At 32.8% G+C, this 42,595-nt stretch carries 39 protein-coding genes and 6 tRNA genes (1 of these 45 running past the window's edge); 5 read left to right on the top strand and 40 right to left on the bottom strand.

Annotated elements, in window-relative coordinates; translation table 11 throughout:
* Positions 1 to 68: 68 nt before the first annotated feature.
* The 6 genes from ACJDUG_RS13825 to ACJDUG_RS13800 form a co-directional block, all read right to left on the bottom strand.
* On the bottom strand, positions 69 to 230 hold the full coding sequence (locus tag ACJDUG_RS13825; RefSeq protein ID WP_406770463.1) for a hypothetical protein: 162 nt from the start codon (positions 228 to 230) through the stop codon (positions 69 to 71).
* A 950-nt stretch (positions 231 to 1,180) separates the two neighbouring features.
* Entirely contained in the window at positions 1,181 to 2,419 is a 1,239-nt protein-coding gene (locus ACJDUG_RS13820; RefSeq protein ID WP_406770462.1) for a tyrosine-type recombinase/integrase, read from the bottom strand.
* Between the two features lie 71 nt (positions 2,420 to 2,490).
* Positions 2,491 to 2,688, bottom strand: a complete 198-nt coding sequence (locus ACJDUG_RS13815; RefSeq protein WP_406770461.1) for an excisionase — start codon at positions 2,686 to 2,688, stop codon at positions 2,491 to 2,493.
* Positions 2,689 to 3,963, bottom strand: a complete 1,275-nt coding sequence (locus ACJDUG_RS13810) for an FtsK/SpoIIIE domain-containing protein (protein ID WP_406770460.1) — start codon at positions 3,961 to 3,963, stop codon at positions 2,689 to 2,691.
* Positions 3,964 to 3,977: 14 nt separating this feature from the next.
* Entirely contained in the window at positions 3,978 to 5,051 is a 1,074-nt protein-coding gene (locus ACJDUG_RS13805; protein WP_406770459.1) for a hypothetical protein, read from the bottom strand.
* Positions 5,052 to 5,199: 148 nt separating this feature from the next.
* The gene (locus ACJDUG_RS13800) at positions 5,200 to 5,478 is read right to left on the bottom strand and encodes a hypothetical protein (protein ID WP_406770458.1); all 279 of its coding nucleotides are present in this window, start codon (positions 5,476 to 5,478) and stop codon (positions 5,200 to 5,202) included.
* 255 nt (positions 5,479 to 5,733) lie between these two features.
* Between ACJDUG_RS13800 and ACJDUG_RS13795 the strand changes: the two genes are divergently transcribed.
* Positions 5,734 to 6,606 carry a hypothetical protein gene (locus tag ACJDUG_RS13795; RefSeq protein ID WP_406770457.1) on the top strand — a complete coding sequence of 291 codons (873 nt, stop codon included), beginning with the start codon at positions 5,734 to 5,736 and terminating at the stop codon, positions 6,604 to 6,606.
* A gap of 104 nt (positions 6,607 to 6,710) precedes the next feature.
* A complete protein-coding gene (locus tag ACJDUG_RS13790; RefSeq protein ID WP_406770456.1) occupies positions 6,711 to 7,175 on the top strand; it encodes a hypothetical protein in 465 nt (154 codons plus the stop codon).
* A 194-nt stretch (positions 7,176 to 7,369) separates the two neighbouring features.
* Here the strand turns inward: ACJDUG_RS13790 and ACJDUG_RS13785 are convergent, their stop codons facing one another.
* The 8 genes from ACJDUG_RS13785 to ACJDUG_RS13750 form a co-directional block, all read right to left on the bottom strand.
* Positions 7,370 to 8,485: a restriction endonuclease subunit S gene (locus tag ACJDUG_RS13785; RefSeq protein ID WP_406770455.1), complete on the bottom strand. Its 1,116-nt coding sequence runs from the start codon at positions 8,483 to 8,485 to the stop codon at positions 7,370 to 7,372.
* A gap of 1 nt (position 8,486) precedes the next feature.
* Positions 8,487 to 10,865 (bottom strand): HsdM family class I SAM-dependent methyltransferase, encoded by a 2,379-nt coding sequence (locus ACJDUG_RS13780; RefSeq protein ID WP_406770454.1) that lies wholly within the window; start codon positions 10,863 to 10,865, stop codon positions 8,487 to 8,489.
* Positions 10,866 to 11,285: 420 nt separating this feature from the next.
* Entirely contained in the window at positions 11,286 to 12,794 is a 1,509-nt protein-coding gene (gene lysS, locus ACJDUG_RS13775; RefSeq protein WP_406770453.1) for a lysine--tRNA ligase, read from the bottom strand.
* A gap of 48 nt (positions 12,795 to 12,842) precedes the next feature.
* Complete coding sequence (gene greA / locus ACJDUG_RS13770; RefSeq protein ID WP_406770452.1) at positions 12,843 to 13,325, bottom strand: transcription elongation factor GreA; 483 nt, start codon at positions 13,323 to 13,325, stop codon at positions 12,843 to 12,845.
* A gap of 202 nt (positions 13,326 to 13,527) precedes the next feature.
* The gene (dusB, locus tag ACJDUG_RS13765; protein WP_406770451.1) at positions 13,528 to 14,493 is read right to left on the bottom strand and encodes a tRNA dihydrouridine synthase DusB; all 966 of its coding nucleotides are present in this window, start codon (positions 14,491 to 14,493) and stop codon (positions 13,528 to 13,530) included.
* Complete coding sequence (locus ACJDUG_RS13760) at positions 14,493 to 15,281, bottom strand: type III pantothenate kinase (protein ID WP_406770450.1); 789 nt, start codon at positions 15,279 to 15,281, stop codon at positions 14,493 to 14,495. The genes dusB and ACJDUG_RS13760 overlap by 1 nt, the downstream gene beginning before the upstream one ends.
* Positions 15,282 to 15,488: 207 nt before the next feature.
* Positions 15,489 to 15,983: a dihydrofolate reductase gene (locus ACJDUG_RS13755; protein WP_406770449.1), complete on the bottom strand. Its 495-nt coding sequence runs from the start codon at positions 15,981 to 15,983 to the stop codon at positions 15,489 to 15,491.
* On the bottom strand, positions 15,983 to 16,777 hold the full coding sequence (locus ACJDUG_RS13750) for a thymidylate synthase (RefSeq protein ID WP_406770448.1): 795 nt from the start codon (positions 16,775 to 16,777) through the stop codon (positions 15,983 to 15,985). Before ACJDUG_RS13750 ends, ACJDUG_RS13755 begins: the two co-directional genes overlap by 1 nt.
* 159 nt (positions 16,778 to 16,936) lie before the next feature.
* Here ACJDUG_RS13750 and ACJDUG_RS13745 point away from each other — a divergent pair, with 159 nt between their 5' ends.
* Positions 16,937 to 17,443, top strand: a complete 507-nt coding sequence (locus ACJDUG_RS13745) for a DUF986 family protein (protein ID WP_406770447.1) — start codon at positions 16,937 to 16,939, stop codon at positions 17,441 to 17,443.
* 142 nt (positions 17,444 to 17,585) lie between these two features.
* A complete protein-coding gene (locus ACJDUG_RS13740) occupies positions 17,586 to 18,686 on the top strand; it encodes a GerMN domain-containing protein (RefSeq protein ID WP_406770446.1) in 1,101 nt (366 codons plus the stop codon).
* 28 nt (positions 18,687 to 18,714) lie between these two features.
* On the opposite strand, the gene ACJDUG_RS13735 is transcribed toward ACJDUG_RS13740, so the two are convergent.
* The 7 genes from ACJDUG_RS13735 to spoIIE all read right to left on the bottom strand — a co-directional run bounded on the left by ACJDUG_RS13735 (position 18,715) and on the right by spoIIE (position 28,428).
* Positions 18,715 to 19,596, bottom strand: coding sequence for a hypothetical protein (locus ACJDUG_RS13735; protein WP_406770445.1), 882 nt, complete (start codon positions 19,594 to 19,596; stop codon positions 18,715 to 18,717).
* A 92-nt stretch (positions 19,597 to 19,688) separates the two neighbouring features.
* Positions 19,689 to 21,359: a formate--tetrahydrofolate ligase gene (locus tag ACJDUG_RS13730; protein ID WP_406770444.1), complete on the bottom strand. Its 1,671-nt coding sequence runs from the start codon at positions 21,357 to 21,359 to the stop codon at positions 19,689 to 19,691.
* 163 nt (positions 21,360 to 21,522) lie between these two features.
* A complete protein-coding gene (locus ACJDUG_RS13725; RefSeq protein WP_406770443.1) occupies positions 21,523 to 21,909 on the bottom strand; it encodes a thioesterase family protein in 387 nt (128 codons plus the stop codon).
* 165 nt (positions 21,910 to 22,074) lie between these two features.
* Positions 22,075 to 23,880 carry an ATP-dependent zinc metalloprotease FtsH gene (ftsH, locus tag ACJDUG_RS13720; RefSeq protein ID WP_406770442.1) on the bottom strand — a complete coding sequence of 602 codons (1,806 nt, stop codon included), beginning with the start codon at positions 23,878 to 23,880 and terminating at the stop codon, positions 22,075 to 22,077.
* 83 nt (positions 23,881 to 23,963) lie between these two features.
* Positions 23,964 to 24,500: a hypoxanthine phosphoribosyltransferase gene (hpt, locus tag ACJDUG_RS13715; RefSeq protein WP_406766181.1), complete on the bottom strand. Its 537-nt coding sequence runs from the start codon at positions 24,498 to 24,500 to the stop codon at positions 23,964 to 23,966.
* Positions 24,497 to 25,897 carry a tRNA lysidine(34) synthetase TilS gene (gene tilS / locus ACJDUG_RS13710; protein WP_406770441.1) on the bottom strand — a complete coding sequence of 467 codons (1,401 nt, stop codon included), beginning with the start codon at positions 25,895 to 25,897 and terminating at the stop codon, positions 24,497 to 24,499. The genes hpt and tilS overlap by 4 nt, the downstream gene beginning before the upstream one ends.
* A gap of 146 nt (positions 25,898 to 26,043) precedes the next feature.
* The gene (spoIIE, locus tag ACJDUG_RS13705; protein WP_406770466.1) at positions 26,044 to 28,428 is read right to left on the bottom strand and encodes a stage II sporulation protein E; all 2,385 of its coding nucleotides are present in this window, start codon (positions 28,426 to 28,428) and stop codon (positions 26,044 to 26,046) included.
* Positions 28,429 to 28,749: 321 nt separating this feature from the next.
* On the opposite strand from spoIIE, the gene ACJDUG_RS13700 reads away from it, so the two are divergent.
* Entirely contained in the window at positions 28,750 to 29,856 is a 1,107-nt protein-coding gene (locus ACJDUG_RS13700) for a stage II sporulation protein P (RefSeq protein WP_406770440.1), read from the top strand.
* A gap of 45 nt (positions 29,857 to 29,901) precedes the next feature.
* Here ACJDUG_RS13700 and ACJDUG_RS13695 read toward each other — a convergent pair.
* From ACJDUG_RS13695 to ACJDUG_RS13605, 19 genes are all read right to left on the bottom strand, one after another.
* A tRNA-Met gene (locus ACJDUG_RS13695) sits at positions 29,902 to 29,978 on the bottom strand.
* 14 nt (positions 29,979 to 29,992) lie between these two features.
* Positions 29,993 to 30,068 (bottom strand) — tRNA-Met (locus ACJDUG_RS13690).
* 5 nt (positions 30,069 to 30,073) lie between these two features.
* Positions 30,074 to 30,162, bottom strand: a tRNA-Leu gene (locus ACJDUG_RS13685).
* A 6-nt stretch (positions 30,163 to 30,168) separates the two neighbouring features.
* Positions 30,169 to 30,245 (bottom strand) — tRNA-Met (locus tag ACJDUG_RS13680).
* 15 nt (positions 30,246 to 30,260) lie between these two features.
* Positions 30,261 to 30,336, bottom strand: a tRNA-Met gene (locus ACJDUG_RS13675).
* Between the two features lie 5 nt (positions 30,337 to 30,341).
* Positions 30,342 to 30,430, bottom strand: a tRNA-Leu gene (locus ACJDUG_RS13670).
* Positions 30,431 to 30,626: 196 nt separating this feature from the next.
* Positions 30,627 to 31,037 (bottom strand): S1 domain-containing RNA-binding protein, encoded by a 411-nt coding sequence (locus ACJDUG_RS13665; protein ID WP_406766178.1) that lies wholly within the window; start codon positions 31,035 to 31,037, stop codon positions 30,627 to 30,629.
* Positions 31,038 to 31,098: 61 nt separating this feature from the next.
* Positions 31,099 to 31,374, bottom strand: a complete 276-nt coding sequence (locus ACJDUG_RS13660; protein WP_406770439.1) for an FtsB family cell division protein — start codon at positions 31,372 to 31,374, stop codon at positions 31,099 to 31,101.
* Between the two features lie 103 nt (positions 31,375 to 31,477).
* Positions 31,478 to 31,873 carry a spore cortex biosynthesis protein YabQ gene (gene yabQ / locus ACJDUG_RS13655; RefSeq protein ID WP_406770438.1) on the bottom strand — a complete coding sequence of 132 codons (396 nt, stop codon included), beginning with the start codon at positions 31,871 to 31,873 and terminating at the stop codon, positions 31,478 to 31,480.
* 8 nt (positions 31,874 to 31,881) lie between these two features.
* Positions 31,882 to 32,175: a sporulation protein YabP gene (yabP, locus tag ACJDUG_RS13650; protein WP_406770437.1), complete on the bottom strand. Its 294-nt coding sequence runs from the start codon at positions 32,173 to 32,175 to the stop codon at positions 31,882 to 31,884.
* Positions 32,176 to 32,243: 68 nt separating this feature from the next.
* Complete coding sequence (locus ACJDUG_RS13645; RefSeq protein ID WP_406770436.1) at positions 32,244 to 32,513, bottom strand: RNA-binding S4 domain-containing protein; 270 nt, start codon at positions 32,511 to 32,513, stop codon at positions 32,244 to 32,246.
* Positions 32,514 to 32,764: 251 nt separating this feature from the next.
* Positions 32,765 to 33,043, bottom strand: a complete 279-nt coding sequence (locus ACJDUG_RS13640; protein ID WP_406766173.1) for an HU family DNA-binding protein — start codon at positions 33,041 to 33,043, stop codon at positions 32,765 to 32,767.
* Between the two features lie 230 nt (positions 33,044 to 33,273).
* Positions 33,274 to 34,740 carry a bifunctional methyltransferase/pyrophosphohydrolase YabN gene (gene yabN / locus ACJDUG_RS13635; protein ID WP_406770435.1) on the bottom strand — a complete coding sequence of 489 codons (1,467 nt, stop codon included), beginning with the start codon at positions 34,738 to 34,740 and terminating at the stop codon, positions 33,274 to 33,276.
* A 92-nt stretch (positions 34,741 to 34,832) separates the two neighbouring features.
* Positions 34,833 to 36,365, bottom strand: a complete 1,533-nt coding sequence (locus tag ACJDUG_RS13630) for a putative polysaccharide biosynthesis protein (protein WP_406770434.1) — start codon at positions 36,363 to 36,365, stop codon at positions 34,833 to 34,835.
* A gap of 160 nt (positions 36,366 to 36,525) precedes the next feature.
* A complete protein-coding gene (gene spoVT, locus ACJDUG_RS13625; protein WP_406770433.1) occupies positions 36,526 to 37,080 on the bottom strand; it encodes a stage V sporulation protein T in 555 nt (184 codons plus the stop codon).
* A gap of 172 nt (positions 37,081 to 37,252) precedes the next feature.
* Positions 37,253 to 38,248, bottom strand: a complete 996-nt coding sequence (locus ACJDUG_RS13620; RefSeq protein WP_406770432.1) for a peptidylprolyl isomerase — start codon at positions 38,246 to 38,248, stop codon at positions 37,253 to 37,255.
* A 63-nt stretch (positions 38,249 to 38,311) separates the two neighbouring features.
* On the bottom strand, positions 38,312 to 41,830 hold the full coding sequence (mfd, locus tag ACJDUG_RS13615) for a transcription-repair coupling factor (RefSeq protein WP_406770431.1): 3,519 nt from the start codon (positions 41,828 to 41,830) through the stop codon (positions 38,312 to 38,314).
* 57 nt (positions 41,831 to 41,887) lie between these two features.
* Complete coding sequence (gene pth, locus ACJDUG_RS13610; RefSeq protein WP_406770429.1) at positions 41,888 to 42,463, bottom strand: aminoacyl-tRNA hydrolase; 576 nt, start codon at positions 42,461 to 42,463, stop codon at positions 41,888 to 41,890.
* 81 nt (positions 42,464 to 42,544) lie between these two features.
* Positions 42,545 to 42,595: the 3' portion of a S1C family serine protease gene (locus ACJDUG_RS13605; RefSeq protein ID WP_406770428.1), read on the bottom strand. The gene runs 1,188 nt beyond the window's last position; only the last 51 of its 1,239 coding nucleotides appear in the window; its start codon lies beyond the right edge, outside the window — the gene reads right to left on this strand; its stop codon occupies positions 42,545 to 42,547.

The following is a 42,595-nucleotide window of genomic DNA, read 5'->3' as shown; positions in this document are numbered from 1 at the left end:
CAGCAGCTTGAAGATGCTTTAAGAAAAACTGCATAAAAAATTCGAGTTTCTGTGTCTACTATATTGACTTAAATCCACCCATCATTTTCGCTAAGCATTGTAACGGTTTCGTTTTCAGACAACTCTATATCACATTCAATCACATCAAACGTTGCATCGCATTCTTCATTAATGTATTCAGATGTATTTTCCGAAGTTTCATCCATCATGGAATCCTCAAACTCGCCCATTGCGACACCTCCAATTATTTAAATAGCATGCTATTGCTTAATTTAGTTGTGAAAATTACAAATGTAAAAAGCAAAGGTTTCGTTTCTGTATTATATAAGAAAATCAAAAGTAGCGTTAAAAATTTTTTCCACATAAATATTATATTCCCATTAAAAATTCTTAGAAGCATAATAGGGTTAACAATAAAAAATTTACAGTTTAAATTCCAATCCGCACCCCCTGGGGCAGAAACGCTGGAAGTTAGTATTACATTCAACTCAATAAAAAATGTGCTTTTTATTGTTATTGATGATCCAACATATAGATTTTAATTGATAAGTCACTAATATAATTTTTGTAGTTTGTAATCTTATAAAAGCAACCATATGTTTTGCGTAAGTATATTTTTGATTTAGTTTAAATAGTTATCTACATATATCGCCCGATTTCCCATCCAGATCCGGAGTCCTTACCTTCTTTCCTTTTATTCACACCTCATTTAATTCACGAGATGTATTTCAACAAATGAGCAACAAAAAAGACACCCACATCTAGTTTTTCAACTAAACGTAAGTGCCTTATTAATCATTTATCACTTTGACACAGTCCATAGAGGCCATCTAATTTACTTATTTGAATCCATACAAACTCATTGACATCCTATATTGTCCAATAGGATTGTTGTAACATCGTGACTTAAATGGACTTATTTGGGTCGCTATGGATTTCCATGGTCGTAAATCTGTCGTAAATTTTGACCCTATAATCTTAAACCTTTTGAAAACACAGGTTTTATTGTTGAGTTGGTTTCATTGTAGGGAAGACCATCCCTGCTCTTTCATGGTATTTCATAAATTGTCAAATATCTTTATTTCCTGCATTCCCGACATCCCTTTTGTACCTATCATTTCATTACTTCTCAACAGTTATCATGAAACGGGCGTAAGTTTGGCGTATAGTGGGCGTAAACCTACATGGCTTCCTTTTTATTATTCATGAAATCCTCAAATGTCTGCATTTCTGCTTTTTTCAAATCTCTGGTAACATCTGCATATATATCAAGTGTAGTGCTGATATCTGCATGCCCCAGAACCGATTGAATTACTTTAATATTGATCCCTGACTCACAAAGGCGAGTAGTAAATGTATGTCTTAATGTATGACAACTAAATTTAGGAAGCAGGATCACTTGATCGTTTTTCTTTGCCTTATCCAGAATCTCCTGATTGCAATCTCTAATGATCCTACGGAGTGCTTTATTAAGCGTTCCTTGATGCTGAGCATTTCCAAAGCGATTAACAAATATAAAATCTGTAAATCCATCGATCCTGGCACTACATGTTATTCCGCATTCCTCTTGATATGCCTTTTCTTGAAGAAGTGCATATCTCACACTTTCGATCATTGGAACAGCTCTCTCTCCAGCTCTTGTCTTAGGTGTATTCACTCCGAAATAACATCCACCCTTTGCATGATTAAAGTAAACTAATGTATGATTTATATTAATGTTATTATTATCGAAATCAACATCGCACCACCGAAGTCCTGTAGCTTCTCCCACTCTGACTCCTGTTCCGATCATCAAAGCAAAGATCGGATACCAATGATGATACATACTGCTATTCCTAAGAAAATCAAGAAAGATATCCTGCTCCTGAACAGTTAACGCCTTTCTCTTTTCTGTGAAAAGGTTTCTAGACTGCTTCAATTCCTTGAGAGCATTGTCGCTTATGTTATTTCTCAGATATCCATCCTCAACAGCTATATCCAAAACCTGATGCAGAATAGTATGCACATTATCAACAGAAGATATTTTCAAGCATCTCTCATCTATCAAATAATTATAGTATCTTCTGATATCTGATCTCTTAAGTGTAACGATCTTATGCTGTCCCAGACCGTCCTTTACAAACTGCTCATACATGTAAATATAATTCTGGAAGGTATTTTCTTTCAATCCCTTCTTTAGCTGTACCCACAGATCGTAAATATCATTTACAGTTACTTTCTGAGCATCTGTTCGAATGCCATCACTCTTATCTTTGAAAATAGCCTGTTCCTTCTCGCGAAGTTCCTCAAGCGTAGGTGCATATATAGAATGTCTCTTACCATCTGATGTACGCCACCTATAATCATATGATCCGTCTTTTCTCTGTGTCTCATTTTCCTTTAAAACTCTACCCTTATTATCTTTTCGTCTTTCTGCCATTATATATCTCCTTCCTACGACAGAAAGCTGACTTGCTATAATAATAACATATCAGCTTTCCCAAAAACACCCTAAATCGAAAAAGATTTTGCAAGATAATCATCAAATTGTTTTCTTTTTATAAGTCTTTTACGCCCAACATATAAAACAAAAGAACATGTATCAGAATCTGTAAGTTCTCTAAGTTTATGCTCCCCTATGTTATATAGGGAAGCAGCTTCTTCTATTGTGAGCGTGGGTTTATCTTTTAATTCGGGTTTTCCTAACATTCAATCACGCTCCTTTAAGCAATCATCTTCAACATAATATGCCTTAAATAGCACTCTAGTATTTGTCAGAAACATTCCTTGATCGTTTTGTGAAATTTTGTCTTCTCCATCCGTATTATCAAGGATAATCTGAGACAAAACCTTATCTGCCCTACCACAAATCCTCATACCTATATTATTTTTGATCTGCCCATTTAATACATCTGCTGATGGTCTCTGTGTAGCCAAAATCAGATGTATTCCAAACGCCCTACCTAGTCTTGCTATTGTAATAAACTTACTTTCTATCTGACTGATCAAAGCCTTTTCAGTCTTATCCAATCCGGTTTTGTCAAGTACCTCAGCAACTTCATCACATGCAACTATAATTCTCTGCATATTAGATTCTGTCTTGCGATTATGTTCACTTATATTTGATGCACCAGATTTAACAAACTGTTTACGTCTATCTTCCATGATCTCCAATATATCTGAAAGCTGATCTGATAGTTTTTCTGTTTCAACAATAATTGAACATTTTTCATGCCAGACTTTTGGATAATCAACACCACCTTTAAAGTCTGAAAGATAAACTTCTGCGCCTTTCTTTATGCTCTGCATCAAAATTAGTTTCAACAGTTTGCTCTTTCCTGAACCTGAACCTCCACCAATCAAAACATGAGGTGTGACTGCCAGATTAAAACTCTCATCCCCAAAATAACTCTCGCCAAGTTTCAATATGAAGTCATCTGAACTAAGATAGGCATCTTTCCACATAATTGTTTCTTGTGATTTTCTTGCGAAGTCTATCGCCTTGATTATCACATGTTGCGTGTTTTTCCCAAATTCTATAGATATTATTTTCATAACTAAAGCATTTTCTATATCTTTTACATGATTTTCATACTGATACAATGGCAACCTCGGCGAATAAAATTCATATATCCATCCATTTTTTTCTCTTGTTTTAGCTATCAAAGTAGGTGGATTTCCTTTTTTATCTGTAAATTCGATCTCCGATAATTCATTTTCTATTTCCTTACTACTTATAGGTGTACCCAATACTGTCAATATCAACATCAGTCCTATTATTGCTATCTCTACCATGAAGATCAGGAACACCCACCCGAACAGATCTGACGAAAAAGGCTGATCTAATGTAAGCAAGAGTACTTTTCCCATGTATGACAGAATTCCAACAATAATCAGGTAAACAACAGGGATCAGGATCAGCAGTTTATTTCTGACAATCCTCTTTGCCCCCGTAACAATTCTATATAAATTTTTATTCTTCATATCATCACGCTCCTTTACTCAAAAGTTATTACTTCATTGTCAATAGTTACAAAATCACTTCCCGTTGCTTGCCTTCTCAGATCATCAAGTTTTTTGTATTGATCTCCCGGCAGCTCGAAAGTTTTGAATTCACCATTTTCAACATAATGGTAAACATATAGTGTTATTCTTCTTAATAACTGTTTAATAGTATCTTTTGCTTGTGTCTCCCTGCTAACCATTCCTCCATAGATATCTTCCGGACTAAAGATTGATGTAATGTGAACCTCATTCCATAAAGCATAGCAATTTGAGTACCTACAATGTATCTGAGTGCGATACCCCTGCATTACTGTCAACAATAGTTCAAAGGGAAGCGATTCACTCTTTAGCTCATCCATGAATAATACCGGCTCTCCACCATATCCATCAAAGCCTCCTACACCTCTGTTTGCGTAATCAGAAAAGAAATATACATTATCATCCCCAAATTGCTCACAAAGTTTTATATAGGCATATGATTTTCCTGTGCCAGATTCTCCGCAATGCCAAACGATCTTTATATCTCTCTGAGGCGGTGTTTCCTTATAGCGTTTTGCGAAATATGCTTTCCGAATCAAGGTCTCTTCTTTTCGAAGTCGGATATCCTCTGCCATAATTGCATTAGGTGTCATACCTTCCTCGATCAACTGTTCAATCGTTTGAAGAGTATCGTTGGTATTATTAAGAGCAAAGCGTTTATTGCCTTCGATATTTCCATAAGAAGTAAAGCAGATCACCTGTTCTCCTTTCTCATCAAAAGGTGACTCCTTCCTGATATATGCCAACACCTGCTTCTTATTTCCCTTTGTAGGCTCTAAATGTACTGTAGGGTATGCTTTCTTAACTGCGCTGAATCTCATTGCTCCAGAGGCTTCAAGTACCATATGAATATGTGGCATCCCTTTTTCTGAAACGCAATACCCCCACCAACCTTTCCGTAAAGGATTATCTCTAATCCATTCATTTTTAAGCTGTTCACAAATTTCTTCCGGCGATTCTGTATATCCATGTTGTTCCGGATATGGAAACACAGCAAACCATGATCTGCTAACTGTATCTTGTGTCATACCCTGCCCCCACTTGTAACAAACTATAAATCTGTTACATACGAAAACCCGCATGAATCCTCGCATGTAACAGTAACGCTCTCAGGGTAATACTAAGCCTGAGAGCCTACGCCCCGGCTCCTGCTGAGCCGGATGCGTACGGTCTTTTTTACTTACTATTAATCTCGATATCCTCTGCTACAACACTAAGCTGATTGCGATATTCACCATATATTGTTGCCTCAGCGTTCTTAAGACGAACCTCAGCATTCATAGGCACTGTAATTTGCTTAGGAATCTTGATTATCAGTTTCTCGTACAAATTATTAACAACCTCACCTTCTGTTGTACCATAATCTGTTTTGTCCTGAACAATTACAACTTCTACCTTAGTCCCTAACACATCTCCAGTCTTGAAATCCTTCCATTCCTTCTGTCCGATGCTCATGAAACGCTTTCCTTTAGCGAATCCCTCAAAATCAAAGTACGTAAATAAATTAAGTTTTTTCATAATATTAAACCTCGTATCTTTATGATGCTAGTTCTGGTCGCATCCACCATATTTTTGTGTTGATCAACTTATACATGCATGTGGAAGCTCTCTTGCTTCTATAATCATAATACTATATAATCGAGTAGGGAGTCAGTGTAGTAGTTTCCCTTTGATTACCCATGTAAAATTCCCCACCAAAGGAGGTTTTTAATGAACTTTAAATGGACAAAGAATTGTATATACGAAAAGAGCGCATCTAGGATAAAAGCTCGAATATCTGAGACTCATAAAAAATTAGAGGATATATATCCTCCCAACGAAAAAATAATAAGCCACATTACTAATTTAAAAATCAGCCAAAAAAATCCCTATTTAATACAAGACTCGGTTGTGCTTAGTTCTCGGAAAATATCTGACAACCAATATGAAGATATAGGTATTGCTCCTAGTCTAGGATTTAAAGATCGCCAAGAGGTTCTTTGGGGTACAGAGGAAGAGATCAGAAGAAATATTCCAGAAATATTTCATAATTTAATATATGATTTAATTCTTTGTAATTCTGAATTAGATATTGATGTTTACAATATTGTTTGTGACCATGTTTCATATGCCAAATACTCCACATATTATCGAATACTAAATAATCGTCCTGAGTGTATTCCTGCTTACTATTATTGTGTTTTCGAAGATGATATTTTTAATAATATTGATAGTGCTAGAGAATCCGCTATAGATTACTTATTTTCCAAGTCAAATTGTAGAGCAAGTTTCGAAAAAATATTTATTGAATTTTGTTCAGCTACTGATTCATACACAAAGCTTGATAAAAAGATAGAAAAGGATCTAGTAATTCCTCACGTTATACCCTTATTACGTCAGTTTGTTCCTGATATAAACTCTCTAGGTTTAAGAGTAAAGGACATAATAGAATCTGATTTAGAAAAATCAAAGGCACTCGCATTCATTCCTCCAGATATGAATCTGCACTTTGAAAAACTTATTACAATTTCAGATAATTATGTCAACGAACTAGAGTATCTGCAAAACGCTTATATTTCCAAAATCTATGGTGGGGAATTTTAGCTTGCCTTTTCTCCATATATTACTATACTGACGCCACACCCGAATTGTATTATCCTCTTTTTATGGAACAATGATTCCAATAAATTACAAGGGAGGATAATCGAATGGATAGATTATCAAAACGTACAAGTAGCAATCGTGTATGTCCAACATACATCATAACCAACGAAGAAGCTGAATTGATTATAGACAAGCAGTGGCCAGTTATTTATGAGCATGCTAATAAACATCTAAATGATGTAAAAGAAAAGACATCTATTATGAATAATGCTTTATTAGACCAGCGCCCTCTTGAAGACATTAGTAATATTCTTTTAGATGACAGTTATTTTAAATCGCTTCGTAGGGCACTCAATCCATTTACCCATCAATTAAAGGATTTAATTATTCAACTAGAGACTGATTCCAACGATATGCCTATTGCTGAATATAATTTTGAGAAGCTAAAAAAAATACATCTCTCAGCTACTTCTTGGTATAAGTCATTTAATGAAGCTGTTTCGTCATACAAGTACACAAAACAGATGTATGAAATAGTTTTTATAAATAAATATTGTAAAATTCTATAACTTATAATTAAGCTGAGCTTGTTTGCGTGCATGCTGATAAGAAGAAAAGCGACCACATTATGTGATCGCTTTTCTTATACTAATTGATTTAAAAAAATTCCACCTGTATCAAATAGATGATCCAATTTATCTTCTATCATAATACTTGATATTATATCCTTACAAATTGTATTTATAAACATAAAATGAAAAATTTATGCTTTAACTTCTATATTGCAACTAAAAGAAAGTGTTTTTATATAGTCTTCCATAAATTTATAATCTGGAATTCTTGGCTCTTTTACTGGCAAGTACACTATCGTATCTTTTATTAAATCCTTTGAAAATGCACGACCAAATACAGGATATCTGTATTTCTCTTTGTTCAAAATAGAAATCAGAAAATTTGCAGTATAAACATTAAACCAATCTGCTCTAATTACAATTATGTGTGGTCCTGTAATAAAATCATGGTCTTGATAAAAAATAGTAGCAGTAGTGTCACCAATTGTAATTGCTTTTGCCTTTTCTAATCCATCATATTCTTTATTTTCTACACATAAAGAAATTCCATTATTCTCATTTGTTCTTGTAACATAGGAAACATAATCATCTCCATCTGCTATTGTCAAATCAGATTTATTATAAGCCTTTCCATTATGTATATCCTGCACAATCTCATGAAATACAAATGGCTCCCATTTTCTATCGGAAAGTGATATTTTATCCGATATCTTAGACGATGCATATTTTTCTTCAAACTTGTCTTGATCAATATTATCAATATACCAAAAAGCTTTTTCATATCCATCATCCAAAAAATACTCCGGTACATTTGATATGTCATATGACAAACTTGAAATATACTCATTAATAAATGAAATATCCAATTCTCCAGACTTTGTAATCGGCAGCTTTATTATGAAATCCGTTTTTACATGAGCATTTAGTTCTCTCGCAAATGCCAAATAGTTATTTGCACTTTCATTTCTAATCAAATGGGCTATAAATAGTTTTACATTCTCGCTCATTTCCTGCAGCGGAATCAAAACAACAACGTTTTGACTTGTATAAAAAGGATATTTTTGAATAAAGCATGAGCCTAAATGTTCTCCACCTAAAGCAATTGTCATATTTCCTTCTTTATATGGTTCTACTTCATCTATTCTATCGACATATGCTGTAACACCATTACGGGTACTTGATCTTCCCACAAAATTAACAGATGGCATATATGCAGTCATTTTACTTCTATCAAACTTGTTTCCTGGATCAATTTCAAATAAATCATATAAATGATAATCTTTCCATTCTCTATCTTGTAAATTCATATCATTCCTCCAAAAGACCATTCTCATCCATAAATTTATACAGTGCATACTTCTTTAATGTTTTTTCAAAGTCTGCATCTTTTATTTTTGAGTAATCTGTCTTAGTGTAGGCTTCTGTAAGTGCTTCATCTGTTGTCTTTATCTTCTTTCTCACAAAAACAATGTCATTTGGTGTAGCTGTTCCATCCAATTGATTAATCCACTCTCTGCGTATCTCATCCCATTTTCCTGTGTTCTTTCTTCCATTGTGAGGAATAACTGCAAATCCATCATCTTTCCATCTACCAAAAAAGACTGACTTGTTTTCGTCATGTGGAATATGTGCCTTAAAAACCATAATGCAAGTATTTGCACCTACATGTGAATCGAAGAATAACTGAGTTGGCATTGTCATACACGCAAGTAAAGTGTGATATTTAAGCATTTCTACACGCAACTTACTACCACTATTTCCTGCACATGACATTGGAATAATTGCGATACCAATACCACCAATTTTCAAATAATGTAGCATTGAAGTAATGAAATCTAATTCATCTTGCCCCTTTTGTATAGCAACTTCTCTCATACCACTTTTTGTAAATTCATCTTCCAATTCAACCAATTCTTTTTTATTCTTTAAAATTTCAGCTTCTATCTTACTGATTTCAGATTCTATCTTTTCATCCGGCTCTTTCTTCTTTAACTCCTTTAACTTTTTATTTAACTTTTTATTTTTATCCTTCAGCTCATTTATTTGTTGAACAATCGGATATTCCTGAGTTGAAGTATTATCTTTTTTGTCAAGGGAATATGGTGGGTTTATCATTCCAACATCAATATCTCCAAACTCCTTTAATGCTTCACTTAAGGTAATCTTTTTATCATTAAAGTATGTCTTTCCACTATCATCTACAGGAGCATATGAATCTATCAGCAATGATGAACAGTTAAACAAATTAGATTTACCATCTCCATGGAATCTCATATTTGCATATGCAAGTGCATACATTGACGAATCTCTTTCGACACCTATTAGACTGTTAGTTTGTGCATACTCATATCGTTCTTTTTTCTTATCTTCACTTTCATGATCGCTATGAATATTTCTTTTAATTCTGTTTAGCGCAGAAATAAGAAATGCACCTGTACCACAGCAAATATCTATGATTTTTGTTTTTTCACTAAACTTCTCATCTGAATAAAACTCTGCAATATCACAAAACAAATCTGTTACATGCTTTGGAGTGAGTACAATACCTTTCTCCTTTGCATTACCTTTTGTAAATCTAAGAAATGTTGTATAAAATTCCCCCATAACATCGATTCCACTGTATCTTTCAATTACCTCAATTACATTAACATATAGCGAATATACACAACATGACAGGACAGTACTTCCATCTTGAAAATATCTGTCTTTTCCTTTAGGAGCTTGTATCAATTCATCTTTTGCCAAAAGATTATCATAAAATTTTTTTAGTGAAGTTCTTTTACCTCTTGGTATCTTATCTATATCCCAAATTCCATTTACATAATCATCATCATATTCGTTTCCATCTCCATATAATGATTTTTTCAACATTTTAACCGCATCTTTTCCTATTGGATCTAAAACCATTTTCTTTGACTTTGTTGCATTCTTTCTTTCTATTGCAGCTTTAGTATCTTTGTAAAGTCTTGATTCATGATTCGTCAATCCTAATATGACAGCTGAAATAAAACCTGCCTTAGAATTATCTTCAATACCATTTGAGCGAAGGAAGTTTGCACAAGAAAGCGTATATCGTCTAAGTTCCTTCCTGACAAGTTCTTCCGTTGCTGCATAACGATTCAATGCAACTTCAATATTCTTTTCATATTGATTTATTGAAACTAAAGTTCCATCAAGATATCCATCTTCTAACAACTCTATATCTGACATTTCGCCACCCTTAGGCAACACAAATGATGTCACCCTACATTCAGACTCACTTTGACCTGACACCCCAATAGCAACAACATCGTAATCTGAGTTCAAAAAAGAAGCATACCACAACGCACCATTTACTGCATATCCTGTTGTATCTGCCGAATTTCCATATCCATATGATTTATATTCTTTTATATCAGTCAGCATCATATGATTATCAGTTGAACCTTTGCATTCAATTACAATGATAACTTCTGAATTGTTCTTCACTACAATAAAATCTGGTGTTCCCTTATCTTTCATTGTTTGTTTTTTTGAAGCTGTTGAAAAAACTCCACTTAACCAATCATAATCCGTTCCTTTATAACTATCCTCTTTAAACCAAGTAACACCATCTACTTCAACATTTTGATTATATGGATAACCATCAATTTCTTTTAATTTATCTGCAATTAATCCTTTTGTTTTTTCTTCACTTGCTTTTGCCATTTTCTTCCCTCACATTTTCTTTAAGAATTATATGTTAGCACCCATTTTTTTAATGTATATTATCTATCATATAAATTATTACATTATGCGGTTTGCTGTTTTTGTTGACAATAGCCACATTATCATTTTCCGCAACACTCTCAATTATTCTTGATACTTGTTCTATGAGAAATTCAATTGATGTATGATTTTCAGGTTTAATCGCTTTATTTTCCACCCACAATTTCTTTCTCCATTATCATTACTATTTTTCATATTAAGTAATTTCTTATTTAGTATAACAAATTTTAAACAAAAGAAAAAGACCAATAGACTTTACTATTGATCTTTTTAGTCAGCTTCCTATCTTTTCATTATTTAGGCGTAAAACAGGCGTAAGAATTTAACTCTAGGAGTTCTAAACACCAGTATTAAGCCGTATTATTGTTGATTTGGCTTCATTGTAGGGAAAAGAATAACGTCTCTAATAGAAACTGCATTTGTAAGGAACATTACAATTCTATCTATTCCTATACCCATACCGCCAGTTGGAGGCATTGCTGTTTCTAAAGCACTTAGGAATTCCTCATCTATCATATAAGCTTCATCATCCCCAAGTTCCCTTTCCTTAAGCTGCTGCATAAATCTGTCTCTTTGAACGATTGGATCATTAAGCTCTGAGTAAGCATTACATACTTCTCTTCCAAAAATAAAGCCTTCAAATCTTTCAGTAAGCTCTGGGTTTCCTCTCTTTTTCTTTGTTAAAGGAGAGATTTCTACCGGATAATCACAAAGGAAGGTAGGTTGAATTAAATTTTCTTCGCCATATTCTTCAAATAGTGCATTTAATACATCGGCCTTTGTACAGTCCTTTAATTCCTTTTTAAATTCAAGGTGCCTTTCTTTAGCAATTTCTTGAGCTTCTTCATCTGTGTTAATTTCTTTAAAATCTATCCCAGCATATTCTTTAACTGCATCATACATTGTAAGTCTTCTCCAAGGTGGTGTAAAATCTATTTCTGTACCTTGGTAATTTATTTTAGTTGTTCCATATAGCTTCTTGCATAGTGAAGCCATAAGATTTTCCATTATCTCCATCATATCATTATAGTCAGCATAGGCTTCATATAATTCTATCATTGTGAATTCTGGATTATGTCTTAAATCAATACCTTCATTTCTAAAGTTCTTGCCCATGTCATAAACTTTTTCAAAACCGCCAACAATACATCTCTTTAAATAAAGTTCTGTAGCGATTCTTAAATACATATCTATATCAAGAGCATTGTGATGTGTAACAAATGGTCTAGCAGCAGCACCCCCTGCTATAGGAGATAGTATTGGAGTCTCAACCTCTAAATATCCTCTGTTATCTAAAAACTCTCTTACTCCCTTAAGAATAGCAATTCTCTTAAAGAAGGTGTCCCTTACTTCTTCATTCATAATAAGATCAACTTCTCTTTGTCTATATCTAAGATCAGGATCCTTTAAACCATGCCATTTATCTGGAAGTGGTTTTATAGCCTTAGATATAAGCTGGAAATCTTTTATATGTACAGATATTTCTTCAGTTTTTGTCTTAAAAACAAATCCAGTTATACTAACCCAATCACCTAAATCAAAGGACTTATATTCCTTAATCCTATCAGCTCCAACATCATCTATTTTTATGTAAAGCTGAAGTCTTCCTTCTCTATCTTGTATATGTGAAAAGCCAGCTTTCCCTTGTAATCTTTTGGACATAAGTCTTCCTGCAACTGTTACTTCTTGTCCTTCTAGAGCATCAAAATTATCTTTAATCTGTTTAGAACTATGAGTCCTATTAACCTTATATACATCAAATGGATCTTTTCCCGCTTCCTGAAGTTCTGCAAGTTTTTGTCTTCTTAATGTAACTTGTTCATTGTATTCAGCCGCCTGTTGCTGAAGATTTTGTTCTTCATTAGCCATTTTATTATTCCTCCGTTATTCTATTAATAATACATATTATTATTTATCTTAAGCTGTTCTTATACCGAGAATTTCATATTTGCATACCCCATCTGGAGTTGGCACTTCAACTACTTCACCAACTTTTTTACCAATAAGAGATTTACCTACTGGCGACTCATTTGAAATTTTAAATTCTGCTGGATTAGACTCAGCAGAACCTACTATAGTAAAATCTACTTCCTCATCAAATTCAAAATCTTTAACTTTAACAATAGATCCCACTCCAACCTTATCTGTTGAAATATCTGCTTCATCTACCACAGAAGCATTTTTGAGCATATTTTCTAGCGTTGCAATTCTTCCTTCAACGAATGCCTGTTCATTTTTAGCTTCATCATATTCTGCATTTTCACTTAAATCACCAAATGAACGAGCAACTTTAATTTTCTCTTTTATTTCAACTCTTTTTATAGTTTTAAGATAATCTAATTCCTCTTCTAATTTTTTTACACCTTCATAAGTCATCAAAAACTTCTTTGATTCACTCATTGCCAAATTCTCCCCTTTTAACTATTAAACTAATATTTTTCCCTTAACCCTTAAGGAACTGACTAAAAACTTTAACCTAATCATTTAAATACATATTATAAAACAGCCTTCCCACATTGTCAACAACTAACAAAATATGAACTTAAGTCCCTTATTGAAATTATTCACAATGCTATTATATTCACATTTAATAAAAAAATTACTATATGAGTGTTAGCCTGTATTCATTAAGAATATTAAATACATTATTTATCTTCTTCTCAGTATTGACAGAATTTTTTATTTCAGTACAATTTTTTATTCCTTTTATATACCAGCCTATATGTTTTCTCATTTCCCTTACAGCTCTATTCTCACCGTAATATTGTAAGGCTAGTTCTAAATGTCTTATACACATCCTAAGTTTTTCATCATCGGAAGGATAAATAATTTCTTCACCCTTTAAGGCCTGTAAAATCTGATTAAAAATCCAAGGATTACCTTGGGCTCCTCTTGCAACCATTATACCATCGCAATTTGTAACTGCAGTCATTTTTATAGCAGCTTCTTCGGTAAACACATCCCCATTTCCTATTACAGGAATTCTTACACTTTCTTTCACTTGCCTTATTATATCCCAGTCTGCCTTACCTTCATACATCTGCTCTCTTGTTCTGCCGTGAATGGTAACGGCATCAGCACCTGCCTCTTCCATTTCCTTTGCAAAATCTACAGCATTTATTTCACTTTCTGTAAAGCCCTTTCTGAATTTTACAGTTACAGGCTTAATTGAGACTTTTTTTACTTCCTTTACAATATCTCTTGCTAGCTTAGGGTTTTTCATTAAGGCTGACCCCTCACCATTCTTAACAATCTTGGGTACTGGGCATCCCATATTTATATCAACTAGACATATGTCTTCCATGCTATTAAAGTAGTCACAAGCTTTGGCCATAATATATGGGTCAGAGCCAAAAATTTGCACTGCTACTGGCTTTTCTTCTTCTGATATCCTAAGCATTTCCTTTGTGTTTTCACTATTATAAAAAAGTCCCTTTGCACTTATCATCTCGGTATAAACAAGGCCACAGCCCATTTCAGCGCAGAGACCTCTATAGGCTATATCTGTAACACCTGCCATAGGAGCTAAAAAAACGTTATTTTTGACTTTAAGATTTCCTATTTGCATTAAACCACCGTTTCTGTATTTTTCTCGTATAGTATTCTTAATCCTTCTAATGTTAGATATGGTGATACCTTAGCTATATATTTAGAATCCTTGCTAATAAGGGTTGCTAAACCACCAGTTGCAATTACAAGCGGATCAGTTTCACCGTAATCTTCCATTTCTCTTTTCATTCTCTCTACAATATAATCAACGGTTCCAGTATACCCATATACAATACCAGCCTGCATACTTGTAACTGTATTTTTACAAATAACACTAGGAGTTTTAATAAGCTCTACTCTAGGAAGCTTAGCTGCTCTTTCAAATAGCGCTTCTGAGGAAATTTTAATACCAGGGCATATAGCCCCTCCCAGGTAATCCCCAGTTTTAGTCACTGCACAGAATGTAGTTGCTGTCCCAAAATCAATTATAATAAGTGCTCTTCTATACATTTCATGAGCAGCAACAGCATTAACTATCCTATCTGCACCTACTTCCTTAGGATTATCATATTTAATATTAATACCAGTTTTTATTCCTGGTCCTACAATTATAGGTGTTTTGTTAAAATACTTTCTTATCATATGTTCTATAGTATACATTATATTTGGTACTACTGAGGATACAATTACTCCTTCTACCTCTTCTAAGCTTAACTTCTTAAGCATAAATAGCTGTGTAACCTGAACGCCATATTCGTCTGCAGTTCTATTATTATCTGTAGCTAATCTCCAGTCTGCAATTAAATTTTTGTCCTTATAGGCCCCGAGGACTATATTGGTATTCCCAACATCCAAAACTAATATCAATATAAACACCACTCTCTTTTAAATTACGTTTTAATTCTATACTTTCAATATAAATTGTCAAGTGAAACTTTTAGTAAAGTCTCTAATTACTATACTTATATTATTAGTCACCTTTATCGTAAATAATTGTCACTTATAATTAGCAAAATACAGTAGTCTTAACTTACTCTTTTCCTTAAAAAAAAGAGGCAGCTAATGCCTCTACAATTAAATACGAACTAAGGTTAGAAAGGTATGTTTATATTTACTTTTATTATCCACAATGCCTTCCCTTTTCTCTACTGCCTTCCATTTAGTTTTATCATATTCAGGAAAGAAAGTGTCTCCCTCAAAATTCTCATGAATTTCAGTTATATACATTTTATTTGTATATGGAAAAAGCAGCTTAAATATTTGCCCTCCTCCAATTACAAAATATTCTTCTTTAGCTTCAATATAGGGTTTAAGTTCATCAAGATTTGTTACCACTTTTACATTTTCATCAATGACCTTATAATCTCTGTTATTAGTTAGTATTATGTGTCTTCTTTCAGGAAGTACTTTTGGAAGGGATTCGAAGGTTTTTCTTCCCATAATCATAGTTTTACTTCCTGACATGGTTATGTCCTTAAATTTTTTTAAGTCATTTGGTAAATACCAGGCAAGACTTTTATCCTTACCAATAACATTATTATCTGCAATAGCAACTACAAAACTAAGCATTATACAGCCACCTCCATTTTAATTGCCGGATGATATTTATAATCTATAAGCTTAATATCTTCAATTTTAAAGTCGTAGAAGTTATTTATTTCGGGATTTACCCAAAGCTTTGGCGCCTCAAAGGCCTCATTTTCCCTTGATAACTGAAGCTTCATACCCTCTACTTGATTTTCATATATATGTGCATTATTTATAACATGTGTAAATAGTCCTGGTTTTAAACCTGTTACCTGAGCTATAAGATGTACTAAAACTGCATATTGGCACATGTTAAAAGGTGCACCTAGAGGTAAATCTGCAGATCTTTGAATTAGCATACAATTTAGTCTACCGTCAGTCACATCCCACATTGTTAAAAAAGCACAAGGGTAAAGTGCTCCACTATCTAAATGAGGTATCTGCCATAAACTCAATATATGTCTTCTTCCCTGAGGATCCTTCTTAAGGCCATCTATGAGTTTATCTATTTGATTATACTCCTTAACTACCCATCCGTAGGCAGTGCCTATGGTACCATCTGACCTCATCCATTCATCCCAGATGTGTACATTTTCTTCCTGTAGCTTTTTTACATCATTTGATTGATCCCTATATATCCATAAAAGCTCCTTTACGGCAGTTTTAAAAGCTACAAATTTAGTTGTAAGTATAGGAAACTCCTTTTGCAAATCAAATTGAAATATTTTATGTGGAAGTTTATAGGTTGGTATTCCAGTTCTATTTTCTGCTTCGTAGTATCCATTATCTAAAATTTCTCTAACTAATTGCAAATACTGTTTATCAGCTATACTCATATATAATCTCCTTTTGTGTCTTAATAAAAGTATTATATCAAAATTAAGTAGTATGGTTAATATTTTTAATAAAATTATTAGGTGTAACTTTTGCTAGCAGATACATTATATTGTATAATAATACTAATAAATTTATAAGAAATAAGAGGTAATAAATCTATGGGTAACAGTGGAATTAGTATTTTTGACTGGATTTTAATAATAGTCTTTTTTATTCTGTTTATTTTGTCTATTTATTTTATTTTACGTGTTCTTCTAAGTTCTAAAAAGGCTGGAAAATTCAAGGTAGGTATAAAAGACTTAAAGTACAAAAATCAAACATATATCCTTGTTGGTATTCTGATAATTATTATAATTAACTGCGTTTTATTTTTTAAAAGCCCTGAAATGTCAACTTTGCTTGCTACAACCATGTTATTTATGATGTTTTCTGCAAATCTGGTATTACAATACTTTGGCATAGGAATTTTTGAGAATGGAATAATGTTTGGAGGCATACTGCATACCTGGGATAAGGTTGAAAATTTTAAATTAGCTGACAACTTACTAATATTAAATATTGAATCTAAAAAAAATCCAAAGTTATTTAATGAGTACAGCTTTTATGTTAATAACAATTCTAGAGCAGAGACACAAAAATTTTTAGACTTGAAAATAAAAAGATAATTATAATCATTTATATTGTATTGAAGCATATTATTATTATATAACCTTATAATTCTTGTACAATCATATATTAATAATTAAATGTTTTTTCTATTAAAATAAGGATTATATTGAATTAATAAAATATAAAAGAGGGATTACAATGAAAAAAGCAGTATGCTCTATTTTACTTATTTTTTCTATATCAATGCTTAGTGGCTGCGACAGTGTGAAAAACCTTATAAATGCAAATGATAATCCAAAGTCTAATACCACTAATGAAGTTCCTTCGGGCACTGATGGTACAACTGCTTCTAATACAAGCACCTATAAAATTAATGATTTTTATCCTTTTAAGGAAAATCAAAAGTATGAATATGTGGGTAAGGGAAATGAGTATGCAGCTTTTAGAATTTCCGTAGATTTCATAAAAGACAATCATATACAGATGAGAAAGAATAATGGTGGTACGGAAGTAGTAAATGTCCTAGAAAATAAAGATGGGGAATTAAAATTGGTATATTCAAAAGAGGAATGCTACTATAGGGAGGATTTTACTTCAAAGCCAAGCAATAAAAATGAAATACTTTTAAAAGAGCCCTTAGTTAAAGGAACCTCTTGGACATTACCGGATGGAAGAAAAAGATACATATCAAATGTAGATGTTCCTATAACTACCCTACTAGGAAGTTATAAGGCATTGGAGGTAACTACAGAAAGCGGAGCTGACAAAACCTTAGATTACTATGCATTAAATACTGGCCTGGTAGAAACTATTTATAATTCTAATAACTCAGAGATCAAATCTAGCTTAAATAGTATTACTCCTAATTCAGCCCTAGAGCAAGAAGTTAACTTTTATTATCCTAATATAAATAGCGAAAAGTTATATTTTGTGAAGAATAAGCTTAATTTTAAAACCAATGATATTACTAAAATCACCTTTGAAAAGCTGTTTAAAGAGCCTCCTTCAAAGGACTTAAATAAGCTTCTAGGACCGAATGTTAAAATTAAAAGCCTATATCTAAATGGAAATACTATCTATGTTGATTTTACAAAGAATTTTGTACAGGAAATGAACGCCGGTGCCGGAACAGAGGCACTTATTTTGCAGTGTATAACTAATACCTTAGGTGGATATTATAATGCATCAAAGGTTTATATTACTATTGAAGATGCTCCTTATAGTTCAGGACATATTGTAATGAAAAAGGGCGAAACCTTTACAGTCAACACTAAAAATTCTATAGAAGTAAATAAATAGTATAAGGGGCTGTAAACAGCCCCTTATACTATTTAATGAAGCTTCCAACTGGTATTACATTTTGAAATTTCTCTTTAGTTCCAGGACTTGCAAATTCCAAAAACTCATGGCTTTTAAGTTCCATTTTTCTGCCGTTATATTTCCAAATGGTTTTCCCATAGCCTAAAGTATCTAATCTATTAATACCGCAAATATTTTGTATGCACTTTAGCTCATATATTCCATTTTTGTCCTCATCTATGGGGATTAAAGAGCTTATGCTATTATATGAACCTTTATTTTTTTTAAGTAATTTGCCGTCATTTAAGTAGATGCCTAGATTTATATAGGTATCTTTTTTATTTTTAACATCTAATAAATAAAAATCATTTAAATTTTTATTAGTTACTTTAACTTTAAAATTACTAACAAAGTCAATATTATAACTCATACCTTTGAAAAATACACTTTCATCTATTAAATACTTGCATTTATTATTTTTAAATGAAAATAAGCTATAATAAGAACAATCCCCATTTTCTATAGTAACTAAAATATCATTAATCTTATCGCCATCAAAGTCACCTAAAAAGACTTTACCATTTTGTACTGCATTTAGTTTTCCCACAGAAATTGCATAATATTTTTTAGAATAGGAATCCTGAAGAATTACTTTTATATCCTTAAATACTGATGGATTAGCTTTGCCAGTTCTATATCCAATAAGTATTATATTATCTTTTAAATTATCCCCATTAATATCCTCAAATTTATAATCTAAAATAATTGCAGCTTTCCCAGTCTTTAGAGCCCTACACTTAAATTCACTATTAATTTTATATTCTTCATTATTCTGCTGAGCTTTCATATAATAAAAAGGTATCAATAAAAATAGTGCTAAAGCTATTATTGGGATCAAAATCTTTTTCATATCTATCCCTCCCTATACAATAGCTTTAGCATTTTCTAAGGTATTTATGTTGTATTTATTAAATTAGTATAAACTAAAATTTAAATTAAAAATTAGAACAGTCCAACAATAGTTCCATCCTCTAATATATCCATCTTTTCTGCTGCTGGAAGCTTTGGTAATCCAGGCATAACCATTATATCACCTGTTAAAGCGACAATGAAGCCAGCTCCATTAGATACCCTTACTTCTTTTACAGTTATACTAAAGCCTCTTGGTCTGCCAAGTAAATTCTGATTATCTGATAAGGAATATTGTGTTTTTGCTACACAAATAGGAAGTTTGTCTAATCCGATTGTCTCAAGTTCCTTAACCTGTTTTTCAGCATCTTTCGTGAAGTTTACTCCATCAGCTCCGTATATTTCCTGAGCAATAATTCCTAATTTCTCTTTAATACTTAATTTTTCGTCATATAATACTTTAAAGTCTGCTTCATTTTTCTCTAAAATATTAAGTACCTTTTCTGCTAAGGCTTCTCCGCCTTCTCCGCCTTTTGCCCATACTTCAGTTAGGGCAACTTCTACTCCAAGCTTATTGCAGTAATCTTCGATAAACTTAAGTTCTTCATCACTATCTGTAACAAATCTATTTATGGCTACTACAGGTTTTACTCCAAATTTCATTACATTTTCGAGCTGCTTTTCAAGATTTTCTATTCCCTTAGAAAGCGCTTCAACATTCGGTATGCTTAGAGCATCCTTTTTAACCCCGCCATGGAGCTTAAGAGCCCTTACTGTTGCTACTATTACTACGCAGCTAGGCTTTAGTCCGCCGTATCTGCATTTTATATCGAAGAATTTTTCTGCTCCTAAATCAGCTCCAAAGCCTGCCTCTGTTACTACATAATCTCCAAGCTTAAGTGCTGTCTTTGTAGCAAGTAAAGAATTACATCCATGAGCAATATTTGCAAATGGTCCTCCATGAATTATTGCAGGAGTATTTTCTAAGGTCTGAACTAAATTTGGCTTTATAGCATCCTTCATAAGTAAAGCCATAGCACCTTGAACCTTTAAGTCTTTACAAAATACTGGCTGGCCATCTAAGTTATAAGCTATTAAAATCTTACCTATTCTTTCTTTAAGATCCATTAAGTCCTTTGAAAGACATAGTATAGCCATAATTTCAGAAGCAACAGTAATCATAAACCCATCTTCTCTTAAGAAACCATTAGCCTTTCCACCCATACCAATTACTAAACTTCTTAAAGATCTGTCATTCATATCCATAACTCTTTTAAAAATTATTCTTCTAGAATCAATTCTAAGTAAATTACCTTGATGAATATGATTGTCTATTGCAGCTGATAATAAGTTATTAGCTGCAGTTATAGCATGCATGTCTCCTGTGAAATGAAGATTTATATCTTCCATTGGAACAACCTGAGCATATCCTCCGCCAGCTGCCCCTCCTTTAACCCCAAATACTGGTCCTAGGGAAGGTTCTCTTAAGGCAATAACTGCATTTTTCCCTATTCTGCAAAGTGCTTGTCCTAAGCCAACTGTAACTGTGGATTTGCCTTCACCTGCAGCTGTAGGATTTATAGCGGTAACTAATATAAGCTTACCGTCTTTCTTTTTTTCCAATCTTTTAAGTACATCTAAGGAAATTTTGCACTTATACTTACCATATAAGTCTACATCATCTTCTCCAAGACCTAATTTTTCTGCAATTCTTGTAATTGGCTGCATTTTAGCACTTTGTGCTATTTCGATATCACTTTTCATTTCATTTCCTCCTTTTAGTCGGAACACTGAGTAGTTTAAAACTACTCGCTTCCGCTTGTAAACTACTCGTTAAAGTCCATTTAGGACTTTAACTTCCTTGTTTTTTGATTAGTAAATGACAACTAACAATTTATATATAACAATTAACAATCACAAATTAAGATTACTTAGCTAACCTTTTCATGAAGTCCTCTGAATTAACTATGTATCTAACATGACTTCCTTCTCCAATTTTACCACTTTCGTCATATGCTTCTACCTTAAAGTACAATCTTTTACCTTCTATTTTTTCAAGTAAGGCTTCACTTCTTACCTTTATTCCAACCCCAGTTGCCTTAATGTGTTTTATATTAACTTCAATTCCTACCGTTGTAAAACCTTCCGGCAATTCGCTTTCTACACTTTTCATTGCCGCATTTTCCATTGGCGCTATCATAGCAGGTGTAGCAAGTACCTCTAAGCTACCAGAACCGTAAAAGCTAGCAGTATCATTAATAGCTACAATTGTCTCTATTTCATGCCTTAGACCTGCTTCTAATTTTAATTCCATTTATGTACCTCCATTATGTTGTATTTTGCGTATGATTCTATATTATTATAAAAAACTGAAAATTACAATTATTTATTGACACAATTATTCATAAAATACATTAAATATTTATTTAACAATTTTTTATAACAAAAAAGCACTGCCTAGGCAATGCTTTTTGTTATATTATGCGTTTGCAAAAACTTCTTCAAATTCCTTAGCATCAATTTTTTCCTTGTCAAGAAGAACTTGTGCTACTGCATGCAGCTTATTAAGATTTTCAGATAAAAGCTTCTCTGCAGATCTATAAGCTTCATCAATTAGCCTTCTTATTTCGCTATCTATTCTTGCAGCTACTTCTTCACTAAAGTTTCTGCTCTTTCCAAAATCTCTACCCATAAATACTTCATCATGGCCGCTGCCAAAGGATATAGGACCTAATTCTTCACTCATACCGAATTCCATAACCATTTTACGAGCTATATTAGTAGTTCTATCTATATCATTTTTAGCACCTGTGCTTATGTCCCCAATGATTAGCTTTTCAGCAACTCTGCCTCCAAGAAGCATAACCATTTCATTTTCCAGCCAGGATTTTTGCATATGGGTTCTGTCTTCCTCAGGAAGATGCATTGTATAGCCACCAGCCATACCTCTTGGAATAATACTTACCTCATGAATAGGATCTGTGTTAGGTAGAAGTTTGCCTAATACAGCGTGACCAGCTTCATGATAAGCTGTAATTCTTCTATCCTTCTCGATAATAATCTTGCTCTTTTTTTCTGGTCCCATTATTACTCTATTCACTGCTTCCTTAAGCTCATCCATTCCAATAACTTTTTTATCATGTCTTACTGCTAAGAGGGCTGATTCATTCATAAGATTTTCAAGGTCAGCTCCAGTAAATCCTGGAGTGCTCTTTGCTAGTACATCTAATTTTACTTCTGTATCTAAAGGTTTGTTTCTTGAATGTACCTTTAGGATTTCTTCTCTTCCCTTTACATCTGGAGCTCCTACAACTATCTGCCTGTCAAATCTTCCTGGTCTTAGAAGTGCAGGATCTAGTATATCCGGTCTGTTAGTTGCAGCTATCATTATGATTCCTTCATTAACTCCAAAACCATCCATTTCAACAAGCAGTTGATTTAGAGTCTGCTCTCTTTCATCATGACCGCCGCCTAAACCAGCGCCTCTTTGCCTGCCTACAGCATCAATTTCATCTATAAATACTATGCAAGGTGAATTTTTCTTGGCGTTTTCAAAAAGGTCCCTAACTCTAGAGGCACCTACACCAACAAACATTTCCACGAAGTCTGAACCTGAAATGCTGAAAAATGGTACTCCAGCTTCTCCAGCTATTGCCTTTGCAAGAAGTGTTTTACCTGTTCCAGGAGGACCTACTAAAAGGACTCCCTTAGGTATTCTAGCACCTAACTCTATATATCTCTTTGGTTGTTTTAAGAAGTCTACTATTTCCGCTAGCTCAGCCTTTTCTTCCTCTGCTCCAGCTACATCATTAAAGGTAACCTTCTTTTTATCGGGAGTAGCCATTTTTGCTCTACTCTTACCGAAATTCATAACTCCTCTGTTACCACCACCACCTTGAGATTGCTGCATGAACATAAACCAAAATGCTACAAAAAGCAAAATAAGTAAAATAGTTGGCAAATAGGTTAACCATAATGGAACAGTTGCAGGCTTTGCATAAATTTCCGTTACATCGCCTGTTTTAGGATATTGACTAATGAACTGAAATAATCTTTCAGATGGTACAACCGTTTCATAAGCTGTGCCGTCCTTGTAATTACCAGTTACCGTCATCTTATCATCATCAACTTTAAAGCTTGCTATATTATTATCTATCCATTTTTTCTGAAAATCATTAAAATTAATAGGTGTAGCGCTTTTACCGGTTTGAACCAAGGTTAAAGCTGCAAATATTACTAAAATCAGAACTATAAACCAGGCCGTGATACTTGAATACTTCTTCATACTGGCCCCCCTCTCTTTCTGTTTGTCTTTATATTGTAAAATTGTATCATAAGGTTATTTTCTTTACAACTAATCATTATTAATTATTTATAGATTTCCTCCTTTAAAACACCTATAAAAGGAAGATTTCTATATTTTTCTGCATAATCTAAGCCAAATCCGATTAGGAATTTATCAGGAACATTGAATCCTATGTATTTAACATCCATTTCTACTTTTCTTCTTTCAGGTTTATTTAGGAGGCATGCTATTTCTAGAGAATTTGCCTTTCTTGCCCTTAGGTATTCCATTAAGTATTTAAGAGTTATGCCGCTGTCTATAATATCCTCTATAACAAGAACATCTTTACCTTCGATTTCGAAATCTAAGTCTTTTAAAATTCTTACTATGCCAGAACTGCTTGTTGAATTTCCATAGCTAGAAACGGCCATAAAATCCATAGAACAAGGTATAGTAATTTCTTTCATTAAATCAGACATAAACATAACAGAACCCTTTAAAACACCTACAAGCACTAGGTCTTTTCCTGCATAATCACTGCTTATAAGACTGCCTAATTCCTTAATCTTCTTATCCAAAGCTTCTTCATCTAATAGTATTTCCTTAATATCTTCTCTCATTGGTTATTCCCCCGTTTATTAATTTTTATTTCAAGAATATTTTTGGTTTCTTTATGGATTTTAAACCTTTCGCTTATTCTACAGCCTACAATCCATGCAATAGTATCTCCAAAGCAAATAAGCGGAATTTTATCTCTTTCTTCCTGAGGTATCTTTAAATCAATAAAAAAATCCTTTAACTTTTTACTTCCTTTCATTCCAAAGGGTGTAAATTTATCTCCGTCTTTTCTAGCTCTAATAATAATATTCCCTTTTATCTTATCATAATCAAAATATTTTAAATATGAATTTTCTTTAAAGTTTATTTTTTCATCATTATCAATAAGCCTAGTTGAAACTTCAATACCAAAGGCAGGTAAATCCACTGTTTCGTTTATCTTGATAAGATAATTATTATTAACTATATCAGGATTATTTTTAATTTTGCCGAAATAAAGTTCTATATTGTCATAATTATTAAAACATATAATACCGCTTGGAAGATTTAATTTTTTACCTGTTCCACTTTTTTGCAAATTGATTATATCATAAATGTGTTTCTTTTCAACGTTATATAAATTACCCTTAACTCGGTTTAAGGCCAGCCTTAAAACCCTCGTAATAATTGCTTCCTTTTCTAGAAAGGCCTCACTATTTATTATAACCTTGAGAGCTTTTTCATCACAATAGCCTTTATACTTTTCAAGTGCAATTTCTTCTAAATACTCATTATCCTTGCTAATTGTATCAGCTAATCTATTAATTGCAGAAATAACATCACTATTAAAGTTATCCATAATATACGGAATTAATTCAAGTCTCACCTTATTTCTTGCATAAATATTTTCTAAATTTGTTTTATCTATTCTTGGCTCTAAAAAATTTTCTTTGCAGTAGCTCTCAATACTTTCTCTTCTAATATTTATTAGCGGCCTGACAAATATATTCCCTCTAATTGGTCTTATTCCAATTAATCCTTCCATTCCTGAGCCCCTTACTATTCTCATTAAAACAGTTTCTGCCTGATCATTTGCATTATGGGCTAATGCTATTTTATCAGCTCCTAATTTATCAAAAAGCTCATTAAAAAAGTCATACCTTGCCTCTCTTCCAGCACTCTCAGAAGACAAGCCTTTTTCCCTAGCAAGCTTATTTACATCTACCCTTTTAGAAAAGCATGCTATACCTATCTTTTTACAAAAAGCTTTAACATATTCCTCATCCTTATCTGCTTCCTCTCCTCTAAGACAGTGATTTACATGAGCAGCATATAGGGTTAAGTTATATTTGACTTTAATCCTATTTAATATGTGCAGAAGACAAATAGAATCCGGCCCCCCAGATACAGCAACAATAACTTTATCGTTAGGTACAAACATATTATTTTCTTTTATTGTAGTTATAACTTTATCAAACAAAATTAAACCACCCTCGCAGATTTATTAGTTTTCTCCTATTATACCACAATTAAAAGAGTACAATCAGGGGACATAAAAAAACTGTTAACAAAGTATAAATGTCAACAGTTTAGGCTAATGTACCAGGAGAAACTCCCCATGGCACATTAGTAAAGTTCATAAACCTTAGAAACTACAACTGTAATATCATCCTTTACCTTGTTGCCGCTTAGCTCCAAAGTTTTTTCAATTATTTTATCTACCAACTCTTTTGGATTATTGCAGTTTGTATTTTCCAAAAACTCTACAAGCCAATCTACCTTTCCAGCAGATTCCTTATTATAATCTAGAGCACCATCAGTTAGCATTACAACAATATCCCCGTTTTTAACTTTTTTCTTTATGATGTCTATATCCACCTTATCTAATACTCCCATTGGAAGGGTTTTTGATTTTATAACTTCTATTTTACTTCCAGTCTTTATAAAACTAGCTACAGCTCCAACTTTCATAAATTCTGCTTCTCCAGTATATAAATCAATACTGCTTAAATCCACTGTGGAAAATTTCTCATCAGCAGAAAATTTTAAGGTCATAATTGAGTTTACGGTATTAATAGCAGTTATTTTGTTAAAACCGGTATGGGCAAATTTTTCAATTAGCTCCACTGCTGCATTACTCTCTTGTTCAGCTTGAGGTCCAGATCCCATTCCGTCACTTAAAATAGTCATATAAGTTCCATCAGAAAGCTTACTGAAGGAAAAGCTATCACCGCTGTACTTTTCCTCATCTTTGCAAAGCCTTCTCGCATAGGAACCGATATGATACTTAGGTGCTTCTTCATAAGTAACCGAGCAGCTATTATCTTTAATATCAATATTACAGCCCTCATCAACGATACACATATTTTTATGCAAAGCTTCATTAATATAGGGCAGCAGGTTTTTTACGCAGTTTTGTCTGCCTCCACAGGCAGGCATTTTAAGTTTAACAGCCAACCTGCTACTTTTATTAATTAAACAAAACACATCATCGTATTCTATATTTTTTTTATCTAGAATCCTTCTAATATTATTTTCAGCATCAATATCTACTTTTATATTGGCATTAAAGTCTTCAATTATTTCTGAAACTGAAGCTGACATATTATTAAACTGATTAGCTAAAAGTTCCCTTCCCTCACTTAATCTTTTTCTATACATTTCGTTAATCATAAAATTCCTTACTAATTCCTCTGTACTCTTAAAAAGTGCTGTTCTTTTTACACATTTTCTTTCAATTTCGTATGGAATTTTGTTATTATTCTCTTGAAAACTTTGAATAAGTTCTCCAAAGGCATTATAGGTAATAAAATTCTCTCTTCTCCAGCACATAGCGTTCATATTGCATTTACTGCAGACTCTATCAGCTAAGTTTTCTATAAGTGCAGAGCTTTTATTTTTCATGACAAGTTTATCATTTTCAGCTAAGTTTTCAAGTATAGTGGACATATTAACAAGTACGTCAGAAAAACTATTAAGCCTATTAACTAATATATCCTTCATCTTAGACACATAACTTTCACTTATATTTTCATGTTTCTTTTCAAAATCCAATTCTAATTCCAGCCTTGTATAAAGCTTTTGAGGGGTTATTAAGAAAAAAGCTGCAGCTATTAAAACTTCAAGAAACTTAAATTGTCCGTTTATGTTTGAATATATAATTAATAATGAATATGTAATGATATAAGATAATCCGACAGCGATTTTTCCTGTATCTTTAAATACACCAGCTGTAAGACCGCAAAATCCATATACACTAATTGACACAGGTAAGTTATTTGTGGAAATACCAACAACTACTCCCATTGCAACCCCCGTTGATGCACCTACTGTACTTCCTTTAACGAAGCTTATGCATAGCACAAAGCATAATGCTAGCACATTTCTTAGTGAAATTCCAAAAATACTTATGCCCCAAGTACCTGATATTGCAAGTGCTGCAGTAAGAGCCATACTTATTATCTCTTCATTAGAGAATAAATGCTTGGTCTTTAGATCTTTTATACAAACAATTGAATAATTTAAAATAAAGTATAATGAAAATATGCAAGCTGTTTCTAGAATTGATTTTAAAGCTGCAACACTTAGATTTAATTTTACAATAAGTAGCTTATAAGCAGCAAATTCTATAAAAACCACTGAAAATAATACTATTAATTTCTTGTTTCTTTTTAAAGGAGAAATTATATATTGAGAAAGAACAATAAGTCCTACGAGCATTATATAAGAGGGTGTTTCGCTTAAACTATTTATTAATGTTACATAGCCAAATAAAGCTCCGCAGCCTGCTGTAAGTGTGGTCTTCTCTTCCCCAAATATTGCAATAGCTATTAAGAACCCTATCCCAAAAGGCGCCATATAATTTATTAATAAGACTCTGCTTATAAGGAGAGTACTAATAAAATAAAACAGCAATTTCAAAACCAATCTTCCATCAATGGTCTTTTTTTCTTCTTTCTTTTTAGTTTTGAGTGTCCTTTCATAAGCATTTAGGTCAACTCCATACTGCATATAATCATCTCCCATACTAAATCTAGCTAAATTATAGCAAAACCTAGTGGAAATAATTGTCATTTATTGATATTCTAATTTTATTTTCGTAGGACATTTATGTGTAATATTCTCAAATATTTACCATATAATTATAAGTTATATATTTTCTAAAAATAAATTTTAAGATACTTCAAAGCTTATGGTTACAAGCCGTATATATTATAGCCTTTAAAATATATAAATTATTATTTTATGCTGCATAAGTCAAAAATATGTCGTTAAAAAAAGTAATAATAGAGTTCATAAAATCATATATTTCTTTGTATGGAGGGGATTCATATGTTAAAGAATAAATATACAAAGGGTAATATATGTACTTCATTTGCTTTGTCACTGTTTTTAACTCTATTTATGCATACTAGTTTAAAGGCTACAACTGGTGAAGAGAATTTTCAAAGTAGCAATCCACTTTATATAAATATATTAAATTTCACAATGCCGCTTGTAAAATCTCTTGTAAGCAGCACTGACACCAATGCTCACCTTAACTATTCTTTAAAGGAAATGCTTCTTGAAAAAGCGGGCCTGGATATTAATAGTCCATTATCAGTAGTTGCTAGAGAGTTTTCTTTAATAAAGGTTGTAGATAATACAGTTGCAGTTCAAGAAAACAATAATTCAATAATTATTAATCCCTTTAAATTAAATGAAAACAATATTATCAAAATAAGCCAAAGCAACAGTACCAATAATACAGTAAATAATATTCCAAATGCAGCTGCTTCAGAGATTTATAACCCTAACATTAAAAAAACCTTAAATTCATCTAAACCAGAAGTATTCATATATCATACTCACACTACAGAAAGTTTTAAGCCCAGCGATCAAGATAATTTCGATCCAAATAAAAATGTAGTTGCTGTAGGTGATATAATTCAAAATGAGCTTGAAAATAATTATGGTATAGCAACCATTCATGATAAAACTATACATAATGCAAAAGTTTATAACGAGGCCTATGCAAGATCAGGGGAGACAGTAAATAAATATTTAAACAAATATAAGGACTTTAAATTAATTATAGATCTTCATAGAGATGCTTCTGCAGGCGGCAGTAATCCAAAACCCGTATCGGTTACACTGAATAATAAAAGCTTGGCCAAGGTAGAATTTGTAATTGGCACTGCTAATAAAAATTATCAGCAAAATCTTTCTATGACTAGAAAACTAATAAATATATCACAGGGACTGTTTCCAGGGCTTGTTCGAATGGGAAGCCCAAATGACAATGGTGTCTACTACATTCATGCCTATTTCAATCAAAATAAAAGTGCCAATGCAACCTTACTTGAAGTTGGCAATGAAATTAATACCTTAGATGAAGCCAAAACCACAGGTTATTATATAGCAAGAATCATTGCCGAATATATAAATGGAAAACATTAAAATAATAACAACAAATCCCTGCAGGATAACCTGCAGGGATTCTTTTGGTAGCGGAAATAGGACTTGAACCTACGACACTTCGGGTATGAACCGAATGCTCTAGCCAACTGAGCTATTCCGCCATATTATTATATTTTGGTTGCGGAGGCAGGACTTGAACCTGCGACCTTCGGGTTATGAGCCCGACGAGCTGCCAACTGCTCCACCCCGCGTTATTTGGTGCTGAAGACCGGAATCGAACCGGTACGGTGTTTAACCACCGCAGGATTTTAAGTCCTGTGCGTCTGCCAGTTCCGCCACTCCAGCATGGATTGGTAGCGGAAATAGGACTTGAACCTACGACACTTCGGGTATGAACCGAATGCTCTAGCCAGCTGAGCTATTCCGCCTTATTATTAAATTATTGGTTGCGGAGGCAGGACTTGAACCTGCGACCTTCGGGTTATGAGCCCGACGAGCTGCCAACTGCTCCACCCCGCGTTATTTGGTGCTGAAGACCGGAATCGAACCGGTACGGTGTTTAACCACCGCAGGATTTTAAGTCCTGTGCGTCTGCCAGTTCCGCCACTCCAGCAACTTTATCTTGGCGACATAGACTATTCTACACGATATAATTTAATCCGTCAATACCTAATTTCATTTTTTCCTATTTTCTTATTATCGACTTGTAAAATATTAATGCTGTTATCACGCTGCAAAAGTAAATTAAAGTAAAAACCTTTTATTGTCTACCAATATAAAAGAGACTGAGAAAACAGTCCCTATATATCTTAATAATTTGAACTTCTTTTATAACCACGATTTCTAGAATCCTGATGCTTTTTAAGTTCTTGTACCTTTTCTTCACTTTCCTTTAAAAACTTTGAAAGTCTATCTTCGAAGGATGCAGTATTTACCTTTCCCTTTTCCTGATTCCAATCAATGTCTGCAGGTCTTACTGATTTCTTTGGAGGGGTTGCCTGTTTTATTGATAAGCTGATCTTACCATTGTCATCTACTGAAATTACCTTTACCTTTACTTTATCCTTTTCTTTTAAATAATCTCTAATATTTTTTACAAAGGTATCTGACACTTCAGATATATGCACTAATCCTGTTTTCCCATCCACTTCTACAAATGCTCCAAAATTGGTAATGTTAACCACTGTACCTTCTAGAATACTTCCTGTTTGTAAGGTCATATTAATAAGACTCCTCCTTAAAAATAAAAAATATATATGTTAAATTATTATTGTAACCACTTTATTTTTTTTCAGTTACAGGAGCCTCACCTTGCTTAACTAAACCTAGTCTTTCTCTAGCCAGTTTCTCATAATATGCATCAGTTTTTGTCATACTAACCTCATCCTGTAATTTCTGATTTTTTTCTTTAACCTTTTCAAGCTCCTGCTGTTTAACATTTATTTCTGCCTTAATCTTATTCATTGATATTTGAGTACTTATCACAATGTATCCAACATACATTATAGCTATAAATATTACTATATTCTTAAAGCTAAATTTATTTTTCTTCCTCATGTGTTTTTCCCCTTTTAAACAGCATTTGAGGCAATACTCTTATCCTCTCAAATCTATTTTAAAGTGTAATGTGATTTTGTTCAAGATTTTTATTAAGTATTTTTTATTTATTTTTTCTTTTAAGTTTATAAATCAATAAATTAAAGGGATATAGCAATAAAATAAAACTAACCCTAATTATTTTTGCAATTCTATTAACAACTCTATAAAGAAGCTTAATGAAATATTTACTTATAAAGCTCATATAAATGATTATTCCAACTGCTATAGAAATATAGACATAGCCCCTCATATATGCGTAGCTCATATAAAGTAAAAATATGAAAATAATAATGCTTACAAATATCCAAAAAAGAGTATCTTCAATAAAAGTAATAATCTTATTTGGATCATTTATTCCCCTCATGACTCTGTAAAGATCAAATAAAATTCCAGTTATTACACCTGCAAGCAAACTAAAAATTAATAAATTAAATTGAGTTGAAACAGAAAACAGCATACATACCTCTATTTAAAAAGCTTTCTTATTATACTTTCATTGTCTTTTTTAATTTCATTACCAGAATACATGCAGGATTGAATGGTACCAATTATAATAACATCTCCATTTTGAACATCAAGCTTATTCATTTTAAGGCCTTCACCCTTTATTGTCATTGCCCCTAAGCAAGTATTTAGCATAATTACATTCTCATTAAAACTTATAACTTCAATGATTCCTGTAAGTGAGAGTCTTTTTCTATTTTCCAAAATTAAATTGCTCTTTTTATCTTCTATTTTTATTTCTTTTTTAGCCTCCATCTTACCCCTCCAGGCATAAAATATTCCTTTCCTTTCGTATATATTGTATGCCCTTTGGATAAGATATATTACTCTTCTTCCTCTTTATCTTCTTCACCTGCTAATATTTCATACATTGCTTTAGCTTCCTCTTTTCTAACGTGTTCAGAAATGCTAGTAATTTTAGCCTTTAGGGTCTTAGCAGCATATTGTATTTCAATAATATCATTTTCCTTAACTTCTGTGCTTGGTTTAGCTGCCTTATTATTTATAAAAACTCTCCCATTTTCACAAGCCTCTTTAGCAACTGTACGTCTCTTAATTATCCTTGAAACCTTTAGGTATTTATCTAATCTCATAAAGTTCAACTCCTTTAAATAATGAATCACTAGGGACGGTTCCCTATGATTTCACGCTAAACCCGCATAGATGCAGTAAATATTTAAATATTAATATATTTAAATAGCTACGTTTAAATTTACACTTGCCACATAAAATTTGAATATTACGAAAGAAAGATAAAAGATTTTTGACACCGAAAATCATTAGGAACCGTCCCTTATGATTCTAAAACAAAGAGCCTGAATAAAATTCAGGCTCTTTTGAAAAGTTATTTTCTTTCTACTTTTTCTTTAAATTCTTTTCCAGCCTTAAATACTGGAACTACTGATGCTGGTATAGTTATTTCTTCTTTAGTTCTTGGATTTCTTCCAACTCTAGCAGCTCTTTCTCTTGATTCAAATGTTCCAAATCCAACTAATTGAACCTTTTCTCCCTTTGCTAGTGTTTCTTGAACACTTTCTATAAATGACTTTAATGCTGCTTCTGCATCTTTTTTTGTTAAGCTGCTTTTTTCAGCCATGCTTGCGATTAATTCTGCTTTGTTCACTTTTGTTCCCCGGTTTCTAAATCTATTGATTTTACCTTACAGGGCCTATAAGACAGGTTATAAATAACCACAAACCAGGTTTTTCACCTCCTAATAAAATTAATTTATTTTTTGCCCATTTTCATTTTAGTATATATAAATATAACTAAATCGATTTAATAAAGCCTTGTGTATTATATGGAGCTTACTAAATCCATAAATACGCTTTTATACTATATTCTTCATAAAGATTAAAATTCCTTCTTTTTAGACAAACTTTTCTTAGCTTCATTCCAAAGTTCATCCATTTCTTCAAGCTTCATGTCCGTAAGATTTTTGCCTTTAGAAATTGCAGAAGCCTCAATAAACTGAAAGCGTTTTATAAATTTATCTATAGTATAATTTAATGCATTTTCAGGGTTAATGTCAAGGAATCTGCATACATTTACGGAAGAAAATATTAAATCGCCCATTTCTTCTAGTATTCTTGCCTTGTTTTCACCTTTATATACATGTTTTACCTCTTCAAACTCTTCTAAAACCTTATTTAATGCGTCTTCTACTTTGTCCCAGTCAAAGCCCACTTTTTTTGCCTTTGCCTGAACTTTTTCTGCTCTCGTTAAGGCAGGTAAATTTTTAGGAATATGCTTTAATTCTTCAGTATATGTTTTATAGCCTTTTTCCTCTCTCTTTATTTCATCCCAATTAGTAAGGACTTCAAGGGCAGTATCAGCCTTCACATTTCCAAATATATGCGGATGCCTGTTAATCATTTTGTGGCAGATACCTTTTATAACATCATTAATATTAAAATACCCCTCCTCCTTTCCTAGCTGTGCATGAAATACAATTTGCAGTAGTACATCCCCTAATTCTTCAATAAGCATGGAATCATCTTTTTCATCAATGGCTTCTAAAACCTCATAACATTCTTCTAATAAAAATCTTTTTAAGGATTCATGGCTCTGCTCCTTATCCCAAGGACAACCATTTTCACCTCTTAAAGTGTCCATAATTATTAATAAATCATTGAAATCAACAGCACTATCTAAAGCTTTTGGGATGTAAATAGAGGTTAAATGATCTATATCCTCTTGTCTATCAAGCTCATAGATTGGCATTTTTCTAATACTTTCAAGTTCCTTAACTCCAGCTGCCCTGATAAAGTAAATTTCAGTCTCATCTTGGTAATATTCTAGTAAAGAGAGCTTTACTTCTGATGCAATAAACTTATTATATACCTGTGTGATTACTGTTCCTATTCTCTTATCTAACACTTGATTTTTTATATCAAAGGCATCTATTACTTTAATTCCTTCTACTGGGTCTATTAGAAGTCTTTCCATAATCACATCTATGAAGCTTACAGCAGGATAAATCTTATATTCTACATTAGCTTCTATACATAGCTTAATCAAATTACCTACAGATTTTTCTGCTACTAAAGGATGACCAGGAACTGCATAAACTATATCCTTAAACTCATTATGCTTAAGCATGAGGTCTTCAGCAATGCTCTTGTATACATCATCAAAGGTATCTAAAGTATCATATTTCTCATCGTAGGTTTCAAACTGTACTCCTAATTTTATTAAGTCATCAACATTTGGATGTTTATAGGTTCTTAAAAAAACTTTATCTATACCTTTAAGCACATCTAATGTACCTAGAGTTAATGCATCCTTTGCACCAGGACCAAGTCCAACAATTTTTATCATATGTGAGATTCTCCTTACTAACATTTTAGATTATTTACTAATACAGGCATATTCTTAGCTTTTTTAATACCTATAAAAAGACTTAAGATTTATTATTTAAACAACCTTTTCTTAATGTAGCTGTATCTAAACACTCTAAAAATCAAAATTAAAAATATATAAATTATTGCTCCTGCCGCTACAGCTATGACTGTGGTAATGCTGTTGCTTACTGTATAATTATAGACATTCATATAAATAAATACAACAAAAATTATCATTATAATAGATGCTGCAGCAGGCTTAATCAGAATATCATAATAATTTATTTTTATATTTAGCACCTTTTTAAGTAAGTTAAAATTTAAGAAAGCAGCGGTTCCATAGCCTGCTATACTTCCTATAGCAGCTCCATATATATTTATTTCCGGTTTTGATATGAGCATATAGGATATTATAACCTTTACTATGCAGCCTAAACCTAGATTTATTACAGGCTGAATATATTTACCTATACCTTGAAGTACAGAGGTACAGGATTGAGATAAAACTATAAATGGTATAGTAGCCGATAAAAGCTTAAGAATTCTGTACCCATCAGAATGTCCTGGAAAAATTAGTCCAAGAATTGGTCCAGACATAAAATATAGACCTAAAAAGCTAGGTATAGCTATTACTGCAGAAATTCTTAGAGCCATGTCCATTTTTTGAAGTACCTCATAAGTTCGGCCTAAAAGATGAGCTTCTGCAATAACTGGTACTAATGAAGTACAAAGTGCCATAGATAATGTAAGTGGTACACTTACAAGTACCATAGCCTTACCAGTAAGCTGTCCATATAATGCAGCTGCTGTAACATTATCAAAACCAGCCTGTAAAAGCTTTTGAGGTACTAAAAAAGAATCAATAAGCCCCATTATTGAACCAGCAGCTGCACCGAGAGAAATTGGTACTGCAATATATAAAAGCATACCCAAAATTTCTTTGTTTCTTTTTATCTTTTTCAGACCAAACTCCCTTATCGCCTTTATAAATCTTATAATTAAATAAATAAAAGCTAAAATTCCTCCAGCAGCTGCACCAAAGGCAGCCCCGCCTGCAGATACATGAATTCCCCTTGGCAGCAGTATATAGGCAAGTCCAATTCCCACGCATACTCTTCCAAGCTGCTCTAAAATTTGAGAAATGGCTGTAGGATACATGTTTTGCATTCCTTGAAAAAACCCTCTAAAGCAGCTCATAATAGAAATAATTAATGGTGCAAAGGCAATCCCAAGCAAGGAATAATAAGCTTTATAATCCCACTTAAAAAAAATAATTAAATTTTTAGAAAAAATAAGCAGAAACGCTGTAAAGCCTCCACCTAATATAAACATTAAAAATAGTGCATTTTGTAATACCTGAAGGGAACCTGCTTTATCTGAAGCTGCATTTCTTTCTGCAACTAGTTTAGATATTGCTATTGGTATTCCAGATGCTACAGCAATAAAGAAGGTATACATAGGATATGACATTTGGTAGTACCCTATTCCTTCATCACCGATAAGCATAATGAGGGGCCATCTGAAAAATACTCCCATAAATTTAGCTAAGATTCCTGCAATGGCCAAAATTATTGTTCCCCTTAAAAGAGATTGCTTCCTCATAAATTACTCTCCTTAGATAGTTGTTCTATTATTAATATTTATGTTTTAAATATTTTATTACCTTTAGTGAAAACATTGAATATTTCTAAAGCGACCTGTCAATAATTTAAGTTGAAGCAAAAAAACAAATGGCAGACATGCTGCCATTAGTATGATGTCATTATTGTTCCATTTGCTTTCCTAAAAAGGATGATGCGGTTTCGGCAAGTTTTATTTCTAGATCTCCAAGCTTTTCTCCTGGCTGCTTTGCTAGAATCACAACTGCCCCAATTGCATCACCTTCTGCTATTATAGGAGAAATTATCTCAGAGGTATATTTTCCTTCAGCTTCTTCATCACTATATAGTGGTATAACCTTTCCTGCTCCATCTCCAAGAAGAATAGTTTTCCTATCTTCCATAGCTTTTTCTAATTCATTGCTTATTTTCTTTTCAGCAAAATCCTTTTTGGGAGCACCGCTGGAGGATATAATAGCATCTTTGTCTGCTATAAGTACTATATTTCCAATGGATTGCTGCAGAGATTCAGCATATTCCTTAGCAAAATCACTAAGCTCTCCAATTGGAGAGTATTTTTTAAGTATTACTCCTCCTTCTCTATCAGTGAATATTTCAAGCGGGTCTCCTTCTCTTATCCTTAATGTTCTTCTTATTTCCTTTGGGATAACAACTCTTCCCAGATCATCGATTCTTCTTACTATACCAGTGGCCTTCATATATGTACCTCCTTATGCTAAATAATAGATTTATAAAATCTTTCTGTGCTATTATTATCTTTCCAATTGTCCAAATTTATACATATATAATTTCTATTAATATTTATTATTGGTAAATTTACTATCAAATTTATGGAATTAAAAAAGACGGCATCTAAGCCGTCTTTAACTATTATAGATTATTATCGTAATAGGTTATTTTTGCATCAGTTTTCCATTGAGTTATTGTATCAGAATATTTTTTGCTTTGAGCATCTGATAAAAGCTGCTTTTTAATGTCGTCCTTAACTGCATCTAGTTTCTTAACAGGATAAGTTTCATTTTTTATACATTTTATTATATGATAGCCAAATTGGGTTTTTACTGGTCCAGATATAGCTCCATCTTTTAGAGCAGTTGCAGCTGTCATAAAATCAGTGTCTAAGCCTGAATTAAGATAAGGTACTGTTCCTAAATCCCCGCCATTATCCTTTGAGCCAGTATCAGTTGAAACTGCTTTAGCTACAGCAGCAAAAGACTCGCCCTTGTTTAATCTATCCTTTACACTTTTTGCCTCAGCCTCTGTTGCTACAAGTATGTGTGCCACATGTATTTGATCAGGCTTTTCAGTAAATTGTAAGGGATTTGCAGCATAATAGTCACTTATAGCTTTATCATCTACAGTTACATCCTTTGTTATTGCAGCATAAACTTTATCCATTACAGCTATATCCCCTGCATAGGATATTAATTTTGGATCAGTGTATCCAGTAAAGCCTGATTGTTTAATTTGATCTTCAGTATAGGTTTTTTTAAGTTCGGCCATTTTATTATCTGTAAGAGTTTTCTTTTCTGCATCGTCCTTAGGAGCCACTTTAAGATCATTAGCTTTCTGCAAAAGAAGCTTTTCAATTATCATGTTGTCAAGCATTGTCTTCTCCTGCTGAACATATTCATCTTTATAAGAAGAATTTGATAAAAAATTATCTCCATACTGTGATTTAAATTGAGCAAGGACGGAAACCATTCTTTCATCTAAATCTCCCTTTGTAATCGTCACATTATTGAACTTTGCAACCGGACTCTTTTTTATTCCAGATTCTGTTTTAGTAACCATACTACAGCCTGCTGATGCCACTGCTATAACACCTATAAGGGCTGCTGCTACTGCTTTTCTAATGTTTTTCACTCTAATTCCCCCGCTCTTTTTATTAATAGATTCTGATACACATAGATTAATTTTAACACAATATTACTTTATTGCAACACTTGCTTTAATATTTTCCATAATTTGTATCAACTTTTGTATTATTTCTTCTTTCTTTACCTCCTTTAATTTATAGACCAAAATAGGCTTCTTATCTTTTTTAAAGGAAACATTCTTTTTATGATTATCCATAATAGCCTTAATAAGGCTATCAGTAATATAATCCTCACTATCAAATTTAAATAAAAATTCTTCATTTCTTTCTTTAATCTCTTCTATTCCAAGCTGTTTACCTATACTTCTTATATAAGCTATATTAATTAGGTTTACTACTGAGTCAGGAATATCCGAAAATCTATCTATTAACTCCTCTTCAATTTCTAGCCTATCATCTTCGGAATTTATTGCTGCTATCTTCTTATATACTTCAATCTTTTGCATCTCGTCACTAATATAAGTACTTGGTATATAGGCATCTACCTTAAGTTCCACTGTTGTTTCAATAGGTTCCTTTTCAATTTCTCCCTTAATAAGCTTAACCATATCCTCAAGCATTCTGCAGTAAAGATCATAACCTATTGCAGCCATGTGTCCATGCTGAGCAGAACCCATCATGTTTCCAGCTCCTCTAATTTCTAGGTCCTTCATTGCTATTTTAAAGCCAGAACCAAGCTCTGTAAATTCCTTAATTGCCTTAAGCCTCTTTTCAGCTACCTCAGTTAGTATTTTATCCTTTTTATAGGTTAAATAGGCATAAGCTATTCTATTAGAGCGGCCAACTCTTCCTCTTAACTGATATAACTGAGACAGCCCCATTTTATCAGCATCATTAATAATAATAGTATTTACATTAGGAATGTCCATTCCTGTTTCAATTATTGTAGTTGAAACTAAAATATCATACTCATTTTTTACAAAACCTATTATTACATTCTCAAGCTCTCTTTCACTCATCTGGCCATGACCAACTGCTACCCTGGCTTCAGGTACAAGCTTTTGAATATATGAAGCCATGTCTCTAATAGTTTCTACCCTGTTATAAACAAAATATACCTGCCCACCTCTGTTAATTTCCCTCATTATAGCATCTCTTATTAATTGGTCATTAAATTCTACAACATAGGTCTGTATAGGGTATCTTTCCTCTGGAGGTGTTTCAATAACACTTATATCTCGTACTCCAACTAAAGACATGTGAAGGGTTCTTGGAATAGGAGTTGCTGATAAGGTTAACACATCTATATTCTTTTTAAATTCTTTAAGTCTTTCTTTATGTGTAACTCCAAATCTTTGCTCCTCATCTACTATTAAAAGTCCTAAATCTTTAAATTGTATATCTTTTTGCAATAGCTTATGAGTACCTATCAGTACATCGATGCTGCCATCTTTAACTGCCTTAAGTGTACTTTTTTGCTTTGCAGGTGTTCTAAATCTGCTTATCATATCAACTTTAACAGGAAAATCAGAGAGCCTTTGTACTAAATTATTATAGTGCTGCTCTGCAAGTATAGTTGTAGGTACTAGAAATGCTACCTGTTTCCCATCCATAACTGCCTTGAAGGCTGCACGAACAGCTACTTCTGTCTTTCCATAACCTACGTCTCCGCAAAGAAGCCTATCCATAGGTTTATCATTTTCCATGTCCTTTTTAATGTCTTCTATGGTTGTTAATTGATCAGGTGTCTCATCGTAGGGAAACTCATCTTCAAATTGTTTTTGCCAAATAGTATCCTTTGTGAAACTGTGACCTTTTAAAGTTGCACGCATTGCATAGAGCTTAACTAAATCCTCTGCAATTTCTTCAATGGATCTTTTAACCTTAGTTTTAGCTTTTGCCCATTCACTTCCGCCTAATTTATTTATTTTAGGAGCCTTACCTTCTTGGCCAATGTACTTTTGTACAAGGTCTAACTGATCTACTGGCACATAAAGCATGTCTCCTGATTCATAGCTAAGCTGCAGATAGTCCTTCTTGTGTCCATTGAGTTCCAGTTGTTTTATACCTCTATATACTCCAATTCCATGATTCGTGTGAACAACATAATCCCCTACTTTTAGTTCTGTGAAGCTCTTTATTTTACCTACACCTTTTTTTAATTTCGATGCCTGCTTCCTTTTAGCCTCTCCAAATACTTCCTTATCTGAGATGACACAAATCTTTAAATCCGGATATTCAAAACCTCTTAGCTGGTTACCAAAGGTTATAGCCACTTGTCCATTGCTAATTTCATTTAATACATCACTATAGCTGCTTTCTATCCCTCTATCTCTTAAAGTTGTTACAAGTCTTTCTCCCCTTGGTCTTGTACCTGATAGTATTAAGGTTTTAAAGCCTCTTGCCTTTTTATCCTTTATGTCCTCAATTAATAAATCTAACTGTCCATGGTAATTGTGCAATGTTATTTGTTTAAAGCTTACAATAGCTCTAGGAGCAAGCATAGTGGTGGACTTTGGGATAGCACTTAAGGTAATTACATTACTACCATTAAGTCTTTCTAAAAGCTCATCTTTTTCTATAAGTAAATTAGCTTGACCAGGAAGGATACTTCCAAGGGATAAAAAATTTTTATAGTTTTCTTCGAATTCGAAATATACACTATCCAATTTGCCCTTACATCTTTGAGTATCATCAATGAAGATATATCCATCCTTAATAAAATCCAAAAGTGTAGAATTGCTGTTATAAAAATAAGGTAAAAAGCTGTCTATAGTTTCAAAGTTCCACTTCTCCTTTAAGGCTTCAAGATTATTTTTAATCGTAGAGTTTAATTTCTCTACAGCTTCCTTGTTCTTTTTTTGCTTTAAGGAGCTTAACATGGTATTTAAGTCATGTTCTATTGAGCTAACTGCAGCTTTAATGTTATCTCTTTCTAAAATCAGTTCTTTTGCAGGAAAAATCTCCATTTCCTTTACTTTTTCAATGCTTCTTTGTGATTCAGTGTTAAAACTTCTTATAGAATCTATTTCATCCCCAAATAACTCTATTCTATAGGGAATAATAGAGAGTGGAGAGAAGATATCCATTATACCTCCTCTTAGTGAAAATTGTCCTTTAGCTTCCACTACATCCATTCTTTCATAACCGCATTGTATAAGTTTTTCATTTAGCTCTTCTAAATTTATGGTATCTCCTACTTTAAACTTAAAAGTATATTCTTTATATAAATTATAGGGTATATATTTTTGTGCCAAAGATTCTATGGAGGCAACAATAACTTTCTTACCCTTTTTACTCATTTCTCTTAAAACTTTAAGCCTTTCCCATCTTAAATCACCAGAGATAGCATCAATATTATAAAACACTACCTCTTTAGTTGGAAAATAAAAGACATTAGGAAGATAAAGGTTTAAATCTTCATATATATTCTTAGCTTCCACATCATTATGAGTTAATATAAGCAGTGGTTTGTCTAATTCTTCATATACTCCATCTATTAAATAACTTCGTGCAGACTCAGAAAGCCCAAATACGCCAATTGGGTACCTGTGCTTTTCTATTGCATTAATTATTTCTTTAAATTCCCTACTGTCCTTTAAAGGCTGTATTAAGCCCTTTAAACGCATTGTAACACCTCGATATGAATTATGAATTGCGAAAGTTTTTCCTATGGGAAAACCTCATTATATGGAATTAGTAGTGTCAATTCCATTGTATTTGTTCATCGCCTCAGTTATCCCGTCACTGATAATCGTTACTGCAGCTAGAGCTGCATTTTGGAAAACCTTACTTAAAACTTCTCTTTCTTCCTTGGAGAAACTTCCTAAAACATGTCTAACCAAGTCCCCCTTAGGCTGCCCTACTCCAACTTTTACTCGAGGAAATATCTCTGAAGATAAATGCTGGATAATGTTCTTTATTCCATTATGTCCCCCTGCACTGCCATCTGGCCTAACTCGAAGTCTTCCTACCTCAAGACTTATATCGTCATATAAAACTATAATATTTTCCTTTGGAATTTTATAAAAATTAGAAGCTTCAATGACACTTTCACCGCTTAAGTTCATAAAAGTAGAGGGCTTTAAGAGGATTACTTTTTCTCCTGAAATACTTCCTTCACCAATGCTTCCTTTAAATTTTATCCTATTAATCTTTATATTATACTTCTCTGCCAATAAATCTATAACATCAAAGCCTACGTTATGCCTTGTATGACTATATTCTATACCGGGATTCCCGAGCCCAACTATTAAGTACATCTAAATACACCTCATTTATTTTGTGACATAGTATTATTTTACTCGAAAGCATAAAAATAATAAAGAGGCTAATAAAGCCCCTTATTTATTCTCTGAAAGTGTAACCTTAAATTGAAGCGTTTTCCCATTTCT

Origin of the sequence: Candidatus Clostridium stratigraminis, assembly GCF_045310675.1 — a bacterium.
GTDB classification, from domain to species: Bacteria; Bacillota; Clostridia; order Clostridiales; family Clostridiaceae; genus Clostridium_AT; species Clostridium_AT stratigraminis.
The sequence above is the reverse complement of the archived record's forward strand: the minus strand, read 5'-3'. Positions and strand labels throughout refer to the sequence as shown.

Coding starts and splice junctions, on each gene's coding strand:
- ACJDUG_RS13825 (WP_406770463.1), bottom strand. CDS start 230: ATGGGCGAGTTTGAGGATTCCATGATGGATGAAACTTCGGAAAATACA.
- ACJDUG_RS13820 (WP_406770462.1), bottom strand. CDS start 2,419: ATGGCAGAAAGACGAAAAGATAATAAGGGTAGAGTTTTAAAGGAAAAT.
- ACJDUG_RS13815 (WP_406770461.1), bottom strand. CDS start 2,688: ATGTTAGGAAAACCCGAATTAAAAGATAAACCCACGCTCACAATAGAA.
- ACJDUG_RS13810 (WP_406770460.1), bottom strand. CDS start 3,963: ATGAAGAATAAAAATTTATATAGAATTGTTACGGGGGCAAAGAGGATT.
- ACJDUG_RS13805 (WP_406770459.1), bottom strand. CDS start 5,051: ATGACACAAGATACAGTTAGCAGATCATGGTTTGCTGTGTTTCCATAT.
- ACJDUG_RS13800 (WP_406770458.1), bottom strand. CDS start 5,478: ATGAGCATCGGACAGAAGGAATGGAAGGATTTCAAGACTGGAGATGTG.
- ACJDUG_RS13795 (WP_406770457.1), top strand. CDS start 5,734: ATGAACTTTAAATGGACAAAGAATTGTATATACGAAAAGAGCGCATCT.
- ACJDUG_RS13790 (WP_406770456.1), top strand. CDS start 6,711: ATGGATAGATTATCAAAACGTACAAGTAGCAATCGTGTATGTCCAACA.
- ACJDUG_RS13785 (WP_406770455.1), bottom strand. CDS start 8,485: ATGAATTTACAAGATAGAGAATGGAAAGATTATCATTTATATGATTTA.
- ACJDUG_RS13780 (WP_406770454.1), bottom strand. CDS start 10,865: ATGGCAAAAGCAAGTGAAGAAAAAACAAAAGGATTAATTGCAGATAAA.
- lysS (WP_406770453.1), bottom strand. CDS start 12,794: ATGGCTAATGAAGAACAAAATCTTCAGCAACAGGCGGCTGAATACAAT.
- greA (WP_406770452.1), bottom strand. CDS start 13,325: ATGAGTGAATCAAAGAAGTTTTTGATGACTTATGAAGGTGTAAAAAAA.
- dusB (WP_406770451.1), bottom strand. CDS start 14,493: ATGCAAATAGGAAATCTTAAAGTCAAAAATAACGTTTTTTTAGCTCCT.
- ACJDUG_RS13755 (WP_406770449.1), bottom strand. CDS start 15,983: ATGCTTAGTTTTGTAGTTGCTATTGCAGATAATAATGTTATTGGTAAG.
- ACJDUG_RS13750 (WP_406770448.1), bottom strand. CDS start 16,777: ATGAGTATAGCTGATAAACAGTATTTGCAATTAGTTAGAGAAATTTTA.
- ACJDUG_RS13745 (WP_406770447.1), top strand. CDS start 16,937: ATGGGTAACAGTGGAATTAGTATTTTTGACTGGATTTTAATAATAGTC.
- ACJDUG_RS13740 (WP_406770446.1), top strand. CDS start 17,586: ATGAAAAAAGCAGTATGCTCTATTTTACTTATTTTTTCTATATCAATG.
- ACJDUG_RS13735 (WP_406770445.1), bottom strand. CDS start 19,596: ATGAAAAAGATTTTGATCCCAATAATAGCTTTAGCACTATTTTTATTG.
- ACJDUG_RS13730 (WP_406770444.1), bottom strand. CDS start 21,359: ATGAAAAGTGATATCGAAATAGCACAAAGTGCTAAAATGCAGCCAATT.
- ACJDUG_RS13725 (WP_406770443.1), bottom strand. CDS start 21,909: ATGGAATTAAAATTAGAAGCAGGTCTAAGGCATGAAATAGAGACAATT.
- ftsH (WP_406770442.1), bottom strand. CDS start 23,880: ATGAAGAAGTATTCAAGTATCACGGCCTGGTTTATAGTTCTGATTTTA.
- hpt (WP_406766181.1), bottom strand. CDS start 24,500: ATGAGAGAAGATATTAAGGAAATACTATTAGATGAAGAAGCTTTGGAT.
- spoIIE (WP_406770466.1), bottom strand. CDS start 28,428: ATGCAGTATGGAGTTGACCTAAATGCTTATGAAAGGACACTCAAAACT.
- ACJDUG_RS13700 (WP_406770440.1), top strand. CDS start 28,750: ATGTTAAAGAATAAATATACAAAGGGTAATATATGTACTTCATTTGCT.
- ACJDUG_RS13665 (WP_406766178.1), bottom strand. CDS start 31,037: ATGACCTTACAAACAGGAAGTATTCTAGAAGGTACAGTGGTTAACATT.
- ACJDUG_RS13660 (WP_406770439.1), bottom strand. CDS start 31,374: ATGAGGAAGAAAAATAAATTTAGCTTTAAGAATATAGTAATATTTATA.
- yabQ (WP_406770438.1), bottom strand. CDS start 31,873: ATGCTGTTTTCTGTTTCAACTCAATTTAATTTATTAATTTTTAGTTTG.
- yabP (WP_406770437.1), bottom strand. CDS start 32,175: ATGGAGGCTAAAAAAGAAATAAAAATAGAAGATAAAAAGAGCAATTTA.
- ACJDUG_RS13645 (WP_406770436.1), bottom strand. CDS start 32,513: ATGAGATTAGATAAATACCTAAAGGTTTCAAGGATAATTAAGAGACGT.
- yabN (WP_406770435.1), bottom strand. CDS start 34,740: ATGATAAAAATTGTTGGACTTGGTCCTGGTGCAAAGGATGCATTAACT.
- ACJDUG_RS13630 (WP_406770434.1), bottom strand. CDS start 36,365: ATGAGGAAGCAATCTCTTTTAAGGGGAACAATAATTTTGGCCATTGCA.
- spoVT (WP_406770433.1), bottom strand. CDS start 37,080: ATGAAGGCCACTGGTATAGTAAGAAGAATCGATGATCTGGGAAGAGTT.
- mfd (WP_406770431.1), bottom strand. CDS start 41,830: ATGCGTTTAAAGGGCTTAATACAGCCTTTAAAGGACAGTAGGGAATTT.
- pth (WP_406770429.1), bottom strand. CDS start 42,463: ATGTACTTAATAGTTGGGCTCGGGAATCCCGGTATAGAATATAGTCAT.